Source organism: Bacillus sp. FSL R5-0439, assembly GCF_038008805.1.
Classification (GTDB): Bacteria; Bacillota; Bacilli; order Bacillales; family Bacillaceae; genus Bacillus; species Bacillus safensis.
Genome location: NZ_JBBOZW010000001.1, coordinates 2,244,381 through 2,302,051 on the forward strand (window position 1 = coordinate 2,244,381; position 57,671 = coordinate 2,302,051).

General features: G+C 41.6%; 63 protein-coding genes and 1 other annotated feature (2 of these 64 cut by a window edge). Of the genes, 8 read left to right on the top strand and 55 right to left on the bottom strand.

All coding sequences use genetic code 11. From position 1 onward, the window contains the following. Both NST59_RS11490 and NST59_RS11495 read right to left on the bottom strand, forming a co-directional pair. On the bottom strand, positions 1 to 582 hold the 5' portion of the coding sequence (locus NST59_RS11490) for a metal ABC transporter ATP-binding protein (protein WP_024423006.1). The gene continues 195 nt to the left of window position 1, outside the view; 582 of the gene's 777 nt are visible here — the first part of the coding sequence; the start codon lies at positions 580 to 582; its stop codon lies off the left edge, out of view. 135 nt (positions 583 to 717) lie between these two features. Then, positions 718 to 1,599, bottom strand: coding sequence for a YitT family protein (locus NST59_RS11495; RefSeq protein WP_047202313.1), 882 nt, complete (start codon positions 1,597 to 1,599; stop codon positions 718 to 720). 140 nt (positions 1,600 to 1,739) lie between these two features. Here NST59_RS11495 and NST59_RS11500 point away from each other — a divergent pair, with 140 nt between their 5' ends. Continuing rightward, a complete protein-coding gene (locus NST59_RS11500) occupies positions 1,740 to 1,994 on the top strand; it encodes a DUF2624 domain-containing protein (protein WP_024423008.1) in 255 nt (84 codons plus the stop codon). Positions 1,995 to 2,043: 49 nt separating this feature from the next. Here the strand turns inward: NST59_RS11500 and NST59_RS11505 are convergent, their stop codons facing one another. Then, on the bottom strand, positions 2,044 to 2,937 hold the full coding sequence (locus NST59_RS11505; protein WP_039180018.1) for a deoxyribonuclease IV: 894 nt from the start codon (positions 2,935 to 2,937) through the stop codon (positions 2,044 to 2,046). A gap of 9 nt (positions 2,938 to 2,946) precedes the next feature. Continuing rightward, positions 2,947 to 4,266, bottom strand: coding sequence for a DEAD/DEAH box helicase (locus tag NST59_RS11510; RefSeq protein WP_024423009.1), 1,320 nt, complete (start codon positions 4,264 to 4,266; stop codon positions 2,947 to 2,949). A 155-nt stretch (positions 4,267 to 4,421) separates the two neighbouring features. On the opposite strand from NST59_RS11510, the gene vrrA reads away from it, so the two are divergent. Together vrrA and NST59_RS11520 are read left to right on the top strand one after the other, a co-directional pair. Beyond that, on the top strand, positions 4,422 to 5,126 hold the full coding sequence (gene vrrA / locus NST59_RS11515) for a VrrA/YqfQ family protein (protein WP_107163351.1): 705 nt from the start codon (positions 4,422 to 4,424) through the stop codon (positions 5,124 to 5,126). A gap of 157 nt (positions 5,127 to 5,283) precedes the next feature. Continuing rightward, the gene (locus NST59_RS11520; protein WP_024423011.1) at positions 5,284 to 6,228 is read left to right on the top strand and encodes a 4-hydroxy-3-methylbut-2-enyl diphosphate reductase; all 945 of its coding nucleotides are present in this window, start codon (positions 5,284 to 5,286) and stop codon (positions 6,226 to 6,228) included. A gap of 37 nt (positions 6,229 to 6,265) precedes the next feature. Here NST59_RS11520 and NST59_RS11525 read toward each other — a convergent pair whose 3' ends face one another. From NST59_RS11525 to rpsU, 25 genes are all read right to left on the bottom strand, one after another. Beyond that, on the bottom strand, positions 6,266 to 7,387 hold the full coding sequence (locus NST59_RS11525) for a Nif3-like dinuclear metal center hexameric protein (protein WP_039180024.1): 1,122 nt from the start codon (positions 7,385 to 7,387) through the stop codon (positions 6,266 to 6,268). Then, a complete protein-coding gene (locus tag NST59_RS11530) occupies positions 7,380 to 8,096 on the bottom strand; it encodes a tRNA (adenine(22)-N(1))-methyltransferase (RefSeq protein WP_341040611.1) in 717 nt (238 codons plus the stop codon). Before NST59_RS11530 ends, NST59_RS11525 begins: the two co-directional genes overlap by 8 nt. Positions 8,097 to 8,216: 120 nt before the next feature. Beyond that, complete coding sequence (gene cccA, locus NST59_RS11535; protein WP_034280134.1) at positions 8,217 to 8,576, bottom strand: cytochrome c550; 360 nt, start codon at positions 8,574 to 8,576, stop codon at positions 8,217 to 8,219. Positions 8,577 to 8,877: 301 nt separating this feature from the next. Continuing rightward, on the bottom strand, positions 8,878 to 9,999 hold the full coding sequence (gene rpoD, locus NST59_RS11540) for an RNA polymerase sigma factor RpoD (protein ID WP_008342392.1): 1,122 nt from the start codon (positions 9,997 to 9,999) through the stop codon (positions 8,878 to 8,880). A gap of 205 nt (positions 10,000 to 10,204) precedes the next feature. Next, positions 10,205 to 12,034, bottom strand: a complete 1,830-nt coding sequence (gene dnaG / locus NST59_RS11545) for a DNA primase (protein ID WP_341040612.1) — start codon at positions 12,032 to 12,034, stop codon at positions 10,205 to 10,207. 33 nt (positions 12,035 to 12,067) lie between these two features. Then, entirely contained in the window at positions 12,068 to 12,568 is a 501-nt protein-coding gene (locus tag NST59_RS11550) for a YaiI/YqxD family protein (RefSeq protein ID WP_341040613.1), read from the bottom strand. A gap of 261 nt (positions 12,569 to 12,829) precedes the next feature. Beyond that, entirely contained in the window at positions 12,830 to 13,651 is an 822-nt protein-coding gene (locus NST59_RS11555; RefSeq protein WP_341040614.1) for a pyruvate, water dikinase regulatory protein, read from the bottom strand. A gap of 25 nt (positions 13,652 to 13,676) precedes the next feature. Beyond that, positions 13,677 to 14,315 (bottom strand): helix-turn-helix transcriptional regulator, encoded by a 639-nt coding sequence (locus NST59_RS11560; protein ID WP_039180035.1) that lies wholly within the window; start codon positions 14,313 to 14,315, stop codon positions 13,677 to 13,679. A gap of 167 nt (positions 14,316 to 14,482) precedes the next feature. After that, complete coding sequence (gene glyS / locus NST59_RS11565) at positions 14,483 to 16,528, bottom strand: glycine--tRNA ligase subunit beta (protein WP_341040615.1); 2,046 nt, start codon at positions 16,526 to 16,528, stop codon at positions 14,483 to 14,485. Continuing rightward, positions 16,521 to 17,408: a glycine--tRNA ligase subunit alpha gene (gene glyQ, locus NST59_RS11570; RefSeq protein ID WP_012010611.1), complete on the bottom strand. Its 888-nt coding sequence runs from the start codon at positions 17,406 to 17,408 to the stop codon at positions 16,521 to 16,523. Before glyQ ends, glyS begins: the two co-directional genes overlap by 8 nt. A gap of 113 nt (positions 17,409 to 17,521) precedes the next feature. Beyond that, positions 17,522 to 17,699 (bottom strand) — a binding site (T-box leader). A 39-nt stretch (positions 17,700 to 17,738) separates the two neighbouring features. Beyond that, positions 17,739 to 18,509 (bottom strand): DNA repair protein RecO, encoded by a 771-nt coding sequence (gene recO, locus NST59_RS11575; protein ID WP_047202320.1) that lies wholly within the window; start codon positions 18,507 to 18,509, stop codon positions 17,739 to 17,741. Between the two features lie 35 nt (positions 18,510 to 18,544). Next, complete coding sequence (locus NST59_RS11580) at positions 18,545 to 18,688, bottom strand: YqzL family protein (RefSeq protein WP_003217288.1); 144 nt, start codon at positions 18,686 to 18,688, stop codon at positions 18,545 to 18,547. Between the two features lie 148 nt (positions 18,689 to 18,836). Next, complete coding sequence (era, locus tag NST59_RS11585) at positions 18,837 to 19,742, bottom strand: GTPase Era (RefSeq protein WP_007501305.1); 906 nt, start codon at positions 19,740 to 19,742, stop codon at positions 18,837 to 18,839. Further along, positions 19,735 to 20,133 carry a cytidine deaminase gene (locus tag NST59_RS11590; RefSeq protein ID WP_008356263.1) on the bottom strand — a complete coding sequence of 133 codons (399 nt, stop codon included), beginning with the start codon at positions 20,131 to 20,133 and terminating at the stop codon, positions 19,735 to 19,737. The genes era and NST59_RS11590 overlap by 8 nt, the downstream gene beginning before the upstream one ends. A gap of 113 nt (positions 20,134 to 20,246) precedes the next feature. Then, the gene (locus tag NST59_RS11595; RefSeq protein WP_024423020.1) at positions 20,247 to 20,633 is read right to left on the bottom strand and encodes a diacylglycerol kinase family protein; all 387 of its coding nucleotides are present in this window, start codon (positions 20,631 to 20,633) and stop codon (positions 20,247 to 20,249) included. Continuing rightward, the gene (gene ybeY, locus NST59_RS11600; protein WP_024423021.1) at positions 20,611 to 21,090 is read right to left on the bottom strand and encodes an rRNA maturation RNase YbeY; all 480 of its coding nucleotides are present in this window, start codon (positions 21,088 to 21,090) and stop codon (positions 20,611 to 20,613) included. The genes NST59_RS11595 and ybeY overlap by 23 nt, the downstream gene beginning before the upstream one ends. Then, positions 21,091 to 23,202 carry an HD family phosphohydrolase gene (locus NST59_RS11605; RefSeq protein WP_442852931.1) on the bottom strand — a complete coding sequence of 704 codons (2,112 nt, stop codon included), beginning with the start codon at positions 23,200 to 23,202 and terminating at the stop codon, positions 21,091 to 21,093. A gap of 114 nt (positions 23,203 to 23,316) precedes the next feature. Next, a complete protein-coding gene (locus NST59_RS11610) occupies positions 23,317 to 24,276 on the bottom strand; it encodes a PhoH family protein (protein WP_039180050.1) in 960 nt (319 codons plus the stop codon). A 3-nt stretch (positions 24,277 to 24,279) separates the two neighbouring features. Continuing rightward, the gene (yqfD, locus tag NST59_RS11615; protein ID WP_039180053.1) at positions 24,280 to 25,470 is read right to left on the bottom strand and encodes a sporulation protein YqfD; all 1,191 of its coding nucleotides are present in this window, start codon (positions 25,468 to 25,470) and stop codon (positions 24,280 to 24,282) included. Positions 25,471 to 25,488: 18 nt separating this feature from the next. After that, entirely contained in the window at positions 25,489 to 25,770 is a 282-nt protein-coding gene (yqfC, locus tag NST59_RS11620) for a sporulation protein YqfC (protein WP_012010618.1), read from the bottom strand. A gap of 203 nt (positions 25,771 to 25,973) precedes the next feature. Further along, complete coding sequence (locus NST59_RS11625) at positions 25,974 to 26,471, bottom strand: hypothetical protein (RefSeq protein ID WP_039180054.1); 498 nt, start codon at positions 26,469 to 26,471, stop codon at positions 25,974 to 25,976. A 31-nt stretch (positions 26,472 to 26,502) separates the two neighbouring features. Continuing rightward, entirely contained in the window at positions 26,503 to 27,495 is a 993-nt protein-coding gene (floA, locus tag NST59_RS11630) for a flotillin-like protein FloA (protein ID WP_024423026.1), read from the bottom strand. A 27-nt stretch (positions 27,496 to 27,522) separates the two neighbouring features. Then, on the bottom strand, positions 27,523 to 28,836 hold the full coding sequence (locus NST59_RS11635) for an NfeD family protein (protein ID WP_058839062.1): 1,314 nt from the start codon (positions 28,834 to 28,836) through the stop codon (positions 27,523 to 27,525). Positions 28,837 to 28,977: 141 nt separating this feature from the next. Then, positions 28,978 to 29,427 (bottom strand): GatB/YqeY domain-containing protein, encoded by a 450-nt coding sequence (locus NST59_RS11640; protein ID WP_041086254.1) that lies wholly within the window; start codon positions 29,425 to 29,427, stop codon positions 28,978 to 28,980. 14 nt (positions 29,428 to 29,441) lie between these two features. Further along, a complete protein-coding gene (gene rpsU, locus NST59_RS11645) occupies positions 29,442 to 29,615 on the bottom strand; it encodes a 30S ribosomal protein S21 (protein WP_003152957.1) in 174 nt (57 codons plus the stop codon). 182 nt (positions 29,616 to 29,797) lie between these two features. Between rpsU and NST59_RS11650 the strand changes: the two genes are divergently transcribed. Next, entirely contained in the window at positions 29,798 to 30,727 is a 930-nt protein-coding gene (locus NST59_RS11650) for a Na/Pi symporter (protein WP_144490326.1), read from the top strand. Positions 30,728 to 30,768: 41 nt separating this feature from the next. Here the strand turns inward: NST59_RS11650 and mtaB are convergent, their stop codons facing one another. From mtaB to gpr, 12 genes are all read right to left on the bottom strand, one after another. Beyond that, positions 30,769 to 32,127 (bottom strand): tRNA (N(6)-L-threonylcarbamoyladenosine(37)-C(2))-methylthiotransferase MtaB, encoded by a 1,359-nt coding sequence (gene mtaB, locus NST59_RS11655; protein WP_058839061.1) that lies wholly within the window; start codon positions 32,125 to 32,127, stop codon positions 30,769 to 30,771. Next, positions 32,127 to 32,897 carry a 16S rRNA (uracil(1498)-N(3))-methyltransferase gene (locus NST59_RS11660; RefSeq protein WP_024427953.1) on the bottom strand — a complete coding sequence of 257 codons (771 nt, stop codon included), beginning with the start codon at positions 32,895 to 32,897 and terminating at the stop codon, positions 32,127 to 32,129. The genes mtaB and NST59_RS11660 overlap by 1 nt, the downstream gene beginning before the upstream one ends. 23 nt (positions 32,898 to 32,920) lie before the next feature. Further along, on the bottom strand, positions 32,921 to 33,856 hold the full coding sequence (gene prmA, locus NST59_RS11665; RefSeq protein ID WP_024423032.1) for a 50S ribosomal protein L11 methyltransferase: 936 nt from the start codon (positions 33,854 to 33,856) through the stop codon (positions 32,921 to 32,923). A 22-nt stretch (positions 33,857 to 33,878) separates the two neighbouring features. Continuing rightward, on the bottom strand, positions 33,879 to 35,012 hold the full coding sequence (gene dnaJ, locus NST59_RS11670) for a molecular chaperone DnaJ (protein WP_024427952.1): 1,134 nt from the start codon (positions 35,010 to 35,012) through the stop codon (positions 33,879 to 33,881). Positions 35,013 to 35,177: 165 nt separating this feature from the next. Then, entirely contained in the window at positions 35,178 to 37,016 is a 1,839-nt protein-coding gene (gene dnaK / locus NST59_RS11675; protein WP_047201915.1) for a molecular chaperone DnaK, read from the bottom strand. A gap of 24 nt (positions 37,017 to 37,040) precedes the next feature. Further along, positions 37,041 to 37,598, bottom strand: coding sequence for a nucleotide exchange factor GrpE (gene grpE, locus NST59_RS11680; protein ID WP_058839059.1), 558 nt, complete (start codon positions 37,596 to 37,598; stop codon positions 37,041 to 37,043). A 63-nt stretch (positions 37,599 to 37,661) separates the two neighbouring features. Further along, positions 37,662 to 38,693 carry a heat-inducible transcriptional repressor HrcA gene (hrcA, locus tag NST59_RS11685; protein WP_003217350.1) on the bottom strand — a complete coding sequence of 344 codons (1,032 nt, stop codon included), beginning with the start codon at positions 38,691 to 38,693 and terminating at the stop codon, positions 37,662 to 37,664. Positions 38,694 to 38,774: 81 nt separating this feature from the next. Further along, positions 38,775 to 39,914, bottom strand: coding sequence for a radical SAM family heme chaperone HemW (gene hemW, locus NST59_RS11690; protein ID WP_251180490.1), 1,140 nt, complete (start codon positions 39,912 to 39,914; stop codon positions 38,775 to 38,777). Positions 39,915 to 40,028: 114 nt separating this feature from the next. Further along, a complete protein-coding gene (gene lepA, locus NST59_RS11695) occupies positions 40,029 to 41,867 on the bottom strand; it encodes a translation elongation factor 4 (RefSeq protein WP_024423038.1) in 1,839 nt (612 codons plus the stop codon). Positions 41,868 to 42,008: 141 nt separating this feature from the next. Further along, positions 42,009 to 42,341 carry a YqxA family protein gene (locus tag NST59_RS11700; protein ID WP_126681568.1) on the bottom strand — a complete coding sequence of 111 codons (333 nt, stop codon included), beginning with the start codon at positions 42,339 to 42,341 and terminating at the stop codon, positions 42,009 to 42,011. Between the two features lie 13 nt (positions 42,342 to 42,354). Next, positions 42,355 to 43,563, bottom strand: coding sequence for a stage II sporulation protein P (locus NST59_RS11705; RefSeq protein WP_107163341.1), 1,209 nt, complete (start codon positions 43,561 to 43,563; stop codon positions 42,355 to 42,357). Positions 43,564 to 43,629: 66 nt separating this feature from the next. Continuing rightward, positions 43,630 to 44,745 carry a GPR endopeptidase gene (gene gpr, locus NST59_RS11710; RefSeq protein ID WP_144494441.1) on the bottom strand — a complete coding sequence of 372 codons (1,116 nt, stop codon included), beginning with the start codon at positions 44,743 to 44,745 and terminating at the stop codon, positions 43,630 to 43,632. Between the two features lie 198 nt (positions 44,746 to 44,943). Between gpr and rpsT the strand changes: the two genes are divergently transcribed. Then, positions 44,944 to 45,210, top strand: a complete 267-nt coding sequence (rpsT, locus tag NST59_RS11715; protein ID WP_024423042.1) for a 30S ribosomal protein S20 — start codon at positions 44,944 to 44,946, stop codon at positions 45,208 to 45,210. 134 nt (positions 45,211 to 45,344) lie between these two features. Here rpsT and holA read toward each other — a convergent pair whose 3' ends face one another. Then, complete coding sequence (holA, locus tag NST59_RS11720; RefSeq protein ID WP_047201921.1) at positions 45,345 to 46,364, bottom strand: DNA polymerase III subunit delta; 1,020 nt, start codon at positions 46,362 to 46,364, stop codon at positions 45,345 to 45,347. 237 nt (positions 46,365 to 46,601) lie between these two features. On the opposite strand from holA, the gene NST59_RS11725 reads away from it, so the two are divergent. Beyond that, complete coding sequence (locus tag NST59_RS11725) at positions 46,602 to 46,736, top strand: YqzM family protein (RefSeq protein ID WP_012010638.1); 135 nt, start codon at positions 46,602 to 46,604, stop codon at positions 46,734 to 46,736. Positions 46,737 to 46,775: 39 nt separating this feature from the next. On the opposite strand, the gene NST59_RS11730 is transcribed toward NST59_RS11725, so the two are convergent. The 3 genes from NST59_RS11730 to NST59_RS11740 all read right to left on the bottom strand — a co-directional run bounded on the left by NST59_RS11730 (position 46,776) and on the right by NST59_RS11740 (position 50,360). Beyond that, positions 46,776 to 49,103 (bottom strand): DNA internalization-related competence protein ComEC/Rec2, encoded by a 2,328-nt coding sequence (locus NST59_RS11730; RefSeq protein ID WP_341041016.1) that lies wholly within the window; start codon positions 49,101 to 49,103, stop codon positions 46,776 to 46,778. Next, positions 49,096 to 49,665, bottom strand: a complete 570-nt coding sequence (locus tag NST59_RS11735; protein WP_039180075.1) for a ComE operon protein 2 — start codon at positions 49,663 to 49,665, stop codon at positions 49,096 to 49,098. Before NST59_RS11735 ends, NST59_RS11730 begins: the two co-directional genes overlap by 8 nt. Positions 49,666 to 49,730: 65 nt before the next feature. After that, positions 49,731 to 50,360 (bottom strand): helix-hairpin-helix domain-containing protein, encoded by a 630-nt coding sequence (locus NST59_RS11740; RefSeq protein ID WP_268465703.1) that lies wholly within the window; start codon positions 50,358 to 50,360, stop codon positions 49,731 to 49,733. A gap of 90 nt (positions 50,361 to 50,450) precedes the next feature. Here NST59_RS11740 and comER point away from each other — a divergent pair, with 90 nt between their 5' ends. Further along, positions 50,451 to 51,299 (top strand): late competence protein ComER, encoded by an 849-nt coding sequence (comER, locus tag NST59_RS11745; protein ID WP_059374586.1) that lies wholly within the window; start codon positions 50,451 to 50,453, stop codon positions 51,297 to 51,299. A 48-nt stretch (positions 51,300 to 51,347) separates the two neighbouring features. On the opposite strand, the gene NST59_RS11750 is transcribed toward comER, so the two are convergent. From NST59_RS11750 to NST59_RS11785, 8 genes are read right to left on the bottom strand one after another with little or no spacing between them, the layout of a single operon-like run. After that, a complete protein-coding gene (locus NST59_RS11750; RefSeq protein WP_126681566.1) occupies positions 51,348 to 52,091 on the bottom strand; it encodes a class I SAM-dependent DNA methyltransferase in 744 nt (247 codons plus the stop codon). After that, positions 52,088 to 52,444, bottom strand: coding sequence for a ribosome silencing factor (gene rsfS, locus NST59_RS11755; RefSeq protein WP_003217467.1), 357 nt, complete (start codon positions 52,442 to 52,444; stop codon positions 52,088 to 52,090). Before rsfS ends, NST59_RS11750 begins: the two co-directional genes overlap by 4 nt. A gap of 13 nt (positions 52,445 to 52,457) precedes the next feature. Beyond that, positions 52,458 to 53,021 carry a bis(5'-nucleosyl)-tetraphosphatase (symmetrical) YqeK gene (gene yqeK, locus NST59_RS11760; protein WP_048238932.1) on the bottom strand — a complete coding sequence of 188 codons (564 nt, stop codon included), beginning with the start codon at positions 53,019 to 53,021 and terminating at the stop codon, positions 52,458 to 52,460. Beyond that, entirely contained in the window at positions 53,011 to 53,580 is a 570-nt protein-coding gene (locus NST59_RS11765; RefSeq protein ID WP_058839048.1) for a nicotinate-nucleotide adenylyltransferase, read from the bottom strand. The genes yqeK and NST59_RS11765 overlap by 11 nt, the downstream gene beginning before the upstream one ends. A gap of 13 nt (positions 53,581 to 53,593) precedes the next feature. Next, positions 53,594 to 53,884, bottom strand: a complete 291-nt coding sequence (gene yhbY / locus NST59_RS11770) for a ribosome assembly RNA-binding protein YhbY (protein WP_008342507.1) — start codon at positions 53,882 to 53,884, stop codon at positions 53,594 to 53,596. Next, positions 53,878 to 54,720, bottom strand: a complete 843-nt coding sequence (gene aroE / locus NST59_RS11775) for a shikimate dehydrogenase (RefSeq protein ID WP_039180084.1) — start codon at positions 54,718 to 54,720, stop codon at positions 53,878 to 53,880. The genes yhbY and aroE overlap by 7 nt, the downstream gene beginning before the upstream one ends. A 21-nt stretch (positions 54,721 to 54,741) precedes the next feature. Next, positions 54,742 to 55,842, bottom strand: a complete 1,101-nt coding sequence (yqeH, locus tag NST59_RS11780) for a ribosome biogenesis GTPase YqeH (RefSeq protein ID WP_341040621.1) — start codon at positions 55,840 to 55,842, stop codon at positions 54,742 to 54,744. 2 nt (positions 55,843 to 55,844) lie between these two features. Beyond that, positions 55,845 to 56,366 (bottom strand): YqeG family HAD IIIA-type phosphatase, encoded by a 522-nt coding sequence (locus NST59_RS11785; protein WP_008356191.1) that lies wholly within the window; start codon positions 56,364 to 56,366, stop codon positions 55,845 to 55,847. Between the two features lie 361 nt (positions 56,367 to 56,727). Here NST59_RS11785 and NST59_RS11790 point away from each other — a divergent pair, with 361 nt between their 5' ends. Next, on the top strand, positions 56,728 to 56,868 hold the full coding sequence (locus tag NST59_RS11790) for a sporulation histidine kinase inhibitor Sda (protein ID WP_003217327.1): 141 nt from the start codon (positions 56,728 to 56,730) through the stop codon (positions 56,866 to 56,868). 135 nt (positions 56,869 to 57,003) lie between these two features. Here the strand turns inward: NST59_RS11790 and NST59_RS11795 are convergent, their stop codons facing one another. Next, positions 57,004 to 57,153, bottom strand: a complete 150-nt coding sequence (locus NST59_RS11795) for a hypothetical protein (protein ID WP_162842499.1) — start codon at positions 57,151 to 57,153, stop codon at positions 57,004 to 57,006. A 78-nt stretch (positions 57,154 to 57,231) separates the two neighbouring features. Beyond that, positions 57,232 to 57,671: the 3' portion of an SGNH/GDSL hydrolase family protein gene (locus tag NST59_RS11800; protein WP_257218397.1), read on the bottom strand. It continues 289 nt past the right edge of the window; only the last 440 of its 729 coding nucleotides appear in the window; the start codon falls outside the window, past its right edge; it ends in the stop codon at positions 57,232 to 57,234.

Below are 57,671 nucleotides of genomic sequence, written 5' to 3' on the forward strand. Positions count from 1 at the left end.
AGACATTCCTTTTTCTTTGTTCAATGTTTCGAGCAGCTGATAAAAGCCTTCTACTGTCCGCTGGTCTACCCCAACTGTGGGCTCATCCAAAATGAGCAGCTTTGGCTGACTGACAAGCGCACGGGCAATAAATGCGCGCTGCTGCTGACCGCCAGATAGCTCCCCGATGTTTTGATGCTTTAAATCTTGTATACCAACTGAGCGAATGGCATCTTCCACTTGCCATTTATCCTGCTTGCTCATTCGTTTAAACAAACCAATTTTCGCGGTCAATCCGCTTGCGACGACCTCATATACAGAAGCAGGGAAACCCGTATTGAAGCTATTCGCCTTTTGAGAAACAAATCCAATTTGATCCCAGTCTCTAAATTTTGAAACAGGCGTGCCAAATAGCTTTAATTCCCCTTGCTGCGGTTTAATGAGCCCAAGCAGGCATTTTAATAAGGTTGTTTTACCAGAACCATTCGGTCCAACAAGTGCTAGAAAGTTTCCTTCCTCTACTGTTAAATGAATGTGATCAATGACATTTCGCTGTCCATATGAGTACGAAATGTCCTTCATTTCAATGATTGGCTTTGCCATGAATCTTTCCACCTTTAATCAATATAAAAAGAATGATTACGATTTATACAACAAAAAGAAAATGGCTTTTGCCATTTTCTCTGTCCATACATACATTTCATTATATAAAAGAAAGATAAAAAAGTAAAATAAAAGCTAATGAATGGCTGTTTTGAACTTACCGCCTTTTGTTTCATGCGTATCCATAATCGTGATAAATGCTTGGTCATCAATTTCAAATACGATGGATTTCAGCTTTGTAATTTCAAGCCTTGTGACAACGGCGTAGATGACATCTTTTTCTTCATCTGTATAGCCGCCTTTTCCTCTCAGCTTTGTCGTTCCCCTGCCGAGTCGATGCAGAATCGCATCTGAAATTTCATCATAATAATCTGATACGATAATGACAGCTTTTGTTTCATCAAGCCCTTGAATGACAGCATCAATTGTTTTCATTGCCAAATAATATGTCATGACAGAATACATAGCCTGCTCTGGTCCGAAAACAAAGCCCGCCCAAATAAAAATGAACACATTGACGATCATAACAAACTCACCGACGGAGAAAGGGATTTTTTTCGTCAAAAGAATTCCTAAAATCTCTGTTCCATCCATTGAGCCTCCATTACGGATGACAAGTCCAACACCAAATCCAAGTAATAGCCCGCCAAATACAGTGGCTAAGATCGGCTGTGTTGTAAATGCCTCCACATGATGAAGTGAAGATTCGATCACGGCTAAGCTGACAATCCCAATCACAGTGGAAACCAGAAAGGTTTTCCCAATATGCTTGTATCCTGATATCATAAATGGAATATTTAAAATGACAACAATCGTCGCAAAATTTATAAACGGGTTATCTGTAAAGAGATAATCCAAAATAAGCGAAATGCCGATGATGCCCCCATCAATAATATTGTTTGGCACTAAAAATAATTCAATGCTTACTGCTGCACATGCAGCCCCTACTAGAATCAGAAAAATTCTCAAAATAAAATGAGGCACTGATTCCTTTCTATGCTGTTTACTATTTGCCATACGTTCTCCCTTCTACACATGTTAAATTTTCAATGAACATTTTATTCACTTTACTATTTTATCATTTCACAGAATAAAATAAAATTTTTTGCACATTTTCCGTTTTCGCCCATACATTGTTACAGAGGGGAGGAATGGAATTGATTTTAATCCAAAAAATTGTCCTGCAGCGGCTCAATCAGATCACAGCAAATGATCTGTTAAGGTATGCGAAACAGTATGGCGTCAGTTTAACGTCACATCAAGCAGCTGAGGTTGCCAAACTCATGAACGGGAAAAATATCAATATTTTTAATGATTCAGAGCGTAACCGGCTTCTTAAGCAAGTGGAAGCGATTACTTCTAAACAGACAGCACAGACTGTGAATGATTTGTTTAACCAGTTTACAAGTTAAGCAAAAAAGGGCCGCATTTAGCGGCACCTCAACATGTTTATATCCTTTTTTATTGACCTGTAATTTTGTCTAGTAAGCCTTCATCAAATTGCTTTTCTTTCAGCATCGCAATTTCGAATTTGTAAGGTGGTTTTTTGTTCTTTTTATCTTCACCTACATAAGGCGTTTCTAGAATTTTTGGCACATCTTGAAGCTGCGGATGATGCACAATATAGTTCAGTGCATCGAAACCAATTTCACCAAAACCGATATTTTCATGTCGGTCTTTTCTTGCGCCTTGTACGTTTTTACTGTCATTAATATGAAGAACTTTGATTCGGTCAATACCGACGATTCGGTCAAATTCTTCTAATACACCATCAAAGTCACTCACAATCGGGTAACCAGCATCGTGCGTGTGACACGTATCAAAGCAGACAGAAAGAGCTTCGTTATGTGTCACGCCGTCGATAATTTGGGCAAGCTCTTCAAAGCTTCTTCCGCACTCTGATCCTTTTCCTGCCATTGTTTCAAGTGCAATTTGAACCTCTTGACCTTTCACAATGACTTCGTTTAAGCCTTCAATGATTTTTTGAATCCCTGCTTCTGCCCCTGCTCCAACATGCGCACCTGGGTGAAGAACAATTTGCCTTGCACCTAGCGCTTCCGTACGCTCGATCTCAGAGCGCAGGAAATCTACGCCAAGCTCAAATGTCGCGGGATTCACTGTGTTTCCAATATTGATAATATACGGAGCATGGACGACGATATCTGTCATGCCGTGCTCTTTCATATGCGCTTGTCCAGCTTCAATATTGAGGTCTTCGATTTTTTTGCGGCGCGTATTTTGCGGTGCACCTGTATAAATCATAAACGTATTCGAACCATAAGAGGCAGCTTCTTCACTCGCTGCAAGAAGCATATGTTTTCCGCTCATGGATACATGTGAACCAATCTTTAACAATGTTTCCCCCTACTTTCCATTACGCTTTGACTTTCTACGTTCCTGTCTTTTGATTTTATCCATCTCACGTGTCATTTTCTTTTTATATCCAGGTTTGACGGCTTTCGGTTTTCTCACAAGACGTTTTGCTTTTTCTTCAATTTCATTTGGTGCTTTTTTACGTCTTTGACGCTTCAGACGGTCATCTGCATCTCGCCATTCGCCATGAACAATGGTTTTGTTTTCAAACACAACGCCCATTTTCTCAATTTGAATGAGTGCATCCTCATCAGCCAGCTCATAAATGGTCATGGCAATTCCAGATGAACCAGCACGAGCTGTTCTTCCAACGCGGTGCACATAAAAATCAAGATCAGATGGTAGCTCATAGTTAATCACGTGGCTGACGCCTTTAATGTCAATTCCGCGAGCTGCAAGATCAGATGCCACAATATAAGTGAACTCCAAATCTTCAATTTGTTTCATGACTTTTTTACGTTCGCGCGGCGTTAAACCGCCATGAAGCACACCGATTTTCATTCCTTTTTCTTGTAGGAACGATGCGATTTCGTCAACAGTTGTTTTTGTATTCGCAAAAATAATCCCTAAATATGGCTGTACATTCGTCACCATTTCATGGAGCAATTTTAATTTATCACGCTGTTTAGATGGAACTAAAATATGCTGAATGTTTTCTGCTGTAATCCGTCTTGGTTCAACATGCGCATACTTTGGATTGTCCATATATTTTTTCAGGAAAGGCTTTAGTTTTTCTGGGATGGTTGCAGAGAACACAAGCATTTGCAACTGTTCTGGCATTTGTGCACCAATACGGTCCACATCTTCTAAAAATCCCATATCCAGCATTAAATCCGCTTCATCAATGACAAGAGAGGTCGCTTTGTAAACATTCAGCGCCTGCTCATGAATGAGATCAGCAATACGTCCAGGTGTGCCGACAACCAAATGCGGCTGGTTTTTTAGCTTTTGAATTGATTTCTGCTTGTCCGTTCCGCCAATGTAAAGCTTTGCTTTGATCTCTTCTTCTGGAGAAGCATTCTTTAAAATCGTTTGAGCTTCTTTGAAAATTTGATTGGCTAATTCTCTTGTAGGTGCAGTAATCACGACTTGTACCTGCTCTTTGCTTGGATCAATTGAATGAATCAGCGGCAGTAAGTACGCATGAGTTTTTCCTGTTCCTGTTTGTGACTGGCCAATCACGCTTTCTCCTTTTAAAACAGCAGGGATGATTCTTTTTTGAATATCAGTCGGCTCATAAAAGCCTAGTTCATGAATAGCATCTATAATAAAAGGCTTTAATTCATATGTCGTAAATTTTGTTTCTTTCATGTTTTCACTCCTTAAGGCAATGCCTTTTTGCTCATCTCCTCATTATAGCTGATTTTCAGTAAAAAAACCATGTCCGCTTTTCCTACAGGAAACCAATTGATGCTTCCTTGCATAACCTATGAAGAGAAAGAGAATGCAGTAAGGGAGGTACAAGTATGTTAGGGCAAAGGCCTATGGGCGATTTTCAGCCGCGCCGCCCCTCACGCCGGCACCTTGGAAATGGCGGACAGCCCCGAATGTTTCAAAGAGGGCAGCAGCCTCCTATCCAACAGCCTTTTCAAGGGCAAGGCAATCCATTTCAGCAAATGATGCCTCGCTCCCCGTCTGTACAGGGAGGCGGTTTACCCGGGATGGGCGGAATTCCAGGAGGTGAGAGCCGTGCACTAGGCGGCGGAGCAGGAATTAAAGGCATGCTCTCTAAATTTCTTCCTGGTGCAGGAGGAGCTGGAGTCTCTGGAGGTGGTGCGGGATTACAAGGAATCCAGAGCTTCACTAATCCTGCGACTCTCTCAAGCATGTTAGGAAATGTTCAAAAAGTGCTCGGGATGGCGCAGCAATTTACGCCAATGATTCAGCAATACGGTCCTTTAGTGAGAAACTTACCTGCAATGATTAAACTGTACAGCCAGCTTGGCAGTGCGGACGATGATGAAGCAAATGCAAATGATGATGATGCAGAATCAACGGAGACCAGCGCGGAAACAGAAGTGCCCGAGGAAGAAGCACAAACTGATGAAATAGAAGAAAATGTTGAACCCGAAAACATCCTTGTCAAAAAAGCAGCACCACACACATCACCTGCTCCTGAAGCAAAACCGAAAAAAAGATCTGGCAGCTCTGTTCCAAAACTATATGTTTAGTGATCTTTTAACGGCGAAGTGTTCACTGCGTATAACAATCTTTGATATATACGCTTACTTTGGCTATAATGAAAGCAAGAGAATGATAAAAAGCCGTTTTTTACGGCTTTTTATATTGTTCTTCTCTAGCAGCACTTCCCTACAGGAGGACGAATAAATGAATGTAATTAAAATATCGCCGCGTGGCTATTGCTATGGCGTTGTGGATGCAATGGTCATTGCTAAAAATGCCGCACTTGATAAGAACTTGCCACGCCCCATTTATATATTAGGTATGATTGTGCACAACAAACATGTCACTGATGCCTTCGAGGAAGATGGAATCTACACACTGGACGGACCAAACCGCTTAGACATTTTAAAGCAGGTGGAAAGCGGAACAGTCATTTTCACGGCTCACGGCGTTTCTCCTGAGGTTCGTCAAATCGCAGAAGAAAAAGGCCTTGTCGCCATTGATGCGACCTGTCCTGATGTCACGAAAACCCACGAACTCATTTCAGAGAAAACAGCCGATGGCTATGACATTATTTATATTGGAAAAAAAGGGCATCCTGAGCCAGAAGGAGCTGTCGGAGTAGCCCCTGACAAGGTACATCTTGTCGAAACAGAAGCCGATATTGAGGCGCTCGATCTAACATCAGAAAAACTGCTCATCACGAACCAAACGACGATGTCTCAATGGGATGTCCACGATCTGATGGAGCTGATTAAAGAGAAATACCCTCACGTCGAGTATCATCAAGAAATTTGCCTTGCGACACAGGTGCGTCAAGAAGCTGTCTCGCAGCAAGCTGGTCAAGCCGATTTAACCATTGTTGTCGGCGATCCAAAAAGTAATAACTCCAACCGTCTCGCACAAGTGTCAATGGAGATAGCCGGAACGCAGGCTTACCGTATTGGCGACTTAAGTGAACTCAAGCTGGAGTGGCTGCAGGGCGTCAAAACCGTTGCTGTTACTGCTGGTGCTTCAACACCAACACCTATTACAAAGGAAGTCATTCGTTTCTTAGAAAACTATGAACCGGATGATGAAACGACTTGGAAGATTGAACGGACCGTTCCTCTTTCTAAAATTTTACCTCGCGTCAAAACAAAGAAATAAGAAAACGTCAGAGCATATCCGCTCTGACGTTTTTTGTTTACATAAATTGAAATGGGTTTGTGTTTGATTCAGAAACAAAGAGCTGCACGTCATATTTTTTATCTGCACATAGCGATTGAAGCTTCGCCTTTACGCCCTCTTTCATAATCTTTTCAGCATAATGCCCTGGGTCCACTACGTTCAGCCCAAGCATCATGGCATCATGCGCAACATGGAAATAAAGGTCTCCTGTCACATACACATCTGCACCCATTCTTTTCGCTTGATGGATGTATTTATTTCCGTCTCCGCCAAGCACCGCCACTTTTTTCACTACAGCGTCTTGATCTCCTACAAAACGAGCACCATTCACATCTAGCTTCGTTTTCACAAATTGTGTGAAATCTCTAAGTGTCATAGGCTCATTTAGCTCTCCAATACGGCCAAGGCCTTTTTGAATAGGAGGAAGATCTGTCGTGTGTACACTATAGGCGACTTCTTCGTAAGGATGTGCTTTGATCATGTCGCGAATCACTTGTTTTTCTATGCTTGCTGGGAAAATGGTTTCAATCCGCACTTCTTTCACAAATTCTAATTGACCCGACTCCCCAATAAACGGCTTAGCTTCTTCTGATGGCAGAAAGCTTCCTGTCCCTTCATTTGAAAACGCACAGTGGCTGTAGTTGCCGATATGACCTGCGCCCGCATTTCCTAAAGCTGTCCTGATGGCCTCTTCAAACTCTTCAGGGACATACAAAGCAAGCTGTTTGATTGGATCCTCGTATGTCGGCACTAACACACTTGTTTCTTCAAGCTCTAGAGCCTCAGCAAGCAGGTCATTGACTCCGCCATCAGCTACGTCTAAATTCGTATGTGCAACATATACCGCAATATCATGTTTGATGCATTTTTCAATGATCCGTCCAGCTGGCTGATCTGTCGCTACATGTTTTAATGGACGAAAAATCGGCGGATGGTGCGCAATAATGAGATCCACTTTTCGCTCGATCGCCTCATCTACAACATTCTCTAATACATCTAGGGTGATCATCACATTACTTACTTTTTTATTCAATGTTCCAATCTGGAGACCAATTTTATCACCTTCCATGGCATATGCCTTTGGTGAAAATTGTTCAAACAATTGGATGATTTCATGCCCGTTTACTGTTTTAGCCAACAGTCAAGACCTCCTTTAGCATCTTTATTTTCACATTCAGCTCTTCAAGGCGCTCTTTGTTTTCTTCTGTCCGTGCTGCCTGCTGAATTTGACTTTCTATCTTCTCCATATGCTGAAGCTCTTGCATCCACTTGCGCTGGAAGACGTCATTTTGCTCTTTCGCAAGAAACGGACCAATCAGCATGCCTGCTTCAAGTGACATTCCTTCATAAGCTTTATCTTTATCGCCTTTTTCTGCGATGATGATTTCGTATATTTTGCCGTCCTCTTCTAAAATGACTTCATCCATCAATTCATACCCCTCTTGATAAAGCCATAAACGAATATGGTGGGCATGGATATTCGGCTGAAGAATGAGCCGCTCATGGCCTGCGAGCTTATGCCTTCCATCATTTAGAATGCTTGCGATGAGTGCCCCGCCCATACCTGCAATCGTCACTGCATTCACTTCGCCTTTTTCAATGACTTCAAGGCCATTTCCTTTTCTGACCGATATTTGTTCATCTAATTCAAGTCTATGTACTTGCTGCTGCGCCGATTGGAGCGGTCCATCGGTAATCTCACCAGCAATGGCTTTCACTGCTTTTTGATGCAGGATCGCATAGCATGGCAAATAGGCATGGTCTGAGCCGATATCAGCGAAGACGGCCTCATCTGGTAAAAAGTCTGCGACTTTTTTTAATCGTTTCGATAAATTCATTTCATTCATACGTATCACTACTTTTCTTTAATGTTCATACTTGTCTATCTTATATAAATTATGGACTTTTTAAAAGTCGTTTTCAAATGAAAAAAGCTCTTCTTTTGAAAAAGAGCTTTTTGTGTACGGTTATTTAATTTTAGATACCCATTCCGCCATTTCATCGAGCTTTTCATTCGGAATCAGCCCGCCTGGCATCCCGTTGCCGCCTTCTTGAATTTTCTTCTTGATGTCAGCTACTTCAAGCTTGTCTCCAACACCTTTTAAAGCAGGACCTGCGCCGCCTTCATAGTTTTCCCCGTGACAGCTTAGACAGTTCTGTTTATACAATTCTTCCGGCGTCGCATTTGCTGTCTCTTCTTGCTTTTGCTCCTTGCCCCCTGAGGCAATTTTTTCTTCATCTTTCAGCCCCTTCATTGATAAGAAAAAAGTGAGTCCAATACCTAAAATGGCAATCAATAAAAATGGTATAAGTGGATTCCGTTTCATTTCTTTCATCCTCCCCTTTGTGAAAACCCCTTTGAGACTATGCAAACAATTCTAATTCTACTTTAATTTTACAAAAAGTAAACGAATTATGATACAAAACTTTGGTCAAGTTCACAGATTAGACAAAAATGATTCAAGATGAGAAATGAAGCCTTCAGCACATTTAGATGTATTTTTTATACATCTTTTCTCTAAGAACGTTGCAAATTCATTTGTTATTCAGTAAAATATAATCAGATTGAAAAAAGCGTTTTCATTTTTGATAAGAAAGAACGGATCTCTTTCAAGATCCGTCCGGTTTCTACTCTAAGAAGTCTTTTAATCGTTTACTTCTGCTTGGGTGTCTTAATTTACGAAGAGCTTTCGCTTCAATTTGTCGGATACGCTCTCTTGTTACGCCGAACACCTTACCAACCTCTTCTAACGTGCGTGTTCTTCCGTCGTCTAGTCCGAAACGTAGTCTCAGCACATTTTCTTCACGGTCCGTCAGCGTGTCTAATACATCTTCAAGCTGCTCTTTTAAGAGTTCGTACGCAGCGTGGTCAGATGGAGATGTCGCCTCTTGGTCTTCGATAAAATCACCAAGATGTGAGTCATCTTCTTCACCAATAGGTGTTTCTAAAGATACAGGCTCTTGCGCAATTTTAAGAATCTCTCTTACCTTTTCTGGAGTTAAATCCATGTCTTCAGCAATTTCTTCAGGCGTTGGTTCTCTGCCTAGGTCTTGCAGAAGCTGTCTTTGAACACGGATCAATTTATTAATGGTTTCCACCATATGAACCGGGATCCGGATTGTTCTCGCCTGATCGGCAATCGCACGTGTGATCGCCTGTCTAATCCACCAAGTCGCATATGTTGAGAATTTATATCCTTTGCGGTAATCAAACTTCTCAACCGCCTTCATCAGACCCATGTTTCCTTCTTGAATCAAGTCAAGGAACAGCATACCACGACCAACATAGCGTTTCGCAATGCTGACAACGAGACGAAGGTTCGCTTCCGCTAATCTTCTTTTTGATTCCTCATCGCCCTCTTCGATCTTTTGAGCGTACGTAATTTCTTCTTTAGCAGATAACAAATTGACGCGTCCGATTTCTTTTAAGTACATACGAACAGGGTCATTGATTTTGACACCTGGTGGTACGCTTAAATCATTCAGGTCAAATTCTTCTTCCGCTTTAGCCAGCTGCTGAACATTTGGGTCTTCTGTCTCTTCGTTTTCACTAATGAGCTCTACACCCTGTTCGCCTAAGTATTCATAGTATTCATCCATTTGGTCTGATTCAATTTCAAAGCTAGACATACGCTCTGCAATTTCTTCGTATGTTAAAACGCCCCGTTTTTTACCCGTTTCAGTGAGCTTATCTCTCACCTGTTCAAAGGTTAATTCAGTTTCGGTTTCGTGGGCTTGTTTATCAGCCATTATGGATCCCTCCTTCCAAAGCTTGCAACGAATTCTAAAGTAACTTGCGATTTGCTTCCGCCCTGCTTTTCTCTCTCTGTCAAACAGAAGACGAAGCAAATAGGAATAAAATAAATAATGATGAAGGCAAGATGCTTGCGGTCTTATGCTCCTCCCATAAAGGATTCATTGCCAGCCGTAAGTCCTGTCATTAATAATAGACGTATTACTTCAGCGAACGGGTTAATTGAATAATTTCTTGTCCAAGTGTTGCCGCTTTGAAGAAATCTTTTTGCCTCTCCGCTTCTGCACGTTCTAGTTCTTTTTCCTTTATCATTGACAAATTCCGATGATTCAACACTGTTTTTACATAATCACTTAATTCAGCTTCACTTAGTTCGTCTCCGACTTGAATCATTAATATATCCGTCAACAGCTGATTCATGACATCATCTTCTATCCGGTTCATCAGATGTTGCGGCGTTGGTTCTTTGCCTTCTTCATACAAGGCATAAATGTACGTTGCCAGCGCCCTGTGCGAATCTATATTAAATTCAATCCCGATTCTGTCAAGTACTTTGCGGATCACGTCATCGCTTTTTAACATATGAGCAAGCAGCATTCGCTCTGCATTTTCATATGCCGGCCGCAGACGCTTTCTTCTTACTTGTGTTGACAGATGTGCACGCCGTTTTTCAAGCCCGTTTTCTTCCTGCGTGCTTTTGGTTTCTTGCCGCTGCTGCTTTTCAAACAGCTCCAGTTGTTCTTTTAATGAATCAAGTGAGATCGAAAACTCCCCAGCAAGCTGTTTCATGTAAATCTCTTGCTCCAAAGAGCCGTTTAACCGGCTGATTTCTCGGAGAACCTGCTTCATATAAGTAAGACGGTCTCCTTCGTCTGATAAGTTTTTTCCTCTTCGGAAAAAATTCATCTTAAACGTCATTAATGTCACACTTGCATCTATGATGTCATTCCTAAATTTCTCGCCGCCATATTTACGAATGTAATCATCTGGATCAAGTCCATCTGGTATCATGGCAACGCGAACTTTACATCCTCTTTTTCCAAGCAAATCTGATGCTTTCATGGTCGCTTCGTATCCGGCCGTATCAGAGTCATAGCAAAGGATGATCTCTTCTACGTTCCGCCTGAGAAGCTTTACGTGCTCTTCTGTAAGAGACGTACCCATTGTTGCAACACTTTCACCGACACCTGATGTAACAGCTGAGATGACGTCTGCAAATCCTTCAAAAAGAACTGCCCGTTCGCGTTTGCGAATATGCATACGTGCGTCATGAAAGTGATAAAGCAGCTTACTTTTATGAAAAAGCGGCGTTTCAGGACTATTCATATATTTAGGCTGCTGATCACCAAGCGATCTTCCGGAAAAAGCGATGACCGTTCCAAGATGATCATGAATGGGAAACATGACACGATCTCTAAAGCGGTCAAAAAAGCCTGTGCCGTTTTCACGTTGAATCAAAAGACCAGCCTTCTCCATCATCACAGGATCAAATCCTCGTTTTTCTAAAAACTTGGTCACGAAATCCCAAGAATCAAGAGCATACCCGATCTCAAACTTGGCAATTGTTTCATCCGTAAAGCCTCTGGACCGTAAATAATCGAGTGCGTTTTGACCTTCCTTTGTATTTACCAGCAAATGGTGGTAAAATTTCTTAAGAAGCTCATGGGCCTCAATCATTTTATGATCTGCTGTGTCCTCCTGCTGAGAGGAACTCATCTGAGCATTCGCCACCTGATCAGGCAGATCAATATGGTACTTATCAGCCACATGTGAAACGGCTTCAATAAATGAGTAGCCTTCCATTTGTCTGAGGAACGAAAACACATTGCCTCCTGCACCACAGCCAAAACAATGGAAGATTTGCTTATCTGCTGAAACAGAGAATGAAGGAGTATTTTCACCATGGAATGGACAAAGACCGAAGTAATTTCGACCTTGCTTTCTAAGCTGTACGTATTCTCCAATCACTTCGACAATGTCTGCGTTTTTTTGGATCTGCTCCAAAAGTTCATCTGGTATACGTTTGCTCATCCTAATAACACTCCGTCGTACATTATTCGCCTTTTAATTTAAAAATCCTTCATGATTCGACAGGATTTTTTGTAGTTGCGCCATAAATAGCTTCTTATCCTCTTCTAAAAGCTTTTTGGGACCTTTTCCGTATACACCTTTTCTTCGCTGTTTGCTGGAAACATGCCTGCGTTCCAAATCAAAATCAATTGTTTCGTTTGTGTACATTCGTCCTCTTTCAGACAGAACAATGACCTGTCTCGGAAGCAGTAAGGAGGCAAGACCAATGTCTTGGGTGACGACAATATCATGTGCGGCAGCTGAGTTGGCAATGACTAAGTCCGCTGCTTCCTTATGTGTATCTACAAACCGCCAATCTTCAAGTGGAGATCTTTTGGTTTGAAAATGCTCATATGAAGCAATGAATGTCACTGGTACTTGAAATTGAGATGCGACAGAAAGGATTTCGTCTTTTACAGGACAAGCATCTGCATCGACATAAATCGTCCTCTCTTTTTTACGTTCATTCAGGTGACTAATTCTCCATCCCTCCACCTTATTCCTGCTTTAGAGAAGCAAAAAGACCATACTTTTCCCCCATAGAGCAATCAACAGTAAAACTCATTTTGTCGAAAAGTTATGTTCAGAATCACTTGACTTCTGCCAATATTAGTTTATTCGTTCTTGACTTAACTTAAACCTAAAATCAATCATTTTATCACAATTTTTTATTATAATACAAATGCAGCAAATATGCTATTGTTTTTGTTTACCCGTTTCCCACCATAGGAAAAACCCAGGAGGAGCATCCTGAGTTTATTCGGAACCTCTTTTGGTCAGCATTTGATGAATGACATTTGCCGTTTCTTCAACTGCTTTATTCGATACATCAACGACTTGACAGTTAATGCGGTCAACCACTTTTTCAAAATACTCTAGTTCCTCTTTAATCCGCTCAATGTTCGCATAAATAGCGCGATCATTTAAACCAAGAGATTTTAAACGCTCTTTGCGAATATGATTTAGTTTGTCTGGACTAATTTTCAAACCGATACATTTCTTCGGATCAACTGAAAATAACTCTTCTGGCGGATCAACTTCAGGTACAATTGGTACGTTCGCTACCTTCAGCCGTTTATGCGCCAAATATTGAGATAATGGTGTCTTGGACGTGCGTGATACACCAATGAGTACAATATCAGCCTTTAGAATACCTCTTGGGTCTCTGCCGTCATCGTATTTCACAGCGAACTCGATGGCTTCTACCTTTTTAAAATAGTCCTCATCTAATTGACGTACACGACCCGGCTCATGTTTCGCTTCATTTCCATAGGCCGTCTCCATTTTATCAATGAGTGGACCGATGATGTCATAATAAACAACACCGTTTGCTTCTGCTTCCTCGATTAAGAATTCGCGCATTTCTGGCACAACAAGAGTAAAGCAGACGATCCCATTATCTGCTTTCGCCAGTGAAATGACTTCTTTAATCGTACCAACATCCTCTACATACGGGATTCTTCTAATATTTGAATGGTCTGATGAGCCGCCATCAAATTGGCTAAGTGCCGCTTTGACCACGAGCTCTGCCGTTTCTCCTACTGAATCTGATACCACAAAAATTACGCGATTACTCATAACATCCCCTCGCAGTCTTCTGTCATTAGATTATTTCGTTCTCCGATAAGCTGACAAGTATTTTCGTCATGTTTGTTTTCGTAATTCTTCCGACCACTTCAAAGCCTTTTTCCGTATCTTTTATCACAGGAAGTGCATCTATTTGCTTTTCAATCAAGTGCTTCGCCACATCCATAATGAAATCTTCTTTGCGGCAAACGGTGATGTTCGGCATTCTTGTCATAATAATATGGACAGGGATAGATGGAAGCTCCTGTTTCCCTATACTTGCGCGAAGGAGGTCTTTTCTTGATAACACGCCTGTTAAAATAGAGTGATCGTCCACAACGAATAATGTGCCCACATCCTCTAAAAACATCGTACAAATCGCATCATAAACCGAAACATTCTCATGTATCACCACTGGAATGGATTGAAAGTCTTTCACTTGAAGTTTTTTCAGCTTATCTGCGAGAAGCTGCGTGCCTGTTTTTCCTGTGAAAAAGTAGCCGACCCTTGGTCTTGCTTCTAAAAAGCCTGACATTGTTAAAATGGCTAAATCCGGTCTGAGGGTCGCCCTTGTTAAGTTCAGCCGATCGGCGATATGCTCTCCAGTGATCGGACCATTCTCTTTGACAATCTGTAAAATCTGCTCTTGCCGTTTATTTAACTCGATTGTACTCACCACCTTTAAATAGAGAGAGCGAAATCTTTATTTTATGTATATCATTTTCATAACTCATCATATTATAGCGCATCTTTGTCCGAATGAAACAAAAATCCACTCAAAAACCGTGAATTAAATGAGTAAAAAACGATTGCCCTTCGGAAAAGGCAACCGTTCTTAGGTATTTATTTTACAATTAAATTGTTCATATTCGCAAATGATTGAATCACTTTGGCTAGTTTGACCATCTGTGCCAACCGATTTCGCTTCAGTTTTTCATCATCCGCATGAACCATTGTGTGATCGAAATAATGAACGATCGGTGTTTTTAACGTATCCAGTGCCTCAAGTGCCAAGCTGTATTGTCCTGCTGCTACATGTTCCTTGACAGCTTTCTCTACTTGCTGATACGCCTCAAACAGCTTTTGCTCATGTTCATTTTCAAACAGTTCAGGCTGAATCTCTGTGTCTTCGCCTTTTTTACTGATTGAAATGACGCGTCCCAATGCTTCAGCCGTTTCTTTGAAGCTTTCTTGTTTTACACTCTCTTCAAGAACAGCTGCTTTTTTGACAACTGCATATGGCTCAATATTTTCAACATCAAGCACTGCATCAACAACATCATGGCGGATATGCTCTGCTTGAAGAACATATTTTAAACGATGCGTTAAAAATTCAATTAGAGCAGCTTCATGATCTGTTTTTACTTGAGCAAGTGCTAACAGCTCGTTAAATGAAATATTCCAATGACGATCGAGCAGGATTTGAACGATACCACTCGCTTGTCTTCTAAGTCCATAAGGATCTTGAGAACCTGTAGGGATCACATCGATTGAGAAGAATGAACAAATAGAGTCGAGCTTATCTGCTACTGCCACAATCGCACCAATCAAAGTAGACGGCGCCTCATCACCAGCAAAGCGCGGCATATAATGCTCGTTAATGCTTCTTGCCACTTCTTCATGTTCACCAAGAGCTCTTGCATATTTCTCACCCATGATTCCTTGTAATTCAGGGAATTCATAGACCATTTGAGTCACAAGGTCAAACTTCGAAATACTTGCTGCTCTAGCCACACGTTTTGTTGTTTCGTCATCTGCTCCGACATGCGCCGCTAGACGGGTTGCAATGTCTGTCACTCTCTTCAGCTTGTCGCCGATTGTTCCAAGTTTCTCATGGAATACCACTTTATCAAGCTTTTTAATATTGTCTTCAATCACTAGTTTTTCGTCTTCTTTATAGAAGAATGCAGCATCTGATAAACGTGCGCGAAGTACTTTTTCGTTCCCTCTTGCGACATTTTCCAGCGCCTCACTGTTTCCATTTCTGACTGTAATAAAATGCGGCAATAATTCTCCTTGCTCATTTTTCACAGGGAAGTAGCGTTGATGCTCTTTCATTGTTGTCACCAATACTTCTTCCGGCAATGCAAGAAACTCCTCTTCAAAGGAACCAGACAGCACAGTTGGATATTCTACAAGATCGTTCACTTCTTCTAGAAGTTCAGGATCAACAGGAATGACCCAGCCTTTTTCTGAAGATAGTGCATTTAGCTGTTCAGTAATTAATTGTTTTCTTTTATCTGAGTCTGCAATCACAAATTGATCGCGCAAAGTTTGTTCATAAGAAGCAGGTGAGTCGATGCTCGCTGTCGAACCAAGGAAACGGTGCCCTCTTGTTTCACGGCCGCTTTTCACCCCAGCAATTTCAACAGGTACAATCTCTTGTCCAAATAAACAAACAATCCATTTAATCGGACGGATATAGCGTAAATCTTCGCTTCCCCATCTCATGTTCTTTGGAAAGCTTAATGAAGCAGCGATCTCACCTAACGCTGGGAGAAGGTCTTTGACTTGCTTCCCTTCTTGAAACTTTTGGACATGGACATAATCCACTCCTTTGATCTCTTTGAAATAGAGATCATCTGTTGAAGCACCTTGGCCCCGGGCGAAGCCTTCAGCAGCTTTTGTCCAATTGCCTTCAGCATCTTGGGCAATCTTTTTAGCTGGACCTTTTGCTTCTTCTTTGATGTCTTCTTGTTTTTCTGCAACACCTTTCACAAGTACAGCAAGACGTCTTGGTGAGTTGAATAAAGCAGTCTCTTCGAATGAAATATTTTGCGTTTCAAACCATGCTTTTACTTTCTCACCTAGCTGTTTTGTGCTCTCTGGCATGAAACGAGCCGGCATCTCTTCTAAGCCGATTTCAAGTAATACATCTTGTTTATTCATGAGAAGCCGCCTCCTCTTTTAGCATAGGGAATCCCAATTTTTCGCGTTCTTCATAATAGGTTTTGGCTACTTTTCTTGCTAACTGACGCACTCTTCCGATATAACCAGTCCGCTCAGTCACAGAAATAGCGCCCTTTGCATCGAGCAGGTTAAACGTATGAGAGCATTTGAGGACATAATCGTATGCCGGGTGAACAAGTCCTTTGTCCATTTGACTGTGTGCTTCTTTCTCATAGGTTGTAAATAGCTCGAACAGCATGTCAGTATTAGATGTTTCAAATGTATAAACAGAGTGCTCATATTCAGCCATTAAGAATAAATCTCTGACCGTAAATCCGTCTGTCCATTCAAGATCGAAGACATTTTCTTTGTCCTGGATGTAAGAAGCAAGACGTTCAATACCGTATGTGATTTCAACAGAAACGGGCTTACATTCTAATCCGCCGACTTGTTGGAAATACGTGAATTGCGTAATTTCCATCCCATCAAGCCATACTTCCCAGCCAAGTCCTGCACAGCCAAGAGATGGGTTTTCCCAGTTGTCTTCTACAAAACGAATATCATGTTTCAGTGGGTCAATGCCAAGTGCTTTCAATGATTCAAGATATAGTTCTTGAATATTGTCAGGTGATGGCTTAATGATCACTTGAAATTGATGATGCTGATACAATCTATTTGGGTTTTCTCCATATCTGCCATCAGCCGGGCGTCTTGAAGGCTCTACATACGCTACCTTCCATGGCTCTGGGCCGATGCTTCTGAGGAACGTGTATGGACTCATCGTTCCGGCACCTTTTTCTGTGTCATACGCCTGCATTAATACGCAGCCTTCATTTGACCAATGCTTTTGCAGCGTCAAAATCATGTCTTGAATATTCAATGATCGCACCTCCATCTTTTCTACACCAACCGCTATGTATGGCGGGGGGGGATTAGAACCTTGTAAGAGAACACAAAAACTCCCGTCTCTATGCTCGCAAGGTTCTTTGCAAACATAGGGACGAGAGTTTTTCCCGCGGTTCCACCCTATTTGCTGGTGTCGTAGCATCCAGCCGCTTTGTTTTACGTTGCTCAAGAATGCCTTTCGTTACGCCTCCATCCTTAGCTCACACCGCCCTAAGGTCGCTTTTATGGATTTTACGTAAGTACTTCTTTCTGTCAATGCAACATATTTTATCTTAGATGATCTTACAAAAAGTCATGGGAGATGTCAACTTTTGTTTTCGTCACCCATTAGCTTTTTCATGGATTCCATCTGATTCATGAATTTTTTTGATTTTAAATAGAGGCCGGAATATTCGTCATAGTAGTGATCAAGCACTTGACGAATTTCTTGTTTCGTCTGAGGCTTCACATCAACCTGACCAAGCCTTGATAAATCAAAATAATGAAACAAACGGAGCAGCCTTGCAGCTGCGGGGGATAAGGGCAGTTTATATGGATCTTTCGAAAAACAATTTTGGCAAATGAAGCCGTTATCTCTTATTGAGAAATGGAACTGCCCTTCTTTTTGACCACAGTGAACACATTGATCAAGTTCAGGCTTCATCCCCATCACTGATAACATTTTAACCTCTACGATAAATAAAATAATATCAGCATCTGTGCCTTCGTTGAGATGACGCAGAGATTGAAGCAGAAGCTCAAACAAATAAGGGTTTGGCTTTTTTTCTTCTGTCCCTTTATCAATCAATTCCGTCATATATGCGGCATATGCGGTCAGAAATAAGTCTTCCCGAATGGCCCGCATACTTTCAATCATTTCGCCTTGCTGGAGCGTTCCAAGTCCTGTTGATGATTGGATAAGAAAGGTGCCGTATAAAAACGGCTGGCTTATGGCTGACAGGCGGCTGTTTGATTTTTTTGCGCCTCTTGCCATCACGCCAATTTTTCCATGTTCTCTAGTGAGCAGCGTGACAATTTTGTTTGTTTCGCCATAATCTGTTGTTCTAAGGACGATTCCTTCACTTTTAATGAGCATTTGTCTACACTCCGAGCGCTGGAGGGGGTCAAGAATTATAAAATTGGAAAATCAAATCGTGCTATTTCTTCTTCAAGTACATCGGGTCTTTCCAGGTTCTCCTTTTCTAACTCTTTGAAAAGCAGATACGTGTCAACGCTTCCTGTTTGTGAAAATACGTTCCATGTAAAATTCAACATAAAAACCCCACCTTTCTTTATTAGAAGCAGCAACGCTACATCCAACATATTAATTTTATCTTGACCAGGCTACCTCCATTTCATGATAAACAATTTTTACTAATCGAACCGCACCATTGTCAGATTTACTGACAAATGCAGCGATTTTTTAATATTCGTCTTCTCTAAATCCGAAGTCACGAAGGTGAGTGGATTTATTACGCCAGTCCTTCTGAACTTTGACCCAAAGCTCTAAATACACTTTTGAGCCTAGAAGTGCTTCAATATCTCTGCGCGCTTTTTGTCCCACTTCTTTTAACAAGCTGCCTCGTTTACCAATGACGATCCCTTTTTGCGAATCACGTTCTACGACAATGGTTGCCGCGACATGGATCTTGCCATTTTCATCTGGCTTAATCGATTCAATCGCAACCGCAATACTGTGCGGAATCTCTTCTCTCGTTAAATGCAACACTTTTTCACGAATTAATTCAGAAATAATAAACCGTTCTGGATGATCTGTTACTTGATCTGCCGGATAAAATTGAGGGCCCTCTGGAAGATAACCTTCAATCTGCTGAAGAAGCGTGTCGATATTGTTTCCTTCAAGAGCTGAAATTGGCACAATTTCCTTGAATGGATAACGTGTACGGTATTCATCAATTAAAAGAAACAGTTCATCTGGATGAATTTGGTCAATTTTATTCACGACAAGGAACACCGGTGTAGATGTTTGCTTTAGTCGTTCAATGATGAATTCATCACCTTTTCCATAGCCTTCCTGTGCGTTGATCATAAATAAGATCAGGTCGACTTCCTTCAGTGTATTTTGAGCCACCCTCATCATAAAATCACCAAGCTTATGCTTAGGTTTATGAATCCCCGGTGTATCGATAAAGATCGTTTGTGATGTGTTCGTTGTCAGGACACCTTGCACTTTGTTTCGCGTCGTTTGGGGCTTATCGCTCATGATGGCGATCTTTTGTCCAATAACACGATTAAGAAAGGTTGATTTCCCTACATTTGGTCTTCCAATAATTGATACAAATCCTGATTTGAAGCTTTCGTTAGTCATTTAAATCCTCCGGTGAAAATGCTCCTGGCAATAGTTCGTTTACTGTTGTTTCGTATATATGTCCTTTTAAGTTCGTTAGAATCACTGGCATGTCAGGTGCACATAGCTCTGAAATGACCTGTCTGCATGCGCCGCACGGCGAAACAGGACGGTCTGTATCAGCCACCACTGCTAACATTTGAAAAGATGTAATGCCTTCTGAATAGGCTTTAAAAAGTGCTGTTCTTTCCGCACAATTACACATACCATATGCTGCATTTTCAATGTTGCAGCCGCCATACACTTTTCCATCATTCGACAGTAACGCTGCACCGACTTTGAATTTAGAATAGGGTACATATGCAAAATCTCTTGCTTTGATTGCTTCTGAAATCAACTCTTGTTTGTTCATTCCTAGTTCCCACTTTCAGAAGAAATGGTACCACTGTCACATTTATATTTTACATAATTCACGTGACATTTTCACGCCCATTTCTAAAAATGTTAATAAATAGTAATATTGTTCTATTGCATGATCTTCGGTAAGAAGATGATCAACCCAATCATAACCGAAATCGCGGCGTAAACGCAAACAGCGCCTGCCGCAGCGTCCTTCGCCCTCTCTGCAAGCGGGTGTCTTTCTTCTGTCATCAGATCCACTGTATGTTCAATGGCTGTATTGACAAGTTCAAGCGCAAACATCCCCCCGCATAGAAGAAGAACGATCAACCATTCAAATGGGTCAATGCGGAACCAAAAGCCGCAGATCACCACGATGATGGCTGCGACTGTGTGAAATCGAAAATTCCGTTCATTCAAGAAAGTTCGCCATATTCCTCTAAATGCATAATAAAAACTCCGAAAAAAACGGGCGAGCGGCCTTCTTTTCTTACGATGATCTCGAAAGGCCATAATCATCCAAGATTTTTGTCTGTTTGGCGAACATTTCTTTTTCATCTTCCTCTGTCATATGATCATACCCGAGCAAATGAAGGAAGCCATGAATCGTTAAGAATCCAAGCTCTCTCATAAAGGAATGTCCATATTCCTCCGCCTGCTCTTTCGTTCGATCTACACTAATGATAATGTCACCAAGTACAGGCGGGATATCATCCGCTCCAATGATTTCAATCTCCCCTTCTCCTTCTTCCTCAAGTGCAAAGGAGATCACATCTGTTGGCGCGTCTTTTCCGCGGTATTCTTTATTGATTTGATGAATCTCTTCATTCGAAACGATCGTCACTGATACTTCCGCTTGATCCTTGACCTCAAGTTCGTCTGCAGCAAACTGAAGAAGCTTTTCCACTTCTTCAAGCTGCTCTTTTGATACTTGTCCTGTTTCATCTATTAAATCGATTAACAATGTCATTTACTTCACCTTCTGCTTCGGGGCATCTGGATATTCAATCCGAGAATGGAAAATCCCCTTTAATGTTGTACAAATTGTTTGGCTGATAATATTTAATTCTTTAAATGTCAGGTCACATTCACTAAATTGCCCGTCCTGCATTTTATCCGAAATAATGCCTTTGACAAGCTTTTCAATCCGCTCTGGATTTGGATTATGCATGGAACGAACCGCCGCTTCAACGCTGTCAGCCACAGAAATAATCGCTGCTTCTTTTGATTGCGGCTTTGGACCAGGGTAACGGAATTCTTCTTCTGTCACCTGATCATCACGCTCTTTTGCCTTATAGTAAAAGAACTTTAAAAGAGACTTTCCGTGATGCTGTTCTGCAATGTCGACAAGCTCTTCAGGAAACTTCTTTTCTCTCAGCATATCAGCGCCATCTGTCGTATGGGCAATAATAATATTTTTACTCAGCTGAGGAGAAAGCTTGTCATGCGGGTTATCAATGTTCATTTGGTTTTCGATAAAGTATTGCGGTCTTTTCGTTTTCCCAATGTCATGATAATAAGCGCCGACCCTTGCTAAAAGACCGTTTGCACCGACTGCTTCACATGCAGCATCCGCTAAATTCGCCACCATGACACTATGATGATATGTACCTGGTGTCTCAGTTAAAATCTTTTTGAGCAACGGATGATTTGGGTTAGATAATTCAATCAGCTTCATTGTGGAAAGAATGCCAAACATGCTCTCAAAAACAGGCATTAAGCCAATGACCAAGATAGATGATGCAAACCCTGACACAATCGCCATCATGAGGTTCACACCGATTTCAAGCCCTGATGGTGAAGAGTTTTGGATCAGTGTAATGGATAAAACCATAAGCACATTCACCAAGGCCACCAAAAGCCCAGCCTGCAATATTTTTGATCTTGCATTATGTTTTCTTAAAAATAAAATACCTGCCATCCCGCTCATCAGATAATAAGCGCAGATCACATAGTTAAAGACGCCGGTTACTCCTTGATTAAACATCATACTGCCGCAAAGAGCAAATACAAGACCGGAGAAGATTGCTAACCGCTCATTAATGAGCAGTTTGATCAGCATCGTGCCAAGTGCCACTGGCACAACATAGCCTATCGTCGTATATTTCGTTTCCTGGAAGAGGCTGAACACTTCCATGATAATTAAAATAATCGTAAAAATAAGCGAGTAGAGCAGTAATGATTTATTCTTATGAACAAGCGACTTTTTTCTCGATTCAAGGGAATGAATAATCGCTGCTAAGAACAGGCCAATTAATATGAAAAGACCACTTACAGGCTTAAATAAATTTGAGCTGTTTAATAGACCCGTGAGTTCTAATTTGCGATAAACTTCCCGGTCGATGAGCTCTCCTTCTTCAACTAAGATTTGCCCTTGCTTAATTTGCACAGGCTGAATATTGTCAGCCGCTTCCTGTCTTTTCTTCTCTGTTGCCACTGGGTCAAATACATAGTTTGGGATGATCGCAAATTCACCGATTTCTTTCGCTGCATTTAAGTATTTTGATGGAATCGAATTGTTTTCAAGTTCTGTTTTGACTTGTTTTTTCTCATCTTGTAATTTCGCTGCTGTGATTTCTTTACTCATCAGTGAATTCACCACTGTGATGATGGAATCCTTAGTAAATGAGAGATTCTCATCACTTGCCTGAAGCAGTGCTTTGATGGATTGATCCGAAACAGCTTCCTGCATATCTGTTGTGAGCTTTTCTTTGACACGCTTGACCATTTCTTGATCTGATGGCGCTTTCTCTTTATCATCAGCTGCTTTCTTCTCTTCTTTAATGGCTTCAAAGAGGGATGAGATGAGGTCTACACGATTATCAGAATACGCTTTTTTGAGCGTATATTGATCTTCTACTTGATCTGTTGCTTCTTGTTTCTTTTCTTCTGTCGCTTCTTGATCATCAACAGTTGACGGAGAATAGATGGTCTGTTCGCTCACAGAAAATAAATCTAAGTCGAGCGATTCAGGCTTAACATGGAAGAAGAGCACCACGAATAAAATGGCTGCTAAAGCAGCGTACAGCAAAACATTTAAATAACGTGAGCGCTCCATTTTCTGAGGTTCTTTTTTAGACAGCAGTCTTTTGCGCTTACTGCCTTTTTGATTCTTTCTCAAGGAAAGTACCTCCTTTTTTACTTTAAACCACGATCGAAACAAAATGACCCGATGAAGACGATCGGGTCACTCAGTTCATTTTTGCTTTTCGTATGCGCCAATGATCTTCGCCACAAGCGGGTGTCTGACCACATCTGTCTGGTCTAATTCAATAAATGAGATGCCCTTGATATCTGCAAGCATGTCCTTTGCAGCCGCAAGACCTGACTGCATGCCCTTTGGCAGATCAATCTGTGTAATATCTCCTGTAATGACCATTTTAGAACCAAAGCCAAGTCTCGTCAAAAACATTTTCATTTGGGCAGGTGTTGTATTCTGCGCTTCATCTAAAATAACAAATGCATCATCAAGCGTCCGGCCTCTCATATAGGCAAGGGGCGCTATTTCAATCACGCCGCGCTCGATTAAACGTTCCGTATGATCACTGCCAAGCACATCATGCAAGGCATCATATAGTGGTCTTAAATAAGGATCTACCTTTTCCTTTAGATCGCCTGGTAAAAAGCCAAGACTCTCTCCTGCTTCAACAGCTGGTCTTGTCAGGATAATCCGTTTCACATGTCCATTTTTTAATGAATGTACCGCATTGACGACTGCCAAATACGTCTTCCCTGTACCAGCTGGTCCAATTCCAAAGACCAGGTCATCTTTTTTCATCGCCGCAGCATATTCCCGCTGGCCGATTGTTTTCACCCTGATCGACTTTCCTTTGGCATTTTTCGTAATTTCATCTTCATACATATTCTCAAAATAATTCAGCTTGTTTTTTTGCGCCATTTTAATGGCATAGACGACATCCCGTTCAGATATCTCGATTCCTTTACGGATGAGATGTAAAAGAGATGTGATCAAACGGCTTACTGTATCTCTTGATGCTTCCTCACCAGAAACATACACTTTTTCTCCACGCGTAATAACGGAGACGTTCAGCTCGTTTTCCATTAGTTTCAGATAAGCATCTTGATTGCCAAATAAAGCAATCGCTTCGTTTGGACTATCCAATTTTTGTTGAATCTCAAGTAAATGTTCTGTCATTCTCTAGTCTCCCTGAACAATAGGTGTTGGTTGAACAATATCTTCTATTACTTGGTAAAGGATGATTAACTTAACTTTACCATTCCCTGTTGTCTCGTGCAAAACTTTTTCACTTTTCACCTCTCCTGTTTGACCTAGCTTCTCTTCTAATTCTTTTTTACCCATTTTAATCCCTGCTTGAACCGCTTCTTTATTTGTGTATTCTCGATTTATTTTCTCACTTTCACGTGTGATTTCCTTTTCATAAGAGAATGGGAGCTGCATGTTTAAGAAATGAAGCGGATGAACTTCTGTTTCTGTTTTTGGCTGCTTGAAATCATCCTTTTTAAAAGAAAAGCCCCAAAATGGCAGTGAGCCTCCAAATGCGGAGAGCTTGTGCTTTGTCTTCATTTTACCCGTAAAGACGTCAAAAGATGTTCGAAGAGGGACAGAAACTTCAGAACGATACCACGTTTCACCATAGATTTTCGCTTTGGCTCCTACCGTTTTCTGCTGATCTTCGCTGCCAATGAGTCCAGAGACAAGCATCTGTCCTTTCTTTACATGTTCATCAACCGCGGCGAGCGGCTCCCCTTTTTCTACATACATTCTCGTGATGACAGCCTTTTTCTTGGCGACGATATGCTGAGGACTCGTGTATTTTTCTTTTTCGGGTTCATTTTTTTCCACAACTTTCATTTGAAAGGTTGTGCCGTTTAGTTCAACGCCGACCCATGTGATGCTTTGAATATTGGTTGTCAGGGATTTTTGAATTTTTTCAGGTGTTCCCATTAGAAACTGAAAACGTCCTTTTTGCACCCCAATGTCGTCTAAATGCTTTCTCATTTGATGTTCAGTTTCTGGATTGGCTCCTTTAATATCAATTTTCCATACCATGTTTGAAAGAGCAAATATCGTCACTAGAAAGCATACAATCCCAAGGGTAAATCCGATATTCTTCCTTGACCAAAGAAGTAGAAACGGAAAGCCCTTCTTTTGATGAAATGAACATGTCACGTCATGATGTCTGCGTACCTTTCTGAAGGCATGTACATCTGATAGGCGAATAAATAAGCGCACGCTGTCTTGACGGCGGCTCACTTGAAACATTGTGATCCCCTGCCTCGTGCACTCATTGATGAGCCGCTCAATGCCATTTCCTTTGATCTCCACTTCCACTCTGCCAATAAAATAGCCGAACCATTTATTCTTCACGCTTCTCCCCTCCGTCAGTTAAGAATCAATATAACGGACCTCATCGATTTTCCCTTCCAATAAAATCTCTTCTGGCAAAATCGTTTTAATCACAAAATCTTTCCCTGAAATAATGCATTGTCCCTGTTTGAGCATCAGCCTTACCTCTTGATCACTGAAAAGCAAAAGCCCTTTATGGTTCTCTATGTAAATGTGGAGTCTGCCAACCATCGTAATACGGGGAAGATCCATCATCACGTCTGGAGGGATTTCAAGTGTTCTTGTCAGCCATGCTTTAAGTCGATTTTTTCTTTTTCCCATTCAATAAGAACCCCTTCCCACCTCATGTGTATGAGATCAAACTGAAAGATGGTGAGACTGATGAGAAAGCCTCTATATCATCCTATTCCTCAGGGGTTCATATCATGCTAATGAATCCCGTAAAACAGCCGTTTCAGCATTTTCTTTATGAAAAATCGTTATCAGACAAAAAAAGCCCCCTTTTTTGAAGGGGGCTTTCTTCTTTATCTTTTATATGGCCGTTTCATCGTTCTGTGCGGCTTTTTCGCGCGCGGCTCTCCAAATACTTCTCCAAGGATCATTCCTTGAACAATTGTATCTTGGTTCAGATTCTCAATGACTTTTGGCCTCACTTCAGCAGATGCAGCCTTTGGCCTTGTCAGCTCTCTTTCAAGCGATTGAAACTCTTTGTTCAACTCGTTTTTTCTTTCTTCCATTTCGGCAAGTGTAGCCGTATAGCGATCTTGTAAGGACTGAGAAGTTTTTTTCTTCATCCCGCCATGATCATGTACATCACCGAAATCGTCCAGCTGATCCGTCACGACTGGATCTGGACTTGTTTGCTTTGTTTGCTTCTGGGGCACCGGCTTACGCTGAGGAGCGGGCTTCTTTTGCTGATTCTGCTCTTCGTTTTCCTCTTGTTTGCCGATCTTCCCAAAGACGGCAGAGATGATACCGATGATAATCGCAATTAGTAGCGGATTTTCAAATAGAATGTCCAATGGGCTCCCTCCTTAAAGCGTGAGAGGATGCTTATTTGTTTTCATTATCAGATGGACCTTTTGTCATTTTACCAAATGAATCTCTCATGTCCGTATCAGCATCGATATTTTTAATGTTCATGTAGTCCATGACACCAATATTGCCTTCACGTAATGCTTCAGCCATTGCAAGTGGTACTTCAGCCTCTGCTTCTACAACTTTCGCGCGCATTTCTTCAACTTTCGCACGCATCTCTTGCTCTTGTGCAACAGCCATTGCGCGGCGTTCTTCTGCTTTCGCCTGTGCAATGTTTTTGTCTGCTTCTGCTTGGTCTGTTTGCAGAATCGCCCCGATGTTTTTACCGATATCCACATCTGCGATATCAATCGAAAGAATTTCAAATGCAGTACCTGAATCTAATCCTTTACCAAGAACCGTTTGAGAAATCATATCAGGATTCTCAAGAACCTTTTTATGATTATCTGATGAACCGATTGTCGAGACAATCCCTTCACCTACACGGGCAATAATTGTTTCTTCCCCTGCACCACCGACAAGACGGTCGATGTTTGCACGAACTGTAATACGTGCTTTTGCTTTGACTTCAATCCCATCCATCGCAACACCAGAGATAAATGGTGTTTCAATGACTTTAGGGTTTACACTCATTTGAACTGCTTCTAGTACATCACGTCCTGCTAGGTCGATGGCTGCACAGCGGGCAAAGTTCAATTCGATATTCGCGCGTTGAGCTGCAATTAATGCGTTCACAACTCTGTCCACGTTACCACCTGCAAGATAGTGGCTCTCCAGCTGGTTAATCGTCACATCAAGACCTGCTTTATGTGCTTTGATGAGCGGGTTGACCACTCGGTTTGGAATGACTCGGCGCAGTCTCATTCCTACAAGTGTAAAAATGCTCACTTTTACGCCAGCCGCTAGGGCAGAAATCCACAGCATCACCGGTACAAAGGTGAAAAAGATCGAAAGAACAATCAAACCTGCTGCGATAATCACAAATAATAGTAAAGTAGATGGATCCATTTTATTCCTCCTCTAAAATCAGTATATCTATACTTTCCTCACGACAATGCGTGAGCCTTCCGCTTTCACAATTTTTACTTGTTCATCCTTATCGATAAATGCACCTTCTGACACAACATCAATGCGTTCATCTCCGAATACGATCGTACCAGATGGACGAAGTGCAGTTGCTGTCACTGCGATTTGTCCAACAAGATCTTCTCTTGTTTCATTTGAGACATAACCGCTTTCCTTATTGGTTGAATCGGTTAAAATGAACTTTTTAAAAAATTTCATACGTTTCCCCAACACCTTTGTCAATAAAATAACTGCTATGATTGAAACAGCAGTGGCAATCAAGATGGAAATCGCCATTTCTGTAAAGCTTCCAGCTGCTAAAAATAAGCTGACAACGACACAGATCAGTCCAATGACTCCTACGATTCCCCCTGGCAAAAACAATTCCAGAATGATGAGTGCAATCCCTGCTAAAAACAGGAACAACGTCTCATATCCTGCAAAACCTGCCACGAGATGACCATAAAAGAATAAAAGAAGCGCTGTCACTCCCATGGTGCCCGGAACCCCAAAGCCAGGAGAATAGAGCTCAACAATTAACCCTAAACTTGCAATGGATAAAAGGATCGGAATGACAATTGGGTGCGTAAGAAAACGCGCAACCTTTTCAGCAAAGCTCACTTCATCGTATTGAACAGAAGCGTCTGTTAATTTCAGCTTCTGAAGCAAGTCATCCATATTTTTTGCTTCACCTTCTGCATACCCGAATTGAAGCGCCCGGTCTGTGTTAAAGGTGAGCAATTCCCCTTTTGGTGCACCGGCTTCTTTTGCGTCTATATCTACATCCGCCATGGCAAGAGCATACTTTGGATCACGCCCCTGCTTTTCGGCAGCATCACTCATTTCAGCAAGCCATAGAGATTCAGATTTTTGATCGGCAGCATTACCTTCTCCATCAATGATCGCAGCAGCCCCCATCTTTCCATTCGGGGTCATATAAATTTGATCGGCATTTAGCGCGATGAAGGCCCCGGCTGAAAGCGCTCTATGATTGACAAACGCTGTCACTGGGATATCGGAAGCGCGAATGGTATCTGCGATCTCAAGCGCTGCATCGACTGCACCACCCGGTGTATTGATGTCGAGAATAATATGCTTCGCCCGTTCCGCCTTTGCCTGCTCAAACGATCGTTCAATGAATTTAGAAAGTCCTTTTTCTACTGTATCTTCAATTGGGATAACATGAACTTTCTGATCTGCTGATTTCGCGGTCAATTGAACCCCTAATAACAAGCATATTATAAAACAACTGAAGAGAGCAATAGAAATTTTTATTTTTTTCATCTATTTGGTGATCCCTCCTCTCTTTCTTCCATTTTACTGTTCCTTTACATACGTTACAAATGTATCATAGGTTTCATTTTTATATGACAGAATCATGAAGGCATAAAAAAAGTACCCTTCTAACAATAGAAGGATACTTTTTTATTGAGACAGCTGCTCGCTGACAAGTCTGTTAATGACAGCTCCATCAGCTTTACCTTTTACTTTTGGCATAATAGCGCTCATGACTTTACCCATGTCAGCCTTTGAGGAAGCACCTGTTTCAGCAATCGTTTCTTTCACGATCGTTTGCAGTTCTTCTTCAGAAAGCTGTTCAGGTAAATAAACGTCTAAGATGTCAATCTCTTTTTGAACTTTATCTACTAAATCTAAGCGATTAGCTTTCGAAAATTCATGGAGGGAGTCTTTACGTTGCTTAATCTCGCGGGAAAGGACGGTTAGTTCCTCATCGCCGGTCAAACTGTCTTTCTTAAGCTTAATTGCTTCATTTTGCAGCGAAGCCTTTACCATACGAATGACAACAAGCTTGTCTTTCTCACGGTTTTTCATCATAAGCTTCATATCAGAATTTAATTGCTCAAGAAGACTCATAAAATCCACCCTCTTTAGAATTTACGTTTTCTAGCAGCTTCAGACTTTTTCTTGCGCTTTACGCTAGGCTTTTCATAAAATTCACGCTTTCTTGCTTCTTGCAATGTTCCAGTTTTGGATACACTGCGTTTAAAGCGACGAAGAGCATCTTCAAGCGATTCGTTTTTTCTAACGACCGTTTTTGACATTCTCTTTCCCTCCCTCCGAATACACCAATCGACTGCATTAAAAAAAGATATACATGCAAAACATGTACCTAGACATTATAATATAAGCCTTGTGTGAGGTCAACTAAGTGATTTGGAAATATATTTTCGTCATGAGCAGGTAGACAAGTCCATATATTCATTGATAAGAGGAGGACTTTTCTATGATGGCGATCATTTATTTTTGTGCACTTATTTTCATTTTTTTATGGTCAATGGGTTTGCTGAGAAAAGGATTAATGGCGCTTGCGTCGTCTCGTATTGAGAAATCACTTCTTCTCTTTACAGATCACCCGGTCAAAGCATTCTTGGTCAGCATTGTGTTTACAGGGGTTCTACAAAGCAGTTCGGCATTTATGGTCATCGTCATTGGCTTTGTCAGTACAGGAATTCTCTCTTTTAAAAAATCAATCCCTATGATTCTTGGAACCAATATTGGCTCCACGTTTACGACAGAATTTATCGCTATTAAAATGGACGTGTTCATGTGGGTTTTGATCATAGCCGGTCTTGTATGCACCCTTTTTGGCAGGACATCTTTTAGACATGCAGGAAAAAGTTTATTTGGGCTCGGAATGATCTTTTTTTGCATTCAAGGCTTTTCAAAAATTGCAGGGATGATGACAAGCCAGCCTGAGACATTGCATTTTCTTGAAATGATGCAGCATTCAGACTGGACAGCGCTGCTTTCGGGTACCATTTTCACAGCGATTGTTCATTCGAGCTCCGTCTGTATCGGTATTTTAATGGGATTTATGAATGAGGGAACTGTGGCACTTCAGGAAGGCATCAGCTTTGTGTTAGGTTCCAATATTGGGACATGTATTACGGCTGTGATGGCTGCGATATCTGGCGGCTACGCAGCACGTCAAACGGCTTATGCACACGTCGTGTTTAATGTGCTCGGTGTTCTTTTATGCCTCCCGTTTCTCGCCCTGATCACAGAGGTTGTCGCCCTTCTCGCAAGCTCACCCGCCCAGCAGATTGCGCATTTCAGCCTGCTGTTTAATGTGGCAAGCTCTCTCCTCTTCTTCCCGTTCATACGCCCTTTTCACGCATTGATCTTGTGTCTCATGCCGAATCAGTCAAAATAAAAGAAACCGGCTTACCTTTTTGGGTGCCGGTTTTTTATCTATTATGAGGTCATTCTCACTTTGTCTGGCTGCACATCATCGCTGATGCGAACGAATTGTCCTTCGTTATAAGGATAGCCCGCTTTCGTAATTTTCACTTTGACCAGACGGCCGATCATGTCCTCTGTTCCTTCAAAAACAACCTTCATATAGTTATCGGTATAACCAACATAAAGATTGTGGTTTCCTTCTTGTTCTTTGAAGGATTCTTCCGGAATAATTTCTAGCACATCACCTTCATATGCAGATGCATACTCTTTCGCAAGCTGGTCAGAAAGAGCGATCAAACGGTGTACACGTTCGTTTTTCACATTTTCATCCACTTGATCTTCCATTCTTGCAGCCGGCGTACCTGTACGTTTGCTGTAAGGGAAGACGTGCAGCTCAGAGAATTGATGGTCTTTGACAAAATTGTACGTTTCCAAGAACTCTTCTTCTGTTTCCCCAGGGAATCCTACGATTACATCAGAGGTGACAGCAAGTCCTGGCAATGCTTTTTTCAGCTTTGTTAAACGCTCTGCAAAGAATTCCATCGTATATTTACGGCGCATTCTTTTTAGCACAGTATTTGAGCCAGATTGAAGCGGGATGTGTAAGTGTCTGACAATTTTATCTGACTGATCAAGCACTTCAATCACTTCATCTGTAATTTGACTAGCTTCAATAGATGAAATACGGATTCGTTTTAAGCCAATAACACGTTCATCTAATGCTCTCAGAAGCTTCGCAAAGTTATAATCCTTTAAGTCTTCTCCGTATCCGCCTGTGTGAATACCTGTAAGCACAATTTCTTTATAGCCTGCATCAACAAGCTGCTGAGCTTGATTGATGACTTCTTCTGGATCGCGAGAACGAAGAAGGCCGCGTGCCCAAGGAATAATACAGAATGTACAGAAGTTGTTACAGCCTTCTTGGATTTTTAATGAAGCGCGCGTTCTGTCTGTAAAGGCAGGAACATCAAGTTCTTCAAACACACGTGCTTTCATGATATTGCCAACCCCGTTGATCGGCTGTCTTTCTCTGCGATATTCTTCTATATAACCTAGTAATTTATGTCTGTCCTGTGTTCCAACCACAATATCAACACCAGGAATCGCCATGATTTCTGCTGGAGATGTTTGCGCATAGCAGCCAGTTACACAAATGACACCATCCGGGTTATGACGAATGGCTCTTCTAATGACTTGGCGGCTTTTCTTATCGCCTGTATTCGTGACCGTACATGTATTAATGACATATACGTCTGCTTTTGATTCATACTCTTTTCTTTCATAGCCAGCTTCTTTAAACAGCTGCCAGATCGCCTCTGTTTCATAGTGGTTGACCTTACAGCCAAGTGTATGGAACGCTACTGTTCCCATCATGATTCACCTCTTAATAACTCTGTTTGATAAGATATAGCGGAAAGCGCGTATAAAGGAGCGGTTTCCGTTCTTAAAATGCGTGGTCCGAGCCCGCAAATGACTGCACCAAGCGTTTCAAGCTCTTCAATCTCCTTTTCTGCCAAACCGCCTTCAGGGCCAAAAACCACTAACAAGGTTTGTCCGCCTTTCATCTGTTGAAGCACAGTTTGAAAGCGGCTTTGCTCTCCTTCTTTCGATGATTCTTCGTATGCAACGACACATTTATCGAATTCACCAGCTAATTGCGTCAGCTCTTTAAACGTTGATACTGAATAAACACGCGGAATGATATTCCGGTAGGACTGCTCTGCTGCTTCTTTCGCGATTTTCTCCCAGCGCTCTCGTTTTTTATGTGACTTTTTTTGGTCAAGCTTTGTAATAGAACGAGCCGCTTGAAATGGGATAAAAGCACTTGCGCCAAGCTCTGTGCCTTTTTGGATAATGAGCTCAAGCTTATCTCCTTTTGGAAGACCGCTTGCGATCGTCACCCGAATTGGAAGTTCTCTGTCTTGATTTGTCCAGCTTTCAAGGTGACAAATCACTTCTTCCTTTGTTATTGTATCAATTTTACTGAGCGCTTCAAAGCCGTCTGTTGTTAAACAAAGGATCTCCTGCCCTGCTTTCATCCGCATGACATTGGAAAGATGATGTACATCTTCACCTTTTATAACGATGGCTCCCTTTAACGTCACTTCTTCTTTCGTGAGGTCGATAAAATATCGTTGCATACGTGTCCTGACACCTACTCGCTTTATTTTTTCGCTATAATGCTGACCCAATCTTCCATTGACAGCACTTCAACAATATCAAAACCTGCTTCTTCTAATGCTGTTTTGACTTGTAATTTCTTTTGTCCAATGATGCCTGATGTAATGAAATAGCCATCTTTCTTCAATAGGTCATAGGCTTGATCTGTAAAGCGCAAAATTACTTCTGCCAGAATGTTGGCGACAATCACATCACGCTCACCTGAAATCCCATCAAGCAAGTTGTTTTGTTTGACCGTCACTTGATCACTTACACCATTTAGTTCGATGTTTTGCTTCGCACTTTCTACCGCAACGGTGTCGAGATCAAAGGCTTGAATGTCTTTTGCACCAAGCATTGCTGCTGCCACACTTAAAATCCCAGAGCCTGTTCCAACATCAATCACCGTATCGTTTTCCTTTACATAGCGCTCAAGCGCCTGAATGCAAAGGACGGTTGTGGGATGCGTACCTGTTCCAAATGCCATTCCAGGGTCCATTTCAATAATCAGTTCATCAGAATGAACCGGTGTATATTCTTCCCACGTTGGAACGATGGTGAATTTTTCAGAAATTTTCACAGGATGATAGTATTTCTTCCATGCGGTGGCCCATTCTTCTTCATTTACTTCACAAATTGACAGTGTATTGCGTCCAAGGTCAATATCGTATAGAAGAAGATTGTTGATGGCTTCTTTGATCTCATCTACCGTTTCCATCAAAAAGCTGTTCATTGGAAGATAGGCTTTGACAATGACACCTTCATCCGGATAGTCATTCGGATCGAGCTGGTAGATCTCACCGTATACATTTTCACGTTCCTTGACTAAATCAAGCGGGTCCTCAATCACGACACCACTTGCACCTGCTTCATGCAAAATATTGGTGATCGGTTCCACCGCTTCATTTGTTGTATGGACGCTAATTTCTGACCACTTCAATACTACCAACTCCTTATCCGTCTTACTCGCCTTTAAATGCGCGTTTTACCTTATCGAAAAAGCTCATTTCTTGTTCGTCCGGTTTATTTCCGCTCACTTCAGCAAATTTTCTAATGATATCTTTTTGATTGTCTGTTAAATTTGTCGGTGTGACGACACGTACAACGATATGCTGATCGCCTTGGCCGTAGCCGCGTACATTTTTCACACCTTTTCCTTTAAGTCTAAACTTCGTGCCAGTTTGAGTGCCAGCAGGAACTTTTAATTTTACTTTTCCGTGTAATGTCGGCACTTCAATTTCGTCACCTAATGCAGCTTGGGCAAAGGTGAGCGGCATCTCGCAGTAAATGTCATCTCCATCACGTTCGAAGAATTCATGCGCACGCACATGGAATACAACGAATAGATCGCCTGGAGGTCCTCCATTTACACCTGGTTCACCTTGACCAGATACTCTGAGCTGCTGACCATCATCAACACCTGCAGGGATCGTCACGTTAATTTTCTTACGCTTACGCACTTTGCCAGATCCGCCGCATGTTGAACATTTATGATCAATTTGTTTCCCTGTTCCGCTACAGTAGTTACATACTCTGCGGTTGACCACTTTACCAAATGGGGTTGACTGTTCAACATTTAATTGACCCGATCCTCCGCAATGTGAACAAGTTTTCGCCTGCGTACCAGGCTTTGCACCTGATCCATGACATGTTTCACAAGATTCTTCACGAGGGATTTCAATCGTTGCTTCTTTTCCAAATGCCGCTTCTTCGAATGAAAGCGTCATTGTATATTGCAGGTCCGCTCCTTGGCGCGGTGCATTTGGATCTCTTCTTCTCGCTCCGCCGCCAAAAATACTAGAGAAGATGTCATCAAAGCCGCCGAAGCCGCCAAAGTCTCCTCCTCCACCAAAACCGCCGCCGCCAAAGCCTTGGTTTGGATCGGTATGACCGAACTGGTCATAATGCGAACGTTTTTGATCATCAGAAAGGGTTTCATAGGCTTCTTTTACTTCTTTGAATTTCTCATCTGAGCCAGCTTCTTTATTAATATCAGGGTGATACTTTTTTGAAAGCTTGCGGTATGCCTTTTTGATTTCGTCCTTTGAGGCGCTCTTACTTACGCCAAGCACTTCATAGTAATCACGCTTACTCATCTCTTCACACTCCCGATTTTCTCACATAAATACGATTGTATCATTTTGATTTAACTTTTTTCAATTCCTTTCATCGTTGAAAAGAAAAAAAGTCAAAGCCAAGAGATCCTGACTTTGACTTTCTGACGAGTACGTTTCAGCAGTCTTTTTCAAAAGTAAAGGTGATTATTTTTTCTCTTGATCGTCGTTTACTTCTTCGTATTCTGCATCCACTACATTGTCATCTGCTTTTTGAGCACCTTCAGCGCCTTCTTGCTGAGCTTGTGCTTGTTTTGCAGCTTCTTCATAGAGCTTTGTCGTTAATTCTTGAACGATTGTTTGCAGCTCATCTTTTTTCGCTTTGATGTCTTCAAACTCGCCTTTTTCGATCGCAGCTTTTAGTGCATCTTTCGCGTCGTTTGCTTTTTTCACTTGCTCTTCATCGATTTTGCCTTCTAGATCTTTTAATGTTTTTTCAGTTGTAAACACTAATTGATCTGCTTCGTTGCGCACTTCGATTTCTTCTTTTTTCTTCGCATCTGCTTCAGCATTTTCTTCTGCTTCTTTAACCATTTTTTCGATCTCATCATCAGAAAGACCTGAAGAAGATTTGATTGTGATGTTTTGCTCTTTGCCTGTACCCATATCTTTCGCACGTACGTTGACAATACCGTTTTTATCGATATCAAATGATACTTCAATTTGTGGTACGCCGCGTGGTGCTGGCGGGATATCAGTCAATTGGAAGCGGCCTAATGTTTTGTTATCTGCAGCCATTGGGCGCTCACCTTGCAAGACATGGATATCTACAGCTGTTTGGTTGTCAGCAGCCGTTGAGAATACTTGAGATTTACTTGTTGGAATTGTTGTATTACGTTCAATCAGCTTCGTGAACACGCCGCCCATTGTTTCAATTCCTAAAGAAAGTGGTGTTACGTCAAGAAGAACAACGTCTTTGACATCTCCTGTGATAACTCCACCTTGAATCGCTGCACCAAGTGCAACAACTTCATCAGGGTTTACACCTTTATGAGGCTCTTTGCCTGTTTCTTTTTTGATTGCTTCTTGGACTGCAGGAATACGAGTTGATCCACCTACAAGGATGACTTTATCAATCTCGCTAGCAGATAAACCAGCATCTTTCAGTGATTGACGTACTGGTGTCATTGTACGCTCTACAAGATCTGCAGAAAGCTCTTCGAATTTAGCACGCGTTAACGTTAATTCAAGGTGAAGAGGTCCTGCTTCTCCAGCTGTGATAAATGGCAGTGAAATTTGTGTAGAAGATACACCTGAAAGATCTTTTTTCGCTTTTTCAGCAGCATCTTTTAAACGCTGAAGCGCCATTTTATCTTTAGAAAGATCAATGCCATTTTCTTTTTTGAATTCTGCCACTAGGTGATCAATGATGACTTGGTCAAAATCGTCTCCACCTAGACGGTTGTCCCCAGCAGTTGAGCGCACTTCAAAGACGCCGTCTCCAAGTTCAAGAACTGACACGTCAAATGTACCGCCGCCAAGGTCGTATACAAGGATCGTTTGATCTTCATCTGTTTTATCTAAACCATACGCAAGTGCAGCTGCTGTTGGTTCGTTGATGATACGTTCTACTTCAAGACCGGCAATTTTACCAGCATCTTTCGTTGCTTGACGTTCTGCATCGTTGAAGTATGCAGGAACAGTGATTACTGCTTTTGTTACTTCTTCACCAAGATAACTTTCAGCGTAAGATTTAAGGTGTTGAAGAATGATTGCAGAGATTTCCTGCGGTGTATAGTTCTTGCCTTCAACTTCTACTTTATAATCTGTACCCATATGTCTTTTAACAGACATGATTGTGTTTGGGTTTGTAATTGATTGACGTTTTGCTACTTCACCCACTTGGCGCTCTCCGTTTTTAAAAGCGACAACAGATGGTGTTGTACGTGCTCCTTCAGCGTTTGCAATGACTTTTGGCTCGCCGCCTTCAAGTACTGCAACACATGAGTTTGTTGTTCCTAAGTCAATCCCAATGATTTTACTCATATTCGATGACCTCCCATTATGTAGTTATTGATTTACTTTTACCATTGATGGACGAATAACTCGATCTTTGAGTTTATAGCCCTTTTGCAATTCTTCTACAACGATATTTGAATCGTAGTTTTCATCTTCAACTTGCATGACGGCTTGATGAAGGTTTGGATCGAACTCTTTGCCGACAGCTTCAATTGGTTCAACGCCTTCATTTTTCAACGCTTCTACCAGCTGGCGGTAAACCATTTGCATTCCTTCTAACAAACTTTTCGTCTGCTCATTGTCTGGATCAATTCCAAGCGCTCTTTCAAAGTTATCAAGAGCTGGGAGAAGATCACTGACAACATGTTGAGAACGATATTTTTGCACGGTCTCCACTTCAGTTCGAGCACGGCGTTTATAGTTTTCAAAATCTGCTTGAACACGCAGAATTTTGTTTTCTTTTTCATCTAGAAGCTGTTGCAATTCATCGATTTTTTCTTGGAAGGCAGACTGTTCATCATGTGTTACTTCCTCATTATCTGCTTGAACTGCTTCTTCTTGTGCTTCAACCTCTGCTTCTTGCTCAGGTGTCTGTTTTTCTTCTGACATTGTGTTCACCTCCCTCAAAAGATTCAAAAATACGAAGGGGCTATGCCCCTATCTTTTATCACCCTACTCATCATACAAATTGGAAAGTGCGTTTGACAAGTCTTTTGATACATGATGCAAGAGACTGACAACCCTGCCATAATCCATACGGGTTGGACCGATGACAGCAATGGAGCCGAGTGATTTTTGATCAATCGAATAAGTGGCTGTGATTAAGCTGCAATTCTCCATCGCTTCCAAATTGTTTTCTGAACCGATTTTAATGGTGATTCCTTGCTGATTTGGATGAAACAGCTGCATGACATCATTCTTTTGCTCAATAAGCATCATGAGTGAACGAATGCGGTCAATGTCATGAAACTCCGGCTGATTCAACATATTAATCTTCCCGCCAAAGAAAAGTTTTGATTCATTTTGAGTCGATGTAAATGTATTGCCGAGCGCATCTAAAATATGATCATAATCTTTTAAATGCGTGCGAAGAAGCATCACAACTTCTTTATACATTCTGTCCTTCAGCTGATCCATCGGGACTCCGGCTAGGCGGCTGTTTAAAATATTCATCAGCTTCTCAATATCGGAGACATCGAGATGCTCAGAGAAGGTAATGGTTTTGTTTTCAACATGTCCGCTGTCTGTAATCATGATTGCCACTGCTTTGTTCGGTTGAACAGGGACAAGCTGAATTTGCTTTAATCGATTTTCACTTAGCTTTGGACCAAGCACAATCGATGTATAGTTTGTGAGATCTGATAAAATTTCCGCCGATTTTTGAACTGTCTTTTCCAGCTCAAAAATTTTCTCCTGAAAGGCCGACTGGATGAGCACAAGCTCTTTAGACGACAGTTTTCGCGGAGAGAGCAAATGATCTACATAATAACGATATCCTTTTTCGGAAGGAATTCTTCCTGATGAAGAATGGGTCTTTTCAATAAAACCAAGTTCCTCCAAATCAGCCATTTCGTTTCTAATCGTCGCAGAGCTGAATGTAATGTCTTCTTTTTTAGAAAGAGTCCTTGATCCAACTGGCTGCGCCGAACGAATAAAGTCATTAATGATGACTTGCAGAATCAAAAGCTGACGATTTGTTAACATCATCATCACCCCTGTTAGCACTCTCTTTCAACGAGTGCTAATTGTATAAACAAAATTACCAAACTCAAATTAAAATGTCAATTATAACTCACCGAGAAACGCTTGAAATACTTCATTCCCTAACAATTTTCCTTTTCTTGTTAAACGGATCCCGATGTCATCTTTTACAATGAGGCCTTTTTCTTCTAATTCTTCAAGAACAGTGGGAAAAAGTGCTTCTGGTGCAGTACCATATTTTGCTTGGAAATCAGCACTTTTCACTCCTTCGATCTTTCGAAGACCTAAAAACATTTCTTCTTCTATTTGCTCTGCTTTTGTGACCTGATGTGTTTCCTTATACGGGAACCCTGTTTGATCAATCAGCTCCAAATAATGCTTCACCGGCCCTGCGTTCACATTTCGGACGCCATCTACATACCCGTGTGCGCCTGCACCAAAACCGAAGTAATCTTCATTGCTCCAATAAGTCAGGTTATGCTGACTTTCAAAGCCAGGTTTGGCGTAATTGCTAATTTCGTACTGCTTTAATCCATGGCGCTCCATTTCATCCATCACAAGCTCATACATTTCAGCCTCACGTTCTTGCGGCGGTAAATGAAGTTTTCCCTTTTGCATTAAGTTGTAAAAAACGGTTTTCGGCTCGACGATGAGTGAGTAAACCGAATAATGCTCTGCCCCCAGCGAGAAAGCTGTCTCAAGTGAATTCATCACATGATGCTTTTCTTGATGCGGCAAGCCAAACATGAGATCGAGGCTAATATTGTCAAATCCAACAGCTCTAGCTCGCTCAAAGGACGTAAGGACATCCTTTTTTTGATGAACTCGTCCGATTTTTTTGAGCAAATCGTCTTCAAAAGTTTGAACACCAAAACTCAGCCGATTGACACCGGCTTCTTTTAACACATGCAGCTTCTCGAATGATAATTCATCTGGGTTCGCTTCCACTGCAAATTCAATCAGGTTTTTTGTCGGCTTTAATACACGGTGAATGCTGTTCATTAGCTTGTCTAGCTGGCTGACAGTCAGTGATGTCGGGGTTCCTCCGCCAATAAAAATCGTCTTGAGTTCCTGCTCGCCCTTTTGTTCGATCGTATGCTGCATCTCTTTTTCAAGAGCCGCTAAGTATTCATCGACTGGCTGCGTTTTAATGAAAAATTTATTGAAATCACAATAGTGGCAAATGTGCTCACAAAATGGAATGTGAATGTATGCTGCTTTCATTTGATGACACCTTCTTTACAGGTAAAGAGCCGCAGTTTATCGCTGCGGCGCCTTTGTTTGTTATCGACTATAAACGTCAAGGCGAACATTGTAAAGCAAGCAGCCTTGAGGATGTTATTTTTTCGGTGTGCTGTCATCCATCTTCAGCACGGCCATAAATGCTTCTTGCGGGACTTCAACAGAGCCCACTTGCTTCATGCGCTTTTTCCCTTCTTTTTGCTTCTCAAGAAGCTTTCTTTTCCGGGAAATGTCTCCACCATAACATTTGGCAAGTACGTTTTTACGCATCGCTTTAATGGTGGAACGAGCAACGATTTTTTGACCGATTGCTGCTTGAACTGGCACTTCAAAGTGCTGGCGTGGAATCAGTTCTTTTAGCTTTTCTACAATGATCTTGCCTCGTTCATATGCATAATCGCGGTGAACAATAAAGGAAAGGGCATCGATTTTTTCGCCATTCAGCATGATATCCATCTTCACCAGCGTCGATGGACGATAGCCAATCAGCTCATAATCAAAGGACGCGTAGCCTTTTGTGTTAGACTTTAGCTGATCAAAGAATTCGTATACGATCTCTGCCAAAGGAATTTCGTACACAATGCTCACACGGTTCGCATCAAGATACTGCATATCGATGAAATTTCCGCGCTTTCCTTGGCAAAGCTCCATCACAGAGCCTACATAATCGTTCGGCACCATCATTGTTGCTTTTACATATGGTTCTTCAATTCGCTCAATCTTTTGCGGATCAGGCAGATTGGACGGGTTATCTACGACGATTTTTTCTCCATCTGTCATATATACATCATAAATAACACTTGGCGCTGTCGTAATCAGATCAATTTTAAATTCACGTTCAATCCGTTCTTGGATGATTTCCATATGAAGCATTCCAAGGAAGCCGCAGCGGAAACCGAAGCCAAGTGCTTGGGATGTCTCTGCCTCATATTGAAGTGAAGAATCATTTAATTCAAGCTTTTCTAACGCTTCACGTAAGTCGTTGTATTTCGCTGTATCAATCGGATAAAGTCCGCAGTATACCATTGGGTTTAGCTTTCTGTATCCTGGCAGCGCTTCTTTCGCAGGGTTTTCCGCACTTGTGATCGTATCCCCTACACGTGTATCACCGACATTTTTAATCGCAGCGGTTAAGTAGCCAACATCTCCAACTGTGAGTTCATCTGTTGGCATGGCTTTTGGTGTGAATACGCCGACTTCAAGAACTTCAAATTCTTTCCCCGTCGCCATCATTTTAATTTTCTGACCAGGTCTGACGGTTCCTTCAACAATTCGTATGTACGCAATAACGCCGCGATACGCATCGTAAAGAGAATCAAAAATAAGGGCTTGAAGTGGTGCTTCTGGATCTCCAGCAGGTGCTGGCACCTTTTCAACGATTTGTTCTAAAATATCCTCGATTCCAATACCCGCCTTAGCAGAGGTGAGAACAGCTTCAGACGCATCCAACCCGATGACATCTTCAATTTCTTCTCTTACACGCTCAGGCTCTGCACTCGGCAGATCGATTTTATTGATAATCGGAAGAATTTCTAAGTTGTTATCAAGAGCTAAATAAACGTTCGCAAGTGTCTGTGCTTCAATTCCTTGTGCTGCATCTACTACGAGAATCGCACCCTCACAGGCAGCTAGGCTTCGAGATACCTCATAGGTGAAGTCGACATGCCCTGGTGTATCAATCAGGTGCATGATATATTCTTCTCCATCCTTCGCCTTATACTTCAGCTGGACAGAGTTTAGTTTAATCGTTATGCCGCGTTCACGCTCTAAATCCATGGAATCAAGTAATTGTTCTTTCATTTCCCGTTGAGTAATCGCCGCTGTTTTTTCCAAAATACGGTCCGCCAATGTGGATTTCCCATGGTCAATATGGGCGATAATGGAGAAATTTCGAATTCTTGATTGCCGTTCTAATCGTTTTTCTTTATCTGTCACAATCTATCACTCCTACTATAAAACGCGGGTTGCGCTAGGTTAGATTATATCAATAGGGCTGTAAAGATTCAATCGAAATCAAGAAAAGCCGCTTATCGGTCAGCGGCTTTGATTAAAAGGGTGATATCTCATGAAATTCGTTTATTTCCCATTCACCCAATCATAAAGAGAACGGGCTGCATTTGTCATACCATCAGACAGGGCTTTTCCTGCTTTGGAAAAGGCATTAAAGCCTTCTATTTCCTCGAGCTGCTTTTGTTTTTCGGCAAGATCCTTTTCTGTAACAGCCGTTCCTAAGATAGAAGCTTCCTTTTCTTCATCGTCGTTCATTTGAATGGAGAAAGCTCCTTTTAATTGCGGATCATGGTAGCCCTTCATTTGCAGCATGCCATTATTCGCTTGCTGCATTCCTAAAAAGACACCAAACAGCAAGACCAATCCTAACATAATGGTTTTTCCAATAAATGAGCCCATACCCGTCACCACCTTAAGAGCGTTTTTTCTCATCCTTTGCTTTGCCGTCCACCTTTTCCGCGTCCCAGAAAATGTCGCTGAATACATCAGCTGCTGCATTGGATGCATTTCTTAATTCTTCCATATTATTATCTACTCCGCCAAATTCTAAAAGAAGGGCTTTGTCAGATAAATCTTGATTATAGATTCCATTATCGCCAATTTCTCCTTTGGCAAACACGCCGACACTAAGACCTTTATATTTTTTCTCCATCAAATGGTGGAACTCTGTCGCAAGCTTTAAGTTTTTCTCATAGCTTTGATTCTTCTTCCCAACAACAAACGCAATTCTCGCATATTTCTTCCCTTTGATTTCGACAGTCGTATCTTTCTTTCTTCTTGAGTCCCGGTGAATATCAATTAAATAATCGAGGTCATCATTTTTCGCTAAGGCTTCTTTCACGACCAATCTTGATTCATTATAAGACTGCGGATACTTTAATCCTTTTTTCACGAGTCTTTTTTCAATTTCCGTTTTGTCGACTGTATTGCCGATTCCTTGCTGATCAAGCGCCTTTCCAAACATGTCGCCGACAAGGGTAACATTCACTTTTGAGTGCCGTGCATTATTTGGGTTCGTTTCTCCTTTTAAAAATGGTAAATATGATTCCGTATTATGTGTGTGATAAATGTACACAGCTTTTCGTTTTCCTGTTGACCGGTCCGGTTCTTTGGCAGGCTTTTTCGGCCCATCTTCATCCAGCTTGTCCAGTTCAGCTAAATTTGCTTCTTTTTCATCTTGGATCACTTCACTCGGAGGCGGCGATTCCATTGGCATGTTGGTATAGTCTGTGCCTTCACCCGCTAAGATGATTTTTGTATCAAAATGTTCAAAGCCTGGAAGTTCTCTTCCTAGAAAACTGCGCGGGTCTTCTAAATTAATACTGGTTGCAAGCTTCAGTGACAGCCCAGAGAAATGAAATCCTTTTTGAGCTTCTGGAACTGCTGAGGCGAAATATTGGTTTTCCATGCCCATTAATGTGGCAAAAAATGCGCCAGAGAGCTCATCTGCTACACCATATAACGAGGCTTGCGGCCTCAGCTCAGGTTTTAAAGATGTTAAAGCCCCTGACATCACAAACACCACAACAAGAGCGGCAATAAATAAGAAAATACTTTTGACTACTTTCGTTCCATTAATCGCAACGACCAACTGTCGAGGACGGCGGGGTCTTTTTTTCATGATTTACTCCCTCCAGCACGCTTTCTAGTAATTACACTATGAGCGAGCTAGAGAAAGTAGAACCGATTAATGATTATATGAACCCTTGTTATCTTGAGTGATTTTTTGATGAAGCGCTGTGTTTAATCCGTTGGCAAGTACGTTTGCCATATCATCAATGAATGTATCGACTTCTTTAGGCGTGACCATTAAATTTTGTCCGAGCGGCGCAAGCACTTCATGGATTAGCTGCCTTTTCTCTTCTTCTGGAAGGGTTCCTACGATGCCTAAGAATGATTGACGTGTTTCCTCATCTGGCAAGTCTTCTTCGTTAAGCACTTTTTTCTTCCCGAATGTCAAACCAGCCGGCACAAGAGAGCGGGATGGTCTATCATCTTTTAGTTCTCTACCAAAATGCTTTAAGACATAATCAATTGTGTCACTAGCAATCGTTACTGCATCCACCACTGTCGGAACGCCAATTGCAATCACTGGGATACCTAATGTTTCTTCACTTAATTCTTTTCGCTTATTCCCTACACCAGAACCGGGATGGATACCTGTATCAGAAATTTGAATGGTTGTATTCACTCGTTCCACCGCACGAGCAGCAAGGGCGTCGACAGCAATGACAAAATCAGGCTTAGACCGCTCAATCACACCTTGGATAATGTCACTTGTTTCAATACCGGTCAGTCCCATCACACCTGGCGACAAAGAGGAAACTGGGCGATAGCCTTCTTGAACATTTTCCGGCTGTAATTCAAAGAGATGACGGGTCACAAGCAGGTTTTCGACTGTGAGAGGACCTAGTGCATCTGGCGTGACATTCCAGTTTCCCAGTCCTACTACAAGGCAGCTCGCATCTGCCTGAATGCCTCTGTCTTTTAAAAACTGAGCAAAATGACGGGCAAAGACTTGGACGACTTTTTCTTGCATTTCAGAGTCTTTCTCCCGAATGCCTTGCGCTTCAAACGTCAAGTAGGTCCCTGCCTTTTTGCCAGTCAGCTCCTCCCCTTCTTTCGTGATTTCTACAGTACGGATACGGATGCCTTGCTCATCTTTTTCCTTTTCGACGATCCCTTGGATCCCGTCCTTTTTGACGACATTCGGATCGTTCTCTTGTTCTAGTATCTCTTTTGTTTCAACAGCGAGGTCTGTCCGGATTTGATAAACGCTTAAATCGAGCTTCTGTTTCTCCATAAAAAGACTCCTTCCACCAAGTAATTAACAGTAGTCTTTCCATCTCTTGAAAGAAACATTCGAGCACGTCATCAATGAAAAATACTTTACATTTATATTGCATTCTAAAGGTGTGTTTGATAGAATACAATTTGTTCTATTGTGAAGATTTAACCTTAAGACAATTGTGTTTAGGTTGTATCTTAGGAGGTGAAACACATGCCAAATATTAAATCAGCGATCAAACGTACAAAAACGAATAACGAACGCCGTGCACATAACGTAACAATCAAGTCTGCGATGCGTACTGCGATTAAACAAGTTGAAGTTTCTGTAGCTAACAACGATGCTGAGCAAGCAAAAGCTGCTCTTGCTTCTGCTGCAAAACGCATTGACAAAGCCGTTAAAACTGGTCTTGTACACAAAAACGCAGCTGCGCGTTACAAATCAAGACTTGCTAAACAAGTAAACGGACTTTCTGCATAATGCTTGCAACGCCTCAGTAATGAGGCACCTGTTTAACTGTACGTCCGTCCTGACCGGCCGAGCCTTAAGGACAGACTGGCAATTATACATCTAAACAAAAACGACCCTCTTTTTAGAAGGTCGTTTTTTTATGTTCAAGCGCCTAACAATCGAAGCAGGAACAATTCTAACAGCAGCTGCTTGTCCTTTTTACCCGTTTTCATTTCATAATCAATCGTTGAAAGCTCTTTGACGATCTGCTTGAGCTCTTCTTCTGAAAACAGTCTTGCCTGATCCATGGCAAGTTTGACCCGGAATGGGTGGACTTTTAGATTTGAAGCAATTTGTTTTTGTCCATATCCTTGCTGAGCGAAATACTTCGTCTGCAAAATCAATCGAAATTGAGTTGAAATAAGTGCTAATATTTTAATGGGTTCCTCATTTTGCTTCAAGAGGTCATAAAACATCTGCATGGCCTCAGAGCGGCGTCTGTTTACGATTTGATTAATCAGCTCGAAAATATTTTGCTCCAAGCTTCTTGCAACGAGCTGATTGACATCTGCTAACTCAATTTCTTCCCGCTCTCCAATATATGTACTTAGCTTCCGAACCTCTTGGAATAGAGAGGATAGACTTCCGCCGCATAACATCACAAGCTGCTCAGCCGCTTCAGATGTAATCATCTTTCCTTCTGTCTTCACCAGTGTGATGGTGAAATCAGTTGTTTCTTTTGGGTTTAATTCTTTCGCCTCAACAACAGCAGCTTTCTTTTTTAGCAATTTGGTGATTTTTTTACGCTCATCCAGCTTTTCATACGGTGCTAATAACACGAGAATGGTATAGGGCGCTGGCTTTTCTAAATAAGCTTCTAATACAGAAAGCTCATGCTCGATCTTTTCCTTTTTCTTCTCAGCTGTAAGAAAATAAGGATTCTTGATCACGACGAGACGTCGTTCTCCCATAAACGGAAATGTTTCTGCATCCGTCACAGCCTGTTCAAGCGGCACCTCTTCCATATCGAAGATGGAGTAATTAAAATCTTTCGTTTCCTCGTCTACTACAGCTTGTCTCAATTTAGCGGCGGTTTCTTGCAGTAAATATGTTTCTTTCCCATATAAGCAATAAACGGGATGGATATCCCCTCGTTTTAAATTGTTCCATACATCAAAGACCATCAATTGAATCCCTCTCTTTCACTTCCTCCTCTATCCTAAAGTGTGTGAAGACATTAGTAAAGAGGAAGCTGAAAGTGCCGCCTCCTCATTTATAGTAAACGTCCGGCGCAAGCTCCCGGGTCAGCCTGCTGTCAGACGATATTCATAAAATGATCATGAAAATGGAAAACGGTTACTTTACCTTCTAGCAATTCCAAATGAGTTCAAGTATACTAAAATTAGCCAGGAGGGATGAAAATGAATGAATTTGAAAAAAATGTTCAAAGCAAGCGGAATGATGTGACCGACTCAGCCGTTGGTTTTATCGTCACATTCGGATTTTTCGCCTCAATGTTTATTTTGGCAACTATTATACACCTCGTTGGATCTTAACTTCATGAAGGTTACATGACTGCCGTTTTGGCAGTTTTTTTATTGAGTTTGTAAGATATCATATGGAGGGTGAGTGTAAAACGTTCCTTCCTCATCGAGAAATTCATACGTCACACTCCCGTCGGTATCTGTACGATACACCTTCATTTGCTGATCCTTTAATTTTTTCAAGACTTCCTGATGTGGATGCTGATAACGATTGCGTTCACCTGCTGAAATGAGTGCATGTGAGGGCTTGAGATGCTGAAGCCATTCTTCGCTTGTTGACCCTTTACTCCCGTGATGTCCAACCTTTAAGATATCTGCCCGCAGATGAGGAAAGGCTTCTATAATGTCTCGCTCCCCTTCTTGTTCAAGGTCTCCAGTGAGCATAAACCGCTTCCCGCCTAGAGTACATGTCAAAACAAGCGAATCATTATTCTTAGTTGTCACTCGATTGCGAGACGGATGAAGAACGTCAAATATTTGCTCTCCAATCTGAAGCTGATCTCCTCTCTCTAATTCATCAATCATGATCCCTTGATCAGCTGCTTCTTTTAACAGCTCCGCATCCTCTGGACTCCGTGCAAAGCCTTTTGGAATGGCCAGCCGCTTTACTTTATTTCGCTTGATTAAACGAACTGCTTCTCCCATATGGTCTTGATCCGCATGCGTCAGAATAAGGACATCAAGTTTCGATATTCCTTTAGAATGCAAAAACGGGATCAGCGTTTGATCACCGATCGTAGACACTTTTCGTCTTTTTTTCCATGGTTCTTCTTCAAAAGAAAGCCTGCCTCCCGTGTCCACAAGCAGGTGCCCCTTTCGATAGGGTAGCTGAATAAACAAACTATCCCCCTGTCCTACATCCAGCATCGTCACTTCCCCTTTTTCGAAAAAATTCGGGGTGAAATAGTGTGCACTCAAGATACCAATGAGAAAAAGGAGCGGCACAGCATAGGACTTCACAGAAGTTTTGCACTCCATCACAACTAACAGAACAATTAAGGCACTCACCTCAAGAACAATATGCCACCAAGTTGACTTCATAAAAATCAAGTTGAATCCATCAAAATCAGCCATATAGGCTGACAATTGATGACTAAGCTGGATCACCGAATCAAGAAGTTGAAACAATGTTTGTCCAAGCGGAAGATAAACGATCGTCAAAAGAAAAAAGAGTAAGGATAGTGGCATGACGATCGTCGTATAAAAAGGAACAAATATCATGTTCAAAGGAACGCTCAGTAAAGAGAATTGATGAAAATGATATAAAAGAACAGGGAGCGAAGCAAGCTGTGCAATAAAGGAAATCAGGAATAATTGCATGACCGAACTTTTTGCTTTTGATAAAATCCTAGACGATAACAAAATAAAAAACGTCACCACGAAGGAAAGCTGAAATCCGATATCAAATAAATAAAGAGGATGGATCGCTAATAAGAGTAAAAACGTTGCACTTAATACCACAGCAGAAGGCTGTTTCAATTCTTTTGGCAGACTAGTCATCACTAAATAGATTCCTGCCATGAGACAAGCTCTTAAAACAGATGGTGCAGCACCTGTCAAACAAGCATAAACAGGAAGAAAGCATAATAGAAGAATACGTGCTGTCTCTCTTGTCACACCCACACGAAGGAGACACCAAAATAAACATGCAAGAAGCGCTTGCACATGCAGTCCTGAGATCGCTAGTAAATGAATAATGCCGAGCATTTGATAATCTCTTAATGTGTCAGGTTCTATCAACTCACGATCGCCAAAAATAAGTGCCTGCACAATGCCAACAGAGTGTTTTGGCACATGTTCCTCTAAAAATGTCAAACCCTTTTGCCTCATCGCTTGAAGATAGTAGGAAGAACCGCCTTTTTTTGTACAGTTTTTGATCGACTGTGGCAGGAAAATAGCTGCAATGCCTTTTGTTTTTAAAAATTGATCGTATTGAAATCCGTTAGGAATGGTTGCGTGTTTTGCTGGGCGAACATCACCTGTCATGTGACAGCTCATACCAGGTTCTACCTCTTTTAATGCCTCCTTTTCACGCTCTGTTTGAATTGTATAAAATGTGGCTAGTCGTTCATGGTCTGTCGATACAGTCGCTGAAAAACGATTGCCATCTGTTTTCGGAATGCTTTCAATCACAACGGAACCAGATAGGAATTTTTCTTGTACGGGCAGCTCCGTTTCAAGAGACTCATGAACCATAAAAATGAGTATATAGACAGCCCCGCATAGGCTGACCATTAAAAAAAGCTGGGACATTTTTTTCAGTAGGCTGAGAAGTAATATGATAAGAAGAAAGAGAAGGAAATACATATGAAGATGATATGCAGCAAGAGCAATTCCAACAGCTGCTGAAATTGCCCCAAACGGCAAATATTTAAACATAGGAAGTAAATAATTGATTCGCCTTCTCATGCATATCGCGAATTTCTGTTTCGCTAAGTCCTGATTCACTCAGCTTCCCAATTAAATCTGCAACAAAGGCCAATTTTTCTTGATTTTTTAAGTCGATGATCATTTCATCTAATTCAACTTGCTCTGTTTGAACACCCGCCTGCTCGAATAAATCAACGGCATATGGATGATTTTTATAATCCTTTGCATAGTACACTGTCCGTATACCCGCTTGAATGATGGCTTTACAGCACTGTAAACAAGGAAAATGTGTGACATATATTTCAGCATCAGCTGTAGGTGCTCCAAATTTGGCACATTGTAAAATAGCATTCATTTCCGCATGGATGGTGCGAACACAGTGATGATCAATGACATAGCACCCTACATCCGCACAATGAACATCACCGGCAATGGAGCCATTATACCCCCCTGCAATGATGCGCTTGTCCCTTACGATGGTCGCCCCAACAGCTAACCGCTCACAGGTGCTTCGTAAAGCAAGCAAATGGCTTTGTGCCATAAAATATTGATTCCATGAAATTCTTTCCACGAGCTGATCCCTCCAGAATGATGGTTGATATTAAGTGTACATGCCTTTCTTCTATACCGTCAATTCTACTTCACGGTCAATTGACTTTTCAGCCGTTCAATCGTCTTTTCCCCAAAACCTGAAATGTTCCGCAAGTCTTCAATTTGTTGAAAATCTCCGTGTTCCTCTCTATAGGTAATAATAGCTTCGGCTTTAGCTGGTCCTATGCCGTTAATGGTTTGCAATTCGGATGCATCGGCCTGATTGACATTTACCCCCTCACTCTTTTCAACGTCCGTTGATGCGTCATCTGATGCTGTTTGCGTCTCTCTTTCCGCTTCCCCCTGCTTCCGAACATAAATCATCATACTATCCTCTAATTTTGCTGCTTGGTTGATTTCAATCGAGTCTGCTTTGCTAGTAAAGCCTCCTGCCCTTCGAATCGCTTCTTCTACCCGAGCATCAGATTGAAACGTATAAACACCTGGCTTTCTTACAGCTCCTTTGACTTCTACAAAAATCGTCGATGGCTCTTTTTCTGTCTTTTCTTGTTTGTCTTCTAATGTGACTTGTATGTCTTTATCTCCCTTCAATACATTTGGTTCTCTGCTGCCCTCCCCTTTTCCAATGAAAAAGAAGAGACCGATGATCATCAAAACCATGAGCCCAGCTGCAATATAAAGACTGTATTTTTTTAATGGAATGAGTCGTTTCACTTACTCACGCTTCTTTCGATCATATTTTTCTACTGCTCAACATACTGTTTAGAAGATAACAGATCCTATGCGTCTAAGGAGGGAGAACGTTTGAATATAGGGTTAATCGGTACAGGAAACATGGGTACCATACTTACTGAGGCATTTATTGAATCAAAGGCAGTCAATCCCTCATCGATCACCATTACAAACCGAACCATTGAAAAAGCGTTCAATATAAAAAAGAACCATCCAGAGCTTGAAGTAACGAAACAGCTTTCAGGGGCTGTCACGAATAAAGATTTCATTTTTGTTTGTGTCAAACCACTTGATATTTATCCACTTTTAAAAGAGCTGAGTCCTCTTTTAACGGAGCAGCAAACCATTGTCATCATTACAAGTCCGGTTCATCCTGAACAGCTTCAGGATATCGTTCCTTGTCAAACAGCCAGGCTGATTCCAAGCATTACAAACCGCGCTTTATCAGGCGCATCACTTTTAACTTTTGGTTCATCATGCAATGCCGTGACGAAAACAGCGTTAAGACAGTTAGCTTCGTGCATTTCAACACCAATCGAGATCCATCATTCGATTACAAGAGCGGCTTCCGATATTGTCAGCTGCGGTCCTGCTTTTATCAGTTTTCTCGTTCAGAAGATGATTGAAGCGGCCGTAGAAGAAACGGATATTTCTAAAGAAGAAGCCACCACCTTAGCAGAAGATATGCTGGTTGGACTTGGCCGTTTGATTGAAAAAAGAGTCTATACCCTTCCGACACTGCAAGACAAAGTATGTGTGAAAGGCGGGGTCACTGGTGAAGGCATTAAAGCACTTGAAGCAGGTGTGCAAGATATGTTTCACCGCCTCTTTCAAAACACCCATGAAAAATTCGATGAAGATCTTGAAGCAGTTGCGCATCAATATCCACCAAGTGTGTTCACTGATGATCGCAGAAATTAATCATCTTTGCAACAAGCGAAAAAAGGGTTTTAAAAAACCATCGTTCTATTAAACGATGGTTTTTGGTTTCTTAGCTGAGATGAAATATCTTTCGGCAAATTCACCGGGGGCTTCATTTGTAAAATCAGCGGTCACTTCTATTTGTTCAAAACCAGCGGACTTAAGGAACGCTGCATATGTTTCAAATGGAAATGTGCGCTGTTCATGCGTCTCATCATAACGCTGATACATGTCTCCATCTTTTACAAAAAAGCTTAAATCATGAATCACCGAATACATGTCATCCCCTTTATCGCTCTGCCAAATATAGCTAATCTCTTCATCTTGATCTGCAAAAGTCGATCCCGGGAATACCTCTTCCATTTTATAAGGCGTATGAACATCAAAAAGTAAAACCCCATCTTCCTCTAAAAGCTGAAACATGTTTTTAAAGGTTTTTTTGACGTCATTTTCGTTTTTTAAGTAATTCAAGGAATCACAGCAAATAACTGCTGCCTGGAAGGCTTGCTCAAAGCCCGTAACCTCTCTCATATCTTGATGTAGAAATTGAATCGACTGCTTTTTCGCCTGGGCTTTTTGCTGCGCGAATGCCAGCATTTCTTCACTGAGGTCAATTCCTGTGACCTTGTGGCCCTTTTCAGCTAACCGAAGAGAAATCTCTCCAGTTCCACAGCCTACATCGATGATGGCAGCATTCGGCTTCATATACTGCTGGATCCATTGAACCCATTCATCATAAGGTGCATGTGTCATGAGCTCGTCATACACACCTGCAAACCCTTGATAAATCATGAGTTAATGCCAAGTGAAAGCGTTTCTCTCGGCGCATCTCCCCAAAGCTTTTCTAGATTGTAATATCCTCTTTCTTCTTTGTGGAACACATGGGCAATGACATCTCCTAGGTCAATCAATACCCATCTTGCTTCATCAAAGCCTTCCATCTTCTTTACTTCAATTCCACTTTCCTCTGCAAGATGTTTTACTTCTCTTGCAATGGCTTGCACTTGTTTATCAGAATTCCCGTGACAAATGAGAAAATAATCTGCAACAAGTGAGATTCCTTGCATATTAAGGGCAATAATATCCTCAGCCCGTTTATCATCGCATGCTCCTGCTGCGACGTTTAAAATTGATGATGAATCCATCCAAAATTCCTCCTTAGTTGTTCTTATGCACAAGCGAGTTGTAAGTAGCAAGCGTATCTGGAAAGACTGGCTGATTCTTTTTCATTAGAAAACTGATGGTGTTTTTTAATGATTGGATCAGTGCACGATCTAGATCATGTTCTGCTAACTCCCTTACTTCTTCGACACCAGGGAAATGTCGTCCTGGTTCTATATAATCTGCGACATAAATGACTTTTTCAAGTAAAGTCATGTCTGGTCTGCCGGAAGTATGAAATTCAATGGCTGTTAACACATCGTGATCATCAATTCCAGCTTCTTTTTTGACCAAATAGGCACCAACCGGGGCGTGCCAAAGCTCGGGCGAATATTCAAGCAATAAAGGGTTCATCTTCTCTTGCTCGATAATCCCCTTCATTTCTTCCTTTGGTCTAAATTTCGCATAATCATGAAAAATAGCGGCGATCTCTGCTTTTTTCACATCAGCACCGAACCGTTCCGCTAATGAAATGGCTGTTTCCATGACTCCAAGTGTATGTGTATATCTATGCTCTGTTAACTGCTCTTTGACACAGTTCAATGCTTCTTCACGATTCATATAAATGATGCTCCTTTATATAACGCTCAACAGCTTTCGGAATCAAATAATCAACAGGTTTTCCCTGCTCTATTCGCTGCCTAATCAATGTCGATGATACATCAAAAGCTGGAACATCTGCAAATAAAAGTGGATATGCCGTACTTCCAACGTAACCCGGTCTTTTCATCCCAATAAAGGTGATCATTTGAAGCAAGTCATCGATCCGATGCCATTTTGGCAAATACTCGACCATGTCCGCTCCTATCATAAAAAAGAACTGATCTTCTGGATGACGCTTCTTTAACAGATTGACTGTATCTACCGTATAAGAAGGACCCTCCCGCTCCATTTCAATGAGCTCGAGCTGAAAATACGGATTTGACTGAATCGCCGCCTCCACCATGTTTATCCGGTGATGACTATCTGCTCGTTTCCGTCCTGTTTTATGAGGAGGCATATGGTTTGGGATAAACCAAATTTCATCAAGCCCAACTTGAATCCGCACCTCACTTGCCATCAGCAAATGCCCATTATGGGGAGGATCAAACGTACCGCCGAACAACCCTATTTTTTTCATATCGCATCCACCTTTACGGCAGCTTAATTTGTTTATTTTCCTTAGATTCTTTGTAAAGGACAATCACATTTCCGATCGTTTGAACGAGTTCAGCCTTTGCACCTTTTACAAGTGCTTTCGCAACTTCTGTTTTGTCCTCATCGCAATTTTGCAATACGCTGACCTTTAATAGTTCTCTTGCTTCAAGCGCCTCGGAAATTTGCTTGACCATATTGTCATTTACCCCGCCTTTTCCAACTTGAAAAATAGGTGATAAATGATGTGCTTGTGCACGTAAAAAACGTTTTTGCTTACCTTTTAACATGGTGTTCCTCCTAATTTCTCTATGACAATTGACTTCATTTTTCCGGCGTCAGGCGTAATGCCGGTCCACAGTTCAAAGGCTCTTACTGCTTGTCCAACAAACATGCCAACCCCATCCACTGTTTTCAAGCCTAAACCTGCTGCTTCACTAAGCAGTTTTGTTTCTATTGGATTATACACAATATCACAAACGACCGCTGTTTTTTTTGCGTTCGCTAAAGAAATCGGGGTTTCTTCAACATTCGGATACATGCCGATCGAGGTCGTATGGATGATGACATCATATTCCCCAAGTTGCTCTTCTGCTGTATTTAATGTGATTGCATGAGATGTGATTTTCCCCTCTGCACTTTCAATTAAAGCTTCAGCTTTTTCAATGGTGCGGTTCGTAATATCAAAGCTCTTCGGTGCATACTGAGCAATTGTCGTATAAATCGCTCTTGCCGCTCCGCCAGCACCAATCAAGAGAAATGACAGCTCTGATAACGGCTGATCCAGGGCTTCAAGCAATGAATGAAGAAAGCCTTCTCCATCTGTATTGTACCCAACGAGCTGATCTCCTTCGAGCCGCACCGTATTGACGGCACCGAGGCGTTCAGCTGTTACATCAATTTTGTCAAGGTACTTCATGATTTCTACCTTGTGCGGAACAGTGACGTTAATGCCGCTGATTCCTAACGCTTTCATGCCGCTAATCGCATCTTTCAGGTCATCATTTTCTACTTGAAAGCCATGATAATGTCCATCAATTCCAGCATCCTTTAGTGCAGCATTATGAATATCCGGAGACATTGAGTGGCCAACAGGGTTACCGATTACTCCGTATAAAGGTTTCAAGGTCTCTCCCCCTTTGAACATTTAAATTAACGAACGTCTCATAAACACATGAACGCCTTTTGGCGCATAAACTTTGATTTGCTTGTCCGCATCATTTGCAGTGACCCAGCCTAAACCTGAAAAGACAATGTCCATTTTTGGCTGATCAATGGTAAAGGTATGCGGAACGAGCGGCGGGAAATCTGCCATTCCCTCTTTTGATGGCGGCGACAGCAGTTCTCCTGCATGTTTTTCATATAAATCATCTGCGTTCTCCAGCTTTGTACGGTGAATGTTCAGCTCATTTGGCATATAGCAGACAAATGACGTTCTGCCGCCTTTTACGTAATCAAATCGAGCCAGTCCGCCAAAATAAAGCGTTTGTGCTTCATTTAATTGGAACGTTCTCGGTTTCAATTCTTTTTTCGGCGTTAAAATCTTCAAGTCATTTTTACTGACATAGTGTGCCATTTGATGTCGGTTGATGATGCCCGGCGTATCGAATAAAGCAGACCCGTCATCAAGCGGAATTTCAATCGCATCAAGTGTAGTACCTGGATATTGGGAGGTAGTAATGACATTCTCTTCTCCAGATACTTCTTTGATGATTCGATTGATAAATGTTGATTTCCCAACATTCGTACAGCCGACAACATAGACATTTCTTCCCTCGCGGTAATGATCAATCGCTTCCATCACCTCAGGTACGCCCTGGCCTCTGCTTGCACTAATTAAGAAAACATCAATAGGGTTTAATCCGTTTTCCTTTGCTTCCCGTTTCATCCAATGAATCAGACGATCTTTTTTCACGGATTTCGGTAAAATATCCACTTTGTTGCCGACAAGTAAAATCGGATTACCACCGACAATACGGCTCAGTCCATTGATCCAGCTTCCGTTAAAGTCAAAAATATCAACGACCTTCACAATGAGAGAATCTGTTTCTCCAATGCTGTGCAATATATTTAAAAAGTCGTCTTCTGTTAAAGAAACATCTTGAATCTCATTGTAGTTCTTTAACCTAAAACAGCGCTGACAGATCACATCTTCTTTCAATAGAGATGCTGCCGGCGCATATCCTAATTGATCTTTATCTTCCGTCTGAATGGCTACACCGCAGCCAATACAAACAACCTTTTCCATTATTACTCTTCCTCCCACTGAATGTGGCCCTTACGCTTTAAGGCTCCTAAAATTCTGCGTTCAATCTGCCTGTTAAACTTTGTGAAAAATCCGTCCGAGGCAGCAACAGGAACGACCAAAATCGTATGGAAGCCATGACGATTCCCGCCAAGAACATCTGTCATGAGCTGATCCCCAATGACAACCACATCTTCTTTTTTCAATTGCATATCAGCGACTGCCTTATTAAAGGCTCTTCCCATAGGCTTTCTCGCTTTATAGATAAACGGGATATGAACCGGTTCAGAAAAAAGCTTGACCCTTTTTTCATTATTGTTCGATACAATCGTCACTTGTATCCCGTGATCTTTCATTTCTTGAAACCACTCAATTAAGCGCGGTGTCGCACTTGGACGGTCCCATTCTACTAGTGTGTTATCTAGATCAGTAATAATTCCTTTTACATTTCGTTCTTTTAATTTTTGCGGTGAAATGTGGAAAATACTTTTCACAAATTCATCCGGTAAGAAATACTTCTTTAGCACAATTTGCACCCTTTCTTCCATTGGTTTTTAGCGATTGTGTCGAATCAAATCACAATTTGTCTGTCTATCGAATACAATGAAAAAGTTTTCGACATATGATGAGGACCTTCAACAGGTGTGGATAATTTTACACACATTATCCACCTATATTTCATCACGCTTTCATTCAATTATAAACACTCTACCCACAAGTTATCCACTTAACCATGTGGATAACAGAACGATTGTTCTTGTTTCCCATTCATGGTAGATTAAAGGTACTTCAAAGACAGTCGATCAACCTATGATGATATGTCTTTTCCTCAAATTTTATGCCAACTTTTTCAGGGGAGGTGTTTTTCCCATCATATGGGTTTCTAGTATGAAAAAGCTGTCAGATGATTTACTTATAGAATCGTATTATAAAGCAAATGAAATGAACTTAAATCGCGACTTCATTGAATTAATTGAGACAGAAATGAAAAGACGTTCGCTCGGGCATATGCTCTCTGTTTCCTCTTAATTCCATATCACAGGAACCATGCCTCCCGAGCACTCTCCTTTTTTAAACTCAGGTGACTGATATTATATCACTTGCGCTATATGCTTACTACTATTTTCCGTAAAAAACACCCCTTCTGATAAAAGAAGAGGTGTCTTAATTGCAAGGCTGTTCATTCCAAAACCATAACCCTCCGCCTACGACTAAAATGACCACAAGGAACACAACAAGAAAAGCGTAACCGATTCCTGCTCCTTGTGCTGGATAAGGCGAACACGCAGGGTAAGGATAAGGACATCCCCACATATCAGTTACCTCCTTCTAGGAAGATATACTGTTAGACTATGCTGGATGGATGGTCTTGTTTAGGCAGATGGCCATCATTTAAAAATGTTTGATGACATCACGCTCTTTGATTTCGTTATAAATAATTCTCGCCCCTTTTGGTGTCATATGATTGCCAGAAGGGTCGATCAAGCCTGACTGAATCAGGGCATGATCACTATCTTCACCAGCTTCTCGGATGAAAGCTTTCCAGTTGTCGACAAGCGGCACCTGCTCATCCTTCGCTACTTCTCTCGTGATGTCATTATAAGAGTTTTGCCAAGCTCTTGCCCCGCCTCTCCCGGCAAAATAAGATGACTTATATCTAGAGTAATAATACAAGCCCTTTTTCCCGCCTTCTACAACAGGCACACAGGTCATGAGAATCGGGGTAATGCCTTCTTTTCTACTTTCAGAAATGAAGTAGGATAAATTTTCTTTAAACCTTTTTTTCGTCACTCGAGGATGTTTCCCGTCTAAAATCGCCGCATCATTCGTAC

Bases quoted from the DNA above. Each gene is read 5' to 3' on its own strand.
- grpE (WP_058839059.1), bottom strand. From the start codon at position 37,598: ATGTCAGAAGAAAAACAGACACCTGAGCAAGAAGCAGAGGTTGAAGCA.
- mtaB (WP_058839061.1), bottom strand. From the start codon at position 32,127: ATGGGAACAGTAGCGTTCCATACACTTGGCTGTAAGGTCAACCACTAT.
- NST59_RS11765 (WP_058839048.1), bottom strand. From the start codon at position 53,580: ATGAAAAAAATAGGGTTGTTCGGCGGTACGTTTGATCCTCCCCATAAT.
- NST59_RS11530 (WP_341040611.1), bottom strand. From the start codon at position 8,096: ATGAATGAAATGAATTTATCGAAACGATTAAAAAAAGTCGCAGACTTT.
- NST59_RS11595 (WP_024423020.1), bottom strand. From the start codon at position 20,633: ATGGCCTTTCGAGATCATCGTAAGAAAAGAAGGCCGCTCGCCCGTTTT.
- NST59_RS11750 (WP_126681566.1), bottom strand. From the start codon at position 52,091: ATGATTTATCAAGGGTTTGCAGGTGTGTATGACGAGCTCATGACACAT.
- rpsT (WP_024423042.1), top strand. From the start codon at position 44,944: ATGCCAAATATTAAATCAGCGATCAAACGTACAAAAACGAATAACGAA.
- yhbY (WP_008342507.1), bottom strand. From the start codon at position 53,884: ATGTTAAAAGGTAAGCAAAAACGTTTTTTACGTGCACAAGCACATCAT.
- NST59_RS11610 (WP_039180050.1), bottom strand. From the start codon at position 24,276: ATGACAGAACATTTACTTGAGATTCAACAAAAATTGGATAGTCCAAAC.
- era (WP_007501305.1), bottom strand. From the start codon at position 19,742: ATGACTAACGAAAGCTTCAAATCAGGATTTGTATCAATTATTGGAAGA.
- dnaK (WP_047201915.1), bottom strand. From the start codon at position 37,016: ATGAGTAAAATCATTGGGATTGACTTAGGAACAACAAACTCATGTGTT.
- NST59_RS11635 (WP_058839062.1), bottom strand. From the start codon at position 28,836: ATGAAAAAAATAAAAATTTCTATTGCTCTCTTCAGTTGTTTTATAATA.
- rsfS (WP_003217467.1), bottom strand. From the start codon at position 52,444: ATGGATTCATCATCAATTTTAAACGTCGCAGCAGGAGCATGCGATGAT.
- floA (WP_024423026.1), bottom strand. From the start codon at position 27,495: ATGGATCCATCTACTTTACTATTATTTGTGATTATCGCAGCAGGTTTG.
- hrcA (WP_003217350.1), bottom strand. From the start codon at position 38,693: ATGTTAACAAATCGTCAGCTTTTGATTCTGCAAGTCATCATTAATGAC.
- NST59_RS11590 (WP_008356263.1), bottom strand. From the start codon at position 20,133: ATGAACAAACAAGAGTTGATTTCAGAAGCAATCAAAGCAAGAGATTTT.
- NST59_RS11640 (WP_041086254.1), bottom strand. From the start codon at position 29,427: ATGAGTCTTCTTGAGCAATTAAATTCTGATATGAAGCTTATGATGAAA.
- NST59_RS11660 (WP_024427953.1), bottom strand. From the start codon at position 32,897: ATGCAACGATATTTTATCGACCTCACGAAAGAAGAAGTGACGTTAAAG.
- holA (WP_047201921.1), bottom strand. From the start codon at position 46,364: ATGGTCTTTGATGTATGGAACAATTTAAAACGAGGGGATATCCATCCC.
- NST59_RS11510 (WP_024423009.1), bottom strand. From the start codon at position 4,266: ATGAAAGAAACAAAATTTACGACATATGAATTAAAGCCTTTTATTATA.
- NST59_RS11705 (WP_107163341.1), bottom strand. From the start codon at position 43,563: ATGAAAAAAAGACCCCGCCGTCCTCGACAGTTGGTCGTTGCGATTAAT.
- rpsU (WP_003152957.1), bottom strand. From the start codon at position 29,615: ATGTCAAAAACGGTCGTTAGAAAAAACGAATCGCTTGAAGATGCTCTT.
- yqeH (WP_341040621.1), bottom strand. From the start codon at position 55,842: ATGGAAAAGGTTGTTTGTATTGGCTGCGGTGTAGCCATTCAGACGGAA.
- hemW (WP_251180490.1), bottom strand. From the start codon at position 39,914: ATGAAAGCAGCATACATTCACATTCCATTTTGTGAGCACATTTGCCAC.
- NST59_RS11555 (WP_341040614.1), bottom strand. From the start codon at position 13,651: ATGAGTAATCGCGTAATTTTTGTGGTATCAGATTCAGTAGGAGAAACG.
- vrrA (WP_107163351.1), top strand. From the start codon at position 4,422: ATGTTAGGGCAAAGGCCTATGGGCGATTTTCAGCCGCGCCGCCCCTCA.
- NST59_RS11700 (WP_126681568.1), bottom strand. From the start codon at position 42,341: ATGGGCTCATTTATTGGAAAAACCATTATGTTAGGATTGGTCTTGCTG.
- dnaG (WP_341040612.1), bottom strand. From the start codon at position 12,034: ATGAGCAAACGTATACCAGATGAACTTTTGGAGCAGATCCAAAAAAAC.
- glyS (WP_341040615.1), bottom strand. From the start codon at position 16,528: ATGAATAAACAAGATGTATTACTTGAAATCGGCTTAGAAGAGATGCCG.
- rpoD (WP_008342392.1), bottom strand. From the start codon at position 9,999: ATGGCTGATAAACAAGCCCACGAAACCGAAACTGAATTAACCTTTGAA.
- NST59_RS11725 (WP_012010638.1), top strand. From the start codon at position 46,602: ATGAATGAATTTGAAAAAAATGTTCAAAGCAAGCGGAATGATGTGACC.
- cccA (WP_034280134.1), bottom strand. From the start codon at position 8,576: ATGAAACGGAATCCACTTATACCATTTTTATTGATTGCCATTTTAGGT.
- NST59_RS11730 (WP_341041016.1), bottom strand. From the start codon at position 49,103: ATGTTTAAATATTTGCCGTTTGGGGCAATTTCAGCAGCTGTTGGAATT.
- ybeY (WP_024423021.1), bottom strand. From the start codon at position 21,090: ATGACATTGTTAATCGATTTAATAGATGAAACAGGACAAGTATCAAAA.
- dnaJ (WP_024427952.1), bottom strand. From the start codon at position 35,012: ATGAGTAAGCGTGATTACTATGAAGTGCTTGGCGTAAGTAAGAGCGCC.
- yqfC (WP_012010618.1), bottom strand. From the start codon at position 25,770: ATGGGAAAAAGAAAAAATCGACTTAAAGCATGGCTGACAAGAACACTT.
- NST59_RS11795 (WP_162842499.1), bottom strand. From the start codon at position 57,153: ATGTGGGGATGTCCTTATCCTTACCCTGCGTGTTCGCCTTATCCAGCA.
- yqeK (WP_048238932.1), bottom strand. From the start codon at position 53,021: ATGAATCGTGAAGAAGCATTGAACTGTGTCAAAGAGCAGTTAACAGAG.
- NST59_RS11520 (WP_024423011.1), top strand. From the start codon at position 5,284: ATGAATGTAATTAAAATATCGCCGCGTGGCTATTGCTATGGCGTTGTG.
- recO (WP_047202320.1), bottom strand. From the start codon at position 18,509: ATGCTCATTAAAAGTGAAGGAATCGTCCTTAGAACAACAGATTATGGC.
- NST59_RS11580 (WP_003217288.1), bottom strand. From the start codon at position 18,688: ATGTTGAATTTTACATGGAACGTATTTTCACAAACAGGAAGCGTTGAC.
- NST59_RS11495 (WP_047202313.1), bottom strand. From the start codon at position 1,599: ATGGCAAATAGTAAACAGCATAGAAAGGAATCAGTGCCTCATTTTATT.
- NST59_RS11650 (WP_144490326.1), top strand. From the start codon at position 29,798: ATGATGGCGATCATTTATTTTTGTGCACTTATTTTCATTTTTTTATGG.
- NST59_RS11790 (WP_003217327.1), top strand. From the start codon at position 56,728: ATGAAAAAGCTGTCAGATGATTTACTTATAGAATCGTATTATAAAGCA.
- gpr (WP_144494441.1), bottom strand. From the start codon at position 44,745: ATGGAGAAACAGAAGCTCGATTTAAGCGTTTATCAAATCCGGACAGAC.